This is a genomic window from Mesorhizobium sp. CA4 (assembly GCF_020165075.1).
Lineage (GTDB): Bacteria > Pseudomonadota > Alphaproteobacteria > Rhizobiales > Rhizobiaceae > Mesorhizobium.
This window is the reverse complement of the sequence record NZ_JAIUHK010000038.1, coordinates 1-55,358: the sequence shown is the minus strand read 5'-3', so window position 1 is coordinate 55,358 and position 55,358 is coordinate 1. Positions and strand designations below refer to the sequence as shown.

Annotated in this window: 55 protein-coding genes, 3 tRNA genes and 2 pseudogenes; 29 read left to right on the top strand and 31 right to left on the bottom strand. The window is 62.5% G+C overall.

Annotated features, from left to right (window positions below):
- Positions 1-671, bottom strand: a 671-nt coding sequence (locus tag LB528_RS25270) for a GTP-binding protein (RefSeq protein WP_224716718.1), incomplete at its 3' end; no start/stop codon positions are given.
- A gap of 226 nt (positions 672-897) precedes the next feature.
- On the opposite strand from LB528_RS25270, the gene LB528_RS25265 reads away from it, so the two are divergent.
- A complete protein-coding gene (locus LB528_RS25265; protein WP_224716717.1) occupies positions 898-1,785 on the top strand; it encodes a DMT family transporter in 888 nt (295 codons plus the stop codon).
- Between the two features lie 71 nt (positions 1,786-1,856).
- Here the strand turns inward: LB528_RS25265 and LB528_RS25260 are convergent, their stop codons facing one another.
- Positions 1,857-2,114: a GlsB/YeaQ/YmgE family stress response membrane protein gene (locus LB528_RS25260; RefSeq protein ID WP_126061040.1), complete on the bottom strand. Its 258-nt coding sequence runs from the start codon at positions 2,112-2,114 to the stop codon at positions 1,857-1,859.
- 131 nt (positions 2,115-2,245) lie between these two features.
- Here LB528_RS25260 and LB528_RS25255 point away from each other — a divergent pair, with 131 nt between their 5' ends.
- A complete protein-coding gene (locus tag LB528_RS25255; protein WP_224716716.1) occupies positions 2,246-2,701 on the top strand; it encodes a YidB family protein in 456 nt (151 codons plus the stop codon).
- A gap of 73 nt (positions 2,702-2,774) precedes the next feature.
- Here the strand turns inward: LB528_RS25255 and LB528_RS25250 are convergent.
- Positions 2,775-2,848: transfer RNA gene (locus LB528_RS25250), tRNA-Gly, on the bottom strand.
- A gap of 86 nt (positions 2,849-2,934) precedes the next feature.
- A tRNA-Tyr gene (locus tag LB528_RS25245) sits at positions 2,935-3,019 on the bottom strand.
- A gap of 199 nt (positions 3,020-3,218) precedes the next feature.
- Between LB528_RS25245 and LB528_RS25240 the strand changes: the two genes are divergently transcribed.
- Positions 3,219-4,082 (top strand): TrmH family RNA methyltransferase, encoded by an 864-nt coding sequence (locus LB528_RS25240; RefSeq protein WP_224716715.1) that lies wholly within the window; start codon positions 3,219-3,221, stop codon positions 4,080-4,082.
- Between the two features lie 83 nt (positions 4,083-4,165).
- Here LB528_RS25240 and LB528_RS25235 read toward each other — a convergent pair.
- The 3 genes and pseudogenes from LB528_RS25235 to gcl form a co-directional block, all read right to left on the bottom strand.
- Positions 4,166-5,104: pseudogene (locus LB528_RS25235) on the bottom strand (2-hydroxy-3-oxopropionate reductase); the annotation flags it as partial.
- Between the two features lie 51 nt (positions 5,105-5,155).
- Positions 5,156-5,953: a hydroxypyruvate isomerase gene (gene hyi, locus LB528_RS25230; RefSeq protein WP_224716713.1), complete on the bottom strand. Its 798-nt coding sequence runs from the start codon at positions 5,951-5,953 to the stop codon at positions 5,156-5,158.
- 27 nt (positions 5,954-5,980) lie between these two features.
- Positions 5,981-7,762 carry a glyoxylate carboligase gene (gcl, locus tag LB528_RS25225; protein ID WP_224716712.1) on the bottom strand — a complete coding sequence of 594 codons (1,782 nt, stop codon included), beginning with the start codon at positions 7,760-7,762 and terminating at the stop codon, positions 5,981-5,983.
- A gap of 203 nt (positions 7,763-7,965) precedes the next feature.
- Between gcl and bhcR the strand changes: the two genes are divergently transcribed.
- Complete coding sequence (bhcR, locus tag LB528_RS25220; RefSeq protein WP_224509474.1) at positions 7,966-8,787, top strand: HTH-type transcriptional regulator BhcR; 822 nt, start codon at positions 7,966-7,968, stop codon at positions 8,785-8,787.
- Positions 8,788-8,887: 100 nt separating this feature from the next.
- On the opposite strand, the gene LB528_RS25215 is transcribed toward bhcR, so the two are convergent.
- Positions 8,888-9,247: a hypothetical protein gene (locus LB528_RS25215; protein ID WP_224509471.1), complete on the bottom strand. Its 360-nt coding sequence runs from the start codon at positions 9,245-9,247 to the stop codon at positions 8,888-8,890.
- A gap of 130 nt (positions 9,248-9,377) precedes the next feature.
- Here LB528_RS25215 and LB528_RS25210 point away from each other — a divergent pair, with 130 nt between their 5' ends.
- Complete coding sequence (locus LB528_RS25210) at positions 9,378-9,809, top strand: hypothetical protein (protein WP_224716711.1); 432 nt, start codon at positions 9,378-9,380, stop codon at positions 9,807-9,809.
- Positions 9,810-9,929: 120 nt separating this feature from the next.
- Here the strand turns inward: LB528_RS25210 and LB528_RS25205 are convergent, their stop codons facing one another.
- Entirely contained in the window at positions 9,930-10,241 is a 312-nt protein-coding gene (locus LB528_RS25205) for a BA14K family protein (protein WP_095767586.1), read from the bottom strand.
- Between the two features lie 158 nt (positions 10,242-10,399).
- Positions 10,400-10,567, bottom strand: coding sequence for a hypothetical protein (locus tag LB528_RS25200; RefSeq protein WP_224509465.1), 168 nt, complete (start codon positions 10,565-10,567; stop codon positions 10,400-10,402).
- Positions 10,568-10,718: 151 nt separating this feature from the next.
- Here LB528_RS25200 and LB528_RS25195 point away from each other — a divergent pair.
- Positions 10,719-10,794 (top strand) — tRNA-Thr (locus LB528_RS25195).
- Between the two features lie 177 nt (positions 10,795-10,971).
- Positions 10,972-11,172, top strand: coding sequence for a DUF2905 domain-containing protein (locus LB528_RS25190; protein WP_224716710.1), 201 nt, complete (start codon positions 10,972-10,974; stop codon positions 11,170-11,172).
- A gap of 28 nt (positions 11,173-11,200) precedes the next feature.
- On the opposite strand, the gene LB528_RS25185 is transcribed toward LB528_RS25190, so the two are convergent.
- Positions 11,201-11,815 (bottom strand): TetR/AcrR family transcriptional regulator, encoded by a 615-nt coding sequence (locus LB528_RS25185; protein WP_224509459.1) that lies wholly within the window; start codon positions 11,813-11,815, stop codon positions 11,201-11,203.
- Positions 11,816-11,908: 93 nt separating this feature from the next.
- Here LB528_RS25185 and LB528_RS25180 point away from each other — a divergent pair, with 93 nt between their 5' ends.
- Genes LB528_RS25180 through LB528_RS25160 form a run of 5 tightly spaced genes read left to right on the top strand, consistent with a single transcriptional unit; the run spans position 11,909 to position 16,450 of the window.
- Complete coding sequence (locus LB528_RS25180; RefSeq protein WP_224716709.1) at positions 11,909-12,991, top strand: spermidine/putrescine ABC transporter substrate-binding protein; 1,083 nt, start codon at positions 11,909-11,911, stop codon at positions 12,989-12,991.
- 8 nt (positions 12,992-12,999) lie between these two features.
- A complete protein-coding gene (locus tag LB528_RS25175; RefSeq protein WP_224716708.1) occupies positions 13,000-13,845 on the top strand; it encodes an ABC transporter permease in 846 nt (281 codons plus the stop codon).
- Positions 13,846-13,847: 2 nt separating this feature from the next.
- The gene (locus tag LB528_RS25170; RefSeq protein WP_224716707.1) at positions 13,848-14,630 is read left to right on the top strand and encodes an ABC transporter permease; all 783 of its coding nucleotides are present in this window, start codon (positions 13,848-13,850) and stop codon (positions 14,628-14,630) included.
- Positions 14,627-15,691: an ABC transporter ATP-binding protein gene (locus tag LB528_RS25165; protein ID WP_224716706.1), complete on the top strand. Its 1,065-nt coding sequence runs from the start codon at positions 14,627-14,629 to the stop codon at positions 15,689-15,691. Before LB528_RS25170 ends, LB528_RS25165 begins: the two co-directional genes overlap by 4 nt.
- A 3-nt stretch (positions 15,692-15,694) precedes the next feature.
- Positions 15,695-16,450: an MBL fold metallo-hydrolase gene (locus LB528_RS25160; protein WP_224716705.1), complete on the top strand. Its 756-nt coding sequence runs from the start codon at positions 15,695-15,697 to the stop codon at positions 16,448-16,450.
- A gap of 69 nt (positions 16,451-16,519) precedes the next feature.
- On the opposite strand, the gene LB528_RS25155 is transcribed toward LB528_RS25160, so the two are convergent.
- Positions 16,520-17,449, bottom strand: a complete 930-nt coding sequence (locus LB528_RS25155; RefSeq protein WP_224716704.1) for a hypothetical protein — start codon at positions 17,447-17,449, stop codon at positions 16,520-16,522.
- Between the two features lie 157 nt (positions 17,450-17,606).
- On the opposite strand from LB528_RS25155, the gene LB528_RS25150 reads away from it, so the two are divergent.
- Complete coding sequence (locus LB528_RS25150) at positions 17,607-18,548, top strand: hypothetical protein (protein ID WP_224716703.1); 942 nt, start codon at positions 17,607-17,609, stop codon at positions 18,546-18,548.
- Complete coding sequence (glf, locus tag LB528_RS25145) at positions 18,542-19,723, top strand: UDP-galactopyranose mutase (RefSeq protein WP_224716721.1); 1,182 nt, start codon at positions 18,542-18,544, stop codon at positions 19,721-19,723. The genes LB528_RS25150 and glf overlap by 7 nt, the downstream gene beginning before the upstream one ends.
- Positions 19,724-19,841: 118 nt before the next feature.
- On the opposite strand, the gene LB528_RS25140 is transcribed toward glf, so the two are convergent.
- Positions 19,842-20,828, bottom strand: a complete 987-nt coding sequence (locus tag LB528_RS25140; protein WP_224716720.1) for an NAD-dependent epimerase/dehydratase family protein — start codon at positions 20,826-20,828, stop codon at positions 19,842-19,844.
- 743 nt (positions 20,829-21,571) lie between these two features.
- Between LB528_RS25140 and LB528_RS25135 the strand changes: the two genes are divergently transcribed.
- Positions 21,572-22,345 (top strand): NAD kinase, encoded by a 774-nt coding sequence (locus LB528_RS25135; RefSeq protein ID WP_224716702.1) that lies wholly within the window; start codon positions 21,572-21,574, stop codon positions 22,343-22,345.
- Between the two features lie 292 nt (positions 22,346-22,637).
- Positions 22,638-24,179: a DEAD/DEAH box helicase gene (locus LB528_RS25130; protein ID WP_224716701.1), complete on the top strand. Its 1,542-nt coding sequence runs from the start codon at positions 22,638-22,640 to the stop codon at positions 24,177-24,179.
- 74 nt (positions 24,180-24,253) lie between these two features.
- Here LB528_RS25130 and LB528_RS25125 read toward each other — a convergent pair whose 3' ends face one another.
- From LB528_RS25125 to LB528_RS25090, 8 genes are all read right to left on the bottom strand, one after another.
- A complete protein-coding gene (locus LB528_RS25125) occupies positions 24,254-24,862 on the bottom strand; it encodes a hypothetical protein (protein ID WP_224716700.1) in 609 nt (202 codons plus the stop codon).
- Between the two features lie 254 nt (positions 24,863-25,116).
- Positions 25,117-25,767 carry an OmpA family protein gene (locus LB528_RS25120; protein WP_112129995.1) on the bottom strand — a complete coding sequence of 217 codons (651 nt, stop codon included), beginning with the start codon at positions 25,765-25,767 and terminating at the stop codon, positions 25,117-25,119.
- A gap of 136 nt (positions 25,768-25,903) precedes the next feature.
- Positions 25,904-26,272: a GFA family protein gene (locus LB528_RS25115; RefSeq protein ID WP_224716699.1), complete on the bottom strand. Its 369-nt coding sequence runs from the start codon at positions 26,270-26,272 to the stop codon at positions 25,904-25,906.
- 268 nt (positions 26,273-26,540) lie between these two features.
- The gene (locus LB528_RS25110) at positions 26,541-26,918 is read right to left on the bottom strand and encodes a hypothetical protein (RefSeq protein ID WP_224509421.1); all 378 of its coding nucleotides are present in this window, start codon (positions 26,916-26,918) and stop codon (positions 26,541-26,543) included.
- A gap of 298 nt (positions 26,919-27,216) precedes the next feature.
- Complete coding sequence (locus LB528_RS25105; RefSeq protein WP_224716698.1) at positions 27,217-27,621, bottom strand: GFA family protein; 405 nt, start codon at positions 27,619-27,621, stop codon at positions 27,217-27,219.
- Between the two features lie 31 nt (positions 27,622-27,652).
- A protein-coding gene (gene prfB, locus LB528_RS25100) for a peptide chain release factor 2 (protein WP_224509415.1) occupies positions 27,653-28,784 on the bottom strand; the annotation gives its coding sequence in 2 pieces (ribosomal slippage) (positions 27,653-28,717 and positions 28,719-28,784; 1,131 coding nt in all).
- Between the two features lie 127 nt (positions 28,785-28,911).
- On the bottom strand, positions 28,912-31,368 hold the full coding sequence (locus LB528_RS25095; RefSeq protein WP_224716697.1) for a penicillin-binding protein 1A: 2,457 nt from the start codon (positions 31,366-31,368) through the stop codon (positions 28,912-28,914).
- Between the two features lie 230 nt (positions 31,369-31,598).
- Complete coding sequence (locus tag LB528_RS25090) at positions 31,599-32,852, bottom strand: N-acetylmuramoyl-L-alanine amidase (RefSeq protein WP_224509410.1); 1,254 nt, start codon at positions 32,850-32,852, stop codon at positions 31,599-31,601.
- 644 nt (positions 32,853-33,496) lie between these two features.
- On the opposite strand from LB528_RS25090, the gene LB528_RS25085 reads away from it, so the two are divergent.
- Positions 33,497-36,445 (top strand): ribonuclease E/G, encoded by a 2,949-nt coding sequence (locus LB528_RS25085; RefSeq protein WP_224716696.1) that lies wholly within the window; start codon positions 33,497-33,499, stop codon positions 36,443-36,445.
- 171 nt (positions 36,446-36,616) lie between these two features.
- Here LB528_RS25085 and LB528_RS25080 read toward each other — a convergent pair.
- Positions 36,617-37,545: pseudogene (locus LB528_RS25080) on the bottom strand (glutaminase).
- Complete coding sequence (locus LB528_RS25075; RefSeq protein WP_224716695.1) at positions 37,546-38,694, bottom strand: pyridoxal phosphate-dependent aminotransferase; 1,149 nt, start codon at positions 38,692-38,694, stop codon at positions 37,546-37,548.
- Positions 38,695-38,880: 186 nt separating this feature from the next.
- Between LB528_RS25075 and LB528_RS25070 the strand changes: the two genes are divergently transcribed.
- The 6 genes from LB528_RS25070 (at position 38,881) to aat (ending at position 44,206) form a co-directional block, all read left to right on the top strand.
- Complete coding sequence (locus tag LB528_RS25070; RefSeq protein WP_224716694.1) at positions 38,881-40,293, top strand: M48 family metalloprotease; 1,413 nt, start codon at positions 38,881-38,883, stop codon at positions 40,291-40,293.
- 59 nt (positions 40,294-40,352) lie between these two features.
- A complete protein-coding gene (locus LB528_RS25065) occupies positions 40,353-41,162 on the top strand; it encodes a DsbA family protein (protein WP_224716693.1) in 810 nt (269 codons plus the stop codon).
- 131 nt (positions 41,163-41,293) lie between these two features.
- The gene (gene aroQ / locus LB528_RS25060) at positions 41,294-41,728 is read left to right on the top strand and encodes a type II 3-dehydroquinate dehydratase (protein ID WP_224716692.1); all 435 of its coding nucleotides are present in this window, start codon (positions 41,294-41,296) and stop codon (positions 41,726-41,728) included.
- A 26-nt stretch (positions 41,729-41,754) separates the two neighbouring features.
- Positions 41,755-42,213, top strand: a complete 459-nt coding sequence (accB, locus tag LB528_RS25055) for an acetyl-CoA carboxylase biotin carboxyl carrier protein (RefSeq protein WP_224509392.1) — start codon at positions 41,755-41,757, stop codon at positions 42,211-42,213.
- A 19-nt stretch (positions 42,214-42,232) separates the two neighbouring features.
- Positions 42,233-43,576 carry an acetyl-CoA carboxylase biotin carboxylase subunit gene (gene accC / locus LB528_RS25050; protein WP_224716691.1) on the top strand — a complete coding sequence of 448 codons (1,344 nt, stop codon included), beginning with the start codon at positions 42,233-42,235 and terminating at the stop codon, positions 43,574-43,576.
- A gap of 12 nt (positions 43,577-43,588) precedes the next feature.
- Positions 43,589-44,206, top strand: coding sequence for a leucyl/phenylalanyl-tRNA--protein transferase (gene aat, locus LB528_RS25045; protein ID WP_224716690.1), 618 nt, complete (start codon positions 43,589-43,591; stop codon positions 44,204-44,206).
- Here the strand turns inward: aat and LB528_RS25040 are convergent.
- From LB528_RS25040 to LB528_RS25030, 3 genes are all read right to left on the bottom strand, one after another.
- Positions 44,197-44,589, bottom strand: coding sequence for a hypothetical protein (locus LB528_RS25040; RefSeq protein WP_224716689.1), 393 nt, complete (start codon positions 44,587-44,589; stop codon positions 44,197-44,199). The genes aat and LB528_RS25040 overlap by 10 nt on opposite strands.
- Positions 44,590-44,649: 60 nt before the next feature.
- Complete coding sequence (locus LB528_RS25035) at positions 44,650-45,282, bottom strand: DUF2155 domain-containing protein (protein WP_224509381.1); 633 nt, start codon at positions 45,280-45,282, stop codon at positions 44,650-44,652.
- 125 nt (positions 45,283-45,407) lie between these two features.
- A complete protein-coding gene (locus tag LB528_RS25030; protein ID WP_224509378.1) occupies positions 45,408-45,806 on the bottom strand; it encodes an NADH:ubiquinone oxidoreductase subunit NDUFA12 in 399 nt (132 codons plus the stop codon).
- A gap of 214 nt (positions 45,807-46,020) precedes the next feature.
- On the opposite strand from LB528_RS25030, the gene panB reads away from it, so the two are divergent.
- Both panB and panC read left to right on the top strand, forming a co-directional pair.
- On the top strand, positions 46,021-46,860 hold the full coding sequence (gene panB, locus LB528_RS25025; protein ID WP_224716688.1) for a 3-methyl-2-oxobutanoate hydroxymethyltransferase: 840 nt from the start codon (positions 46,021-46,023) through the stop codon (positions 46,858-46,860).
- Positions 46,857-47,708, top strand: coding sequence for a pantoate--beta-alanine ligase (gene panC / locus LB528_RS25020; RefSeq protein WP_224509370.1), 852 nt, complete (start codon positions 46,857-46,859; stop codon positions 47,706-47,708). Before panB ends, panC begins: the two co-directional genes overlap by 4 nt.
- A gap of 29 nt (positions 47,709-47,737) precedes the next feature.
- Here the strand turns inward: panC and LB528_RS25015 are convergent, their stop codons facing one another.
- The 3 genes from LB528_RS25015 to gatB all read right to left on the bottom strand — a co-directional run bounded on the left by LB528_RS25015 (position 47,738) and on the right by gatB (position 50,559).
- Positions 47,738-48,436, bottom strand: a complete 699-nt coding sequence (locus LB528_RS25015; RefSeq protein WP_224716687.1) for an AIM24 family protein — start codon at positions 48,434-48,436, stop codon at positions 47,738-47,740.
- A 129-nt stretch (positions 48,437-48,565) separates the two neighbouring features.
- Positions 48,566-49,054: a GNAT family N-acetyltransferase gene (locus LB528_RS25010; RefSeq protein ID WP_224716719.1), complete on the bottom strand. Its 489-nt coding sequence runs from the start codon at positions 49,052-49,054 to the stop codon at positions 48,566-48,568.
- A 2-nt stretch (positions 49,055-49,056) separates the two neighbouring features.
- Positions 49,057-50,559: an Asp-tRNA(Asn)/Glu-tRNA(Gln) amidotransferase subunit GatB gene (gene gatB / locus LB528_RS25005; RefSeq protein WP_224716686.1), complete on the bottom strand. Its 1,503-nt coding sequence runs from the start codon at positions 50,557-50,559 to the stop codon at positions 49,057-49,059.
- 282 nt (positions 50,560-50,841) lie between these two features.
- On the opposite strand from gatB, the gene LB528_RS25000 reads away from it, so the two are divergent.
- Complete coding sequence (locus LB528_RS25000) at positions 50,842-51,099, top strand: YjhX family toxin (RefSeq protein WP_224716685.1); 258 nt, start codon at positions 50,842-50,844, stop codon at positions 51,097-51,099.
- 55 nt (positions 51,100-51,154) lie between these two features.
- Here LB528_RS25000 and LB528_RS24995 read toward each other — a convergent pair whose 3' ends face one another.
- Positions 51,155-51,586 (bottom strand): CBS domain-containing protein, encoded by a 432-nt coding sequence (locus LB528_RS24995; RefSeq protein ID WP_095767888.1) that lies wholly within the window; start codon positions 51,584-51,586, stop codon positions 51,155-51,157.
- 235 nt (positions 51,587-51,821) lie between these two features.
- Positions 51,822-52,559, bottom strand: coding sequence for a rhomboid family intramembrane serine protease (locus tag LB528_RS24990; protein ID WP_224716684.1), 738 nt, complete (start codon positions 52,557-52,559; stop codon positions 51,822-51,824).
- 428 nt (positions 52,560-52,987) lie between these two features.
- On the opposite strand from LB528_RS24990, the gene LB528_RS24985 reads away from it, so the two are divergent.
- The 3 genes from LB528_RS24985 (at position 52,988) to LB528_RS24975 (ending at position 55,272) form a co-directional block, all read left to right on the top strand.
- Entirely contained in the window at positions 52,988-53,626 is a 639-nt protein-coding gene (locus LB528_RS24985) for a PAS domain-containing protein (RefSeq protein ID WP_224509359.1), read from the top strand.
- Positions 53,627-53,799: 173 nt separating this feature from the next.
- Entirely contained in the window at positions 53,800-54,417 is a 618-nt protein-coding gene (locus LB528_RS24980; RefSeq protein ID WP_224509356.1) for a PilZ domain-containing protein, read from the top strand.
- Positions 54,418-54,666: 249 nt separating this feature from the next.
- On the top strand, positions 54,667-55,272 hold the full coding sequence (locus tag LB528_RS24975) for a transglutaminase-like cysteine peptidase (protein ID WP_224509355.1): 606 nt from the start codon (positions 54,667-54,669) through the stop codon (positions 55,270-55,272).
- Positions 55,273-55,358: the final 86 nt, after the last annotated feature.

Sequence of the window (55,358 nt, the reverse complement as noted above, 5' to 3'; positions counted from 1 at the left end):
ACCGTGCCGCGGCCCGAGATCGAGAACACGTCCTCGATCGGCATCAGGAACGGCTTGTCCAGCGGACGAACCGGCGTCGGGATATAGGCGTCGACCTGAGCCATCAGCTCGCGGATGGCGTCCTCGCCGATGGTCTTGTTGGAGTCTTCAAGAGCAGCCAGAGCCGAGCCCTTGACGATCGGAATGTCGTCGCCGGGGAACTCGTTCTTCGACAGAAGCTCGCGAACCTCGAGCTCGACCAGCTCAAGCAGCTCGGCGTCGTCGACCTGGTCGACCTTGTTCAGGAACACCACGATCGAGGGCACGCCGACCTGGCGGGCCAAGAGGATGTGCTCGCGGGTCTGCGGCATCGGGCCATCGGCGGCCGAAACGACCAGGATCGCGCCGTCCATCTGCGCGGCACCGGTGATCATGTTCTTCACATAGTCGGCGTGGCCGGGGCAGTCGACATGGGCATAGTGACGGTTGGCCGTCTCATACTCGACATGCGCCGTCGAGATCGTGATGCCGCGCGCCTTCTCTTCCGGCGCTGCGTCGATCTGGTCATAGCGCTTGTATTCGCCAAAATACTTCGTGATCGCCGCCGTCAGCGACGTCTTGCCATGATCGACGTGGCCGATCGTGCCAATGTTCACATGCGGCTTGGTGCGCTCGAATTTACCTTTTGCCATAGTCTCTTTCCTTGGACGGCCTTGACCTTCAGTTCAGTCGAATGCGGGGCGATTAGCGACAACGGCCGAAAAACACAAGTACCTTGTGGCTGAGCGGATTGCCGCTCGACCCGAACCAATGGTCGATTTCACGGGATATGGCGCGGATATAGGGCTGCGGTGCATAAAATCAAAGGCTCCCGCCTGGCCCATTGCCGCCGCGACGCCGCTCTGATCTTGTCGGCGGATGCAGTTCATTCCATCCAATGTCCGCGGTCCGCTGTTCATGATCATCTCGACGGGATCCTATCTCGTCAACGACACGATGATGAAGCTCGCGACCACCGGACTGCCGCCTTATGAAGTGCTCCTGCTGCGGGGTGCTGCCGCGACGCTGTGGGGCGTGCCGCTGCTTCTGATGCTGGGCTATGCCAGGCAGATCGCCCTGCTCTTCGAGCGCAAGGTGCTGCGCCGCAACCTGTTCGAGCTCCTGGCGATCCTGTGTTACGTCGTGGCTTTAGCCAACATGCAGATCGCGGATTCCACCGCGCTCGGGCAAGTCACACCGCTTATCGTGCTGGTCGGTTCCTCGATGCTGTTCGGCGAAAAGATCGGCGCCATGCGCATGGCGCTGATCGGTCTCGGCTTTGTCGGGGCGCTCATGGTGGCGCAGCCGACCATGCAGGGCATTTCGGTCTATGCGCTGCTGGCGCTCGGCAACGCCGCCTTCGCGGCGGTGCGCGACCTTGCCGGGCGCAAGGTGGGTGCCGAGGTGCCGGGCATGATCGTCGCCATCTCCGCAGTCCTGGTGGTGCTGGTCGGCTCAGGCGCGGCGCATCTCGTCTCCGAGCAATGGGTGATGCCCGAAGGACATCATTTGCTCCTGATCGCCGGCGCCGGCCTGTTCCTGATCTTCGGCCATTTCTTCATCTTCATGGCCTACCGGGTTGGGCCGACGAGTGCGGTCGCGCCCTTTTATTACTGCTTCACCGTCTGGGCAGTTATTTCGGGCTTGCTGGTGTTCCGACAGTTTCCCAACGCGCTCGCCGTCTGCGGCATCCTGCTGGTCATGGCCAGCGGCCTCATCATCGTCTCACTCGACGAAAGAAAACGCCGGCTGGCCATGGTCGCCTGACGGCGCGCTTCCAGCCTGGGTCGACCCGACCGGGTCGACCTCCAGCGGCCTACTGGCTGATCCCTGGCCTTCTACAGCGTGCGCTTGCCGGAAATCTGGTGATAGGCCCAAAGCACGACGATCGAGCCGATCACGGCCACGATCAGGCTCCAGATGTTGAGACCCGTGACACCCGCCGAGCCGAAGGCGCTGAAGATCAACCCGCCGACGATGGCGCCGACAATGCCGAGCACGATATCCATGATCATGCCCTGGCCTGTCTTGTTGACGATCTTGCTGCCGATGAACCCGGCGATAAGGCCGAGAATGATCCAACTGATGATGCCCATAATTCCCTCCAAAATTCCCCCGCCGCCCCAATCATGTTCATATGATTGTCAAAAGCTCAAGTCAGCTTGAAATTCCGTCCGTTTGCGCCATTCTGGGGCCGGGCGGACTTGGCTGGATAAGGAGATCCATTATGGGCCTTTTCGACAATGCCGTTCCGGGCGGCAACATCACCAAACCCCTGATGATCGCGCTCGGCGCGCTTCTGGTCGGCAAGATGCTGAGCGGCAGAAGCGAAGAGGCGGCCGCGCCGCAAGCGCCGGCGCCGACGCCTGCGGGAACCGACGCGTCCGCCGATGGCGGCCTGCTCGGCGGTCTCGGCGGCCTGCTCGACAAGCTCAAGAACGCTGGCCACGGCAATGTCGCCGACTCCTGGGTCGGCACCGGCCAGAACCTACCGATCAACCCGGGTGATCTCGGCTCGGCGCTCGGGCCCTCGGTGATCCGCGAGATCGCGCAGCGCGCCGGGATGAACGAGCAGGAATTGCTGCAGCAGCTCTCCACGGCGCTGCCCGGCATCGTCGACAAGCTGACGCCGAACGGCCAGATCCCGCAGCACCATCAGGTTGCTTCGGCCTTCAACAGCTAACAGGCTAGATGAAATGAAGACGCTGCGCCTCTCGGCGCGCGGCGTTTTCTTTGGGGCATGCGAGGAGGAAATCTGGAGCGGGTAGCGGGAATCGAACCCGCATATTCAGCTTGGAAGGCTGCTGCTCTACCACTGAGCTATACCCGCGCCTTGCACTGAGGTACCGGATTTACCCGAAAAGCGCCATGCATTTCGGTCCGAGACTTTTCGTTTCAGGGCTTCCGGGCCGGCAGTGGTGGAGAGGGTTGGATTCGAACCAACGTAGGCTAAGCCAACGGATTTACAGTCCGTCCCCTTTAACCACTCGGGCACCTCTCCAGTCTGCCGCCGGAGCCATGCAACGAGGCGTTCGCGCCGATCCGGAGCCCGAGTAAGATCTTCTCCGAAATCAGCGAAGCGCCTTATGGCGGCAAGGCCGGTGGGTGTCAACCGGCGCGGCCAGGGTTTTTCGAGGATGTTCGGCATTCATTTGTCCAGCCCATATCCTTAGCCGGACGGGACGGCTATAGAGGCCGGCATGAGCGACGATAAAAGCAACAAGCCCGGTACGCGCAAGGACACCCATTATGCCAAGCTGAGGCGCGCGCATCGCGACCAGAAGGCAGGCGGCGCGCCGGCATTCCGGCCGCGCCAGCCGGTGCCGCCTGGCGAAGCGCCCGGCGACGGGCTGGTGCGGCTTTACGGCCTGCACACGGTGCGGGCCGCGCTCGACAATCCGCGGCGCAAGATCAAAAAGATGCTGGTGACGCGCAACGCCGCGGAGCGGCTTTCGATTCCCGACCTTGCCGCCCTGCCCTTCAAGGCCGAACTGGTCGAGCCGAAGGATATCGACAGGATCACCGGGTCCGACGCCGTGCATCAGGGCGTGCTGATCGAGGCCGAGCCGCTCACGCCGAAGCGTCTCGACGCGCTCGGCGACACAAAGCTGGTGCTGGTGCTCGACCAGGTGACGGACCCGCACAATGTCGGTGCGATCCTGCGCTCCGCCGTCGCCTTCGGCGCCGGCGCGCTGATCACGACCGCCCGCCACAGCCCGCAGGAATCGGGCGTGCTGGCCAAATCCGCCTCGGGCGCGCTGGAGCATATCGACCAGATCGAGGTGAAGAACCTCGCCGATGCTCTGGGCCAGTTGCACGAGGCCGGTTTCCAGACCATCGGGCTCGATTCGGAAGGACCAGCCGAGCTCGAAAAGACCTTCGACGGCGATAAAATCGCGCTGGTGCTGGGCGCCGAGGGCAAGGGTCTGCGGCAGAAAACCCGCGAGACGGTGACGGCACTGGCCCGCCTCGACATGCCCGGCGCGATCCGCTCGCTGAACGTATCGAATGCGGCGGCGGTGAGCCTTTATGTGGCGAGGAAATTCATAGCGAGTAGTGAGTAGCGAGTAGCGAGTAGCGAGTAGCGAGTAGCGAGTAGGCTTGGACACGAATTCCCTACTGGCTACTCACTAATTCCTACTCACTCCTATCCCACTTCATGCCCCGCCATTCGCTCCAGCGCTCTCACCAGCGCCGAGTGGTCCTCCTTGGCTCCGCCATTGGCGGCGCAGGAATTTAACAATTGCTGCGTGGTCGAGGTGTTGGGCAGCGACACGCCGAGCGCCTTGGCGCCTTCAAGCGCCAGGTTGAGATCCTTCTGGTGTAGCTCGATGCGAAAGCCCGGCGCGAAGGTGCGCTTGATCATGCGCTCGCCATGCACTTCGAGGATGCGCGAGGCGGCGAGCCCGCCCATCAGCGCCTGCCTGACCTTGGCCGGATCGGCGCCCGCCTTCGAGGCGAAGACCAGCGCTTCGCCGACGGCTTCGATGGTGAGCGCCACAACGATCTGGTTGGCGACCTTGGTGGTCTGGCCGACGCCGTTCGGTCCGACCAGCGTGATGTTCTTGCCCATCCTCTCGAACACGGGCCTGGCGTGCTCGAAGGCCCTTTCCTCGCCGCCGACCATAATGGTGAGCGAGGCCGCCTTGGCGCCGACTTCGCCGCCCGACACCGGCGCGTCAAGATAGTCGCAGCCGAGTTCGTTGACCTTTTTGGCGAATTCCTTGGTGGCGATCGGCGAGATCGAGCTCATGTCGATGACGAGCTTGCCCTTGGTCAAGCCGGAGGCGACGCCGTTCTCGCCGAACAGCACCTCGGCCACCTGGGGCGTATCCGGAACCATGGTGATGATGATGTCGGCCGCCTTCGCCACCGCGTTGTGGCCGGAAACGGTCTTCAGCCCTTTGGCGACAAGGTCAGCAGACGGCCTGGAGCGATGGTCGCTAGCGACGACCGGATAGCCGGCATCGAGCAGATGCCCCGCCATCGGCGCGCCCATGATGCCGAGGCCGATGAAGCCGATGGTTTCCATTGGTGTCGCTCCTGAAAGCTTGTTCGAACTCATCAAAGGCCGGCGCTGCCCCTCATCCGCCTGCCGGCGCCTTCTCCCCGTGTAGAGACGGGGAGAAGGACGCTCTTAAGCCGCCGCGCTGCCCTGCCCGGCGAATTCGCGGAACCAGCCGAGCCCCGCCTCCGTGCCGGCCTTCGGCTTGTATTCGGCGCCGATCCAGCCGGAATAGCCGAGCCGGTCGATGTGGTCGTAGAGGAAGGGATAGTTGATCTCGCCCGTCCCCGGCTCGTGACGGCCGGGATTGTCCGCAAGCTGGATATGCGCGATGCGGCCGAGGTTCGCCTCGATGGTACGGGCGAGATCCCCCTCCATCATCTGCATGTGATAGATGTCGTATTGAAGGAACAGGTTCTTCGAGCCGATGCGATCGATCAACGCCAGGGCCTGGTCGGAATAGTTCAGGAAGAAGCCGGGGATGTCGCGGGTGTTGATCGGCTCGATCAAGAGCCTGATGCCGGCCTGCTCCAGTTTCTCGGCCGCGAAGGCGAGGTTTTCGGCAAAGACGTTTTCCAAGACAGTACGATCGGCACCCTGCGGCGCGATGCCAGCAAGGCAGTTGATCTGTTCGCAGCCCAGCGCATGCGCATAGGTGATCGCTTTAGCCACGCCCTGCCTGAATTCTGGCACCCGGTCGGGCAGCACCGCAATGCCGCGCTCACCCTTCGCCCAGTCGCCGGCCGGCAGGTTGAACAGAACCTGCGTCAGGCCGTTCTTCTTCAGCCGCGCCGCGACGACGTCCGGGGCATGGTCATACGGGCCGATATATTCGACGCCCTTGAAACCAGCGCGGGCGGCGGCATCGAAACGATCGAAGAACTCATGCTCGCCGAAGAGCATCGAAAGATTAGCTGAAAAACGCGGCATTCCTTTTTCTCCTTCGCTCGCCAGGCCTCAATCGAGCATCATGATGGCCGTCGGCGCATCCTCGTTGCGTTCGGCAAGCTCCTCGAACTCGGTGATCTTGTCGATTTCCGTGCCCATGGAAATGTTGGTGACGCGCTCGAGGATGAATTCCAGCACCACTGGAACCTGGTGCTCCTTCATCAGCCGCTGCGCCTCCTTGAAGGCACCGGCGAATTCCTCGGGCTTCTTCACACGGACCGCCTTGCAGCCCATCGCCTCGGCCACCGCGACATGGTCGACGCCGTAGCCGGCCTCCGGATCGCCTGCACGGTTGACGTTCTCGAAGGCAAGGCTCACCTCGTAATCCATCGAAAAACCACGCTGCGCCTGGCGGATGAGGCCGAGATAGGCGTTGTTCACAACGACGTGGATGTAAGGCAGCTTGTACTGGGCGCCGACAGCCAGCTCCTCGATCATGAACTGGAAATCATAGTCGCCGGAAAGCGCGACGATGGCGCGATCCGGATCGGCGGCGCGCACGCCGAGCGCCGCCGGCAGCGTCCAGCCGAGCGGGCCGGCCTGGCCGCAATTTATCCAGTTGCGCGGCTTGTAGACGTGCAGGAACTGCGCGCCGGCGATCTGCGACAGGCCGATCGTGGTGACATAGGTGGTGTCGCGGGCAAACGCCTTGTTCATCTCCTCATAGACGCGCTGCGGCTTCAACGGCACCTGCTCGAAATGCGTCTTGCGCTTCATCGTCTTCTTGCGCTGCTGGCACTCCTTTGCCCAGCCCGACCAGTCGCGCAGCTTGCCGGCGGTGCGCAACTCCGTGGCAACGTCGAGCAGGATCTTCAGCGCGGCGCCCGCATCCGAGACGAAGCCGAGATCCGGCGCGAAGACGCGGCCGATCTGGGTGGGCTCGATGTCGACATGGATGAATTTTTTCCCCTTGGTGTAGACGTCGACCGAGCCGGTGTGGCGGTTGGCCCAGCGGTTGCCGATGCCGAAGACGAAGTCGGAGGCCAGCATCGTCGCATTGCCGTAGCGGTGCGAGGTCTGCAGTCCGCACATCCCAGCCATCAGCCAATGGTCGTCGGGGATCGCGCCCCAGCCCATCAAAGTCGGGATGACCGGCACGCCGGTGACTTCGGCGAATTCGATCAAAAGATCGGAAGCGTCGGCGTTGATGATGCCGCCGCCGGCGACAATCAGCGGCTTTTCCGCCTCGTTGAGCATCGCCAGCGCCTTCTCGGCCTGGGCGCGCGTCATCGCCGGCTTGAAGGGAGCGAGCGGCTCATAGGCGTCGATGTCGAATTCGATCTCGGCAAGCTGCACGTCGAGCGGCAGGTCGACCAGCACAGGTCCGGGCCGCGATGAGCGCATCAGGTGAAACGCCTTCTGCAGCGCCATTGGAACCAGGTAAGGTTCCATGACGGTGACCGCCCATTTGGCGACAGGTGCTGCGATCGAAGCGATGTCGACGGCCTGGAAATCTTCTTTGTTGAGGCGCGCGCGGGGAGCTTGACCAGTTATGCAGAGGATCGGAATCGAATCCGCCGAGGCCGAATAAAGGCCGGTGATCATGTCGGTGCCGGCCGGACCGGAGGTGCCGATGCAGAGCCCGATATTGCCGGCCTTGGCGCGCGTATAACCTTCGGCCATGTGCGAGGCGCCTTCGACATGGCGTGCCAACACATGGCGGATGGTGCCGCGCGCCTTCAGCGCCGAATAGAGCGGATTGATCGCCGCGCCCGGCACGCCGAAGGCATTGGTGATGCCTTCCTTTTCGAGAACGAAAACCGCCGCGTCGACAGCGCGCATCCTGGCCATGACAAGCCTCCACTTCGTTGGTTGGCTTGACTATGACAGCGCGTCTCCGATTTTTCAATTTTTTCAGAATATTTTTCCATTTCCAGAAAACGGCTGTTATAAGCTGATTTTGCTTCACTTTTCGTTTTCCAGAAGACCCATCGCAGAAACGACTGAAAAACTTTTTCATTGCATCCGAGTCAAAACCGGCGAGAATGCCGCCTATGGAAACGACGGAAAAACGCCAGCGCGGCAGGCCGCGCGCCTTCAATGGCCCGTCCGAAGCGGCCTCGGTGCAGTCGCTCGACCGGGCGCTGCGGATCCTGGCGATCGTCGCCGAGGCCAGCGGCTTGTCGCTGAGTGAAATCGCGGCGCAAAGCGGCATCGCCGCCTCCACCGCCTATCGCATGCTGACGACGCTGGAGAACCACGGCATGGTCGAGTTCGATACGGCCGACCAGCTTTGGTCGGTCGGCGTCGAAACCTACCGTATGGGCGCTGCTTTCCTGCGTCGGCGCAAGCTGGTCGACCGCGCGCGCATCGTCATGCAGGAATTGATGGAAAAGACCGGCGAGACCGCCAATCTCGGCGTCGCCGAGGACGATTGCGTCGTTTTCGTCAGCCAGGTCGAAACGCACCAGGCGATCCGCGCCTTCTTCCGGCCGGGCACGCGCAGCCCCTTTCATGCTTCCGGCATCGGCAAGGCGGTGCTGGCGCATCTCGAGCCGGAACGGGTGGCCGCTATCCTGCGCAAGGCGGGCCTGCAGCGCTATACCGACAAGACGCTTTCCGACATCTCGGCGCTTGCCCATGATCTGGCCGTTATCAAGCATCGCGGCTGGTCGGTCGACGACGAGGAGCGCCACCCCGGCATGCGCTGCGTGGCCGCCGCCATCTTCAACGAGTTCGGCGAGCCGCTCGGCGGCGTTTCGGTGTCCGGACCTACGGTGCGGGTCACGCCCGAGCGGCTGGCCGAAATCGGTCCGCTGGTGCGCGACGCCGCGGTCGAAGTGACGAAGATGATTGGCGGCGTGAAAGCCTACTGACCAGTGCGTTTCACCGTTTCACGGAAACGGCGAAACGCACTATCTTCTTGTTTTACCGCAATTCCGGACGGAAACCGCTCACACTGTTCCTGGAATTGCTCTAGGACGCGCCCGGCAATGGGCTCTTTGCCGATATGTCGAAGAAATCGAGCAGGATGGCCAGGCCGACGCCACAGGCCGCCAAGATGAGGCCGGCGATGAATATCCGACAGGCGCGGTCATGAATGCTTCGCTGGAGGGATTTGATGTCGAGCAGAATGGCAAGCGCCCGCATCTGCAGCGCGATGCCGACCAGGATCGGCAGGACGGCAATCAGATGGTAAGTCTGCCATGGGATCGGGTTGGCCGCCCAATGGGTGATGAAGCCTAGCGAGAACGCCAGCAGGATGCCGACGATGGTGATGGTGCCGTTGCGGAAAACCGGTTCGACCCGTTCTTCCTTGGGATCCTGATTGTCCAAGCGAACCTTCCCTCGGTTGCCGTCAAAGCCAGATTAAACGCTCGCAAAATCGCTGTACATCGTTGGTTTCTCGGCAAGGTCGACCGGCGATAGCCAGGCCCGGACTTGACCGTCTTGCCGGGGCGTCGGGATGCACGCAAAAGGGCACGAATGCGGAAAACAGTTTACCTTATCCGCCGCTTCACTTTGCGGATGCATGGCGGCGACACCGCCGGTCGAGCCGATCGGCAGCCCCAGCAGCAACCCGCTGGTCGATCTCATTCCGATCTCGCTGGCTCTGGAGGAGATCATCACCGCTGGCGTGCGCCAGCATTTGAAGAACCCTATCGCTGCTAAATTCGGGACTATGCTTGCCGGCGAGCGCAGTTTGAACGGCCGCCACGAAATCGTGGTGTGCGGCTCTGTCGACGACAAGGGCTCTCCCGGCAACGAGCCTTTCATCGGCAAGATCTATCCCGATGCCGGAAACAGCTTCGAACTCATTGCGATAAATGCCGTTTCAGTCAGCGGCGCCTGCAAGGCGGCGGGATTGGCGCTGCCGGAGCTGAAGCCCAGTTCCTGAACTGATGCAGGCGGGAACATTGTCCGGTTCAAATCACGCCAATCAGGGATGCTTTGTGCCCAGACGCAAAAGAGGGGCTGCGGGCAGCCCCTCTTTACTGGCCGTCGAGTTAGCTCCCTCCTAGAGCCTGCAATAGCGCGGGCCGTCGTAGCTCATATAAGTGTCGGTGCGCTCGTCATAGCTGGCGTAGCGGGCGTAGCAGCGGCGGACGTGGATCGAGTCATAGCCGTCGTCTTCGACATAGACGCTGCGGGGCTGCTGCTGAGCAAGCAGGCTGCCGAGAACGAAACCGCCGACGCCGGCGGCGATGCCGATGCCAAGCTCGCGGCGGTGGTGATGGTCGTGGGCGGCCGAAGGCTGGACGGTGCCGACGAGCGAGCCGGCCGCGACGGTGGTGGCGATGAGGCCGGAAACGATGGTGCGCTTGAACATGACGATCTCCTGTTTCGGTGGAGAGGCGAACTATCCGCCTCTTGATCGTCTGTCGCTGCGGCCCGGAAAAAGGTTCGAAATTTTTTTGCGACAGCGAATACGGGTAGCGAATAGGGACAATTCGCGATCCGGCCACCCTATCCGCTATTCCCTATTCGCTAACCCATCCCCATGATGTGCCTCAGCCAGAAGGCCAGCACGATGAAGCCGACGAAGGTGGCGACGCCGGTCCAGTCGATATTGGCCTTCTTCAGATCGCTGACGGCTTTCACCAGCAAAAGCCAGGTCACGACGATGAGCGGCAGGATGATGACAAATCTGATCATGCGGCACCCCGTTCGATGCGATTGCACCTGACAAAGATGTAGGAAGCGGCGGTCCGCTTTTCAGCATGCCGGCCAAGCGGCGGCATCCATTGGCAACCCGAAACGGAGTTTTGTCTTTACTGGCGCACGAAATGTGCTACCGGAGCGCCGTGCCCTTGTAGCTCAGCTGGTAGAGCAGCGGTTTTGTAAACCGAAGGTCGCGGGTTCGATCCCTGCCGGGGGCACCATCCTGTAGCGGAGACGACCGCATTGCCCCTTCGAACAAACGCTGTTCGCGAGCGCACGCGGCTAAGCACGCCTGTTGTGATCGCTAGTGGCGTGACGCAGATGCGGGGAAGCAGCCCCGCCAGCAAGATCCGTCGCTCTATATTTCCGGCAGGATGCTATTCCGGCAGGATGCCGCCATGTCGCGAACACTGATCATCGTTGGTCTCGGTATGGTTGCCGTAGGTCTGCTGTGGCCCTGGGTGGACCGGATCGGCCTTGGCAGGTTGCCTGGTGATATCTTGATCGAGCGCGAGAACTTCAGGCTCTACGTTCCCATCACCACGGGAATACTGATCAGCGTCGTGGTCTCGGCGATCCTATGGCTGATCGACCGTTAGGGGCACTTCGGCGGTAGCGTTTTCGCACTCACACCCCGACCGCCGCCACCAGCACCCTGTTCTGCCGCCGTATCGCCGCGCGCAGCTCCGGTATCTTAGCCTCGTCGCGCTTCACGAACTCGATGAACATCATGTTCATGTTGTTGAAGATCAGCTCGCCCACCGCCGGGCCGTCTATGTCCGGGCGCACAAGGCCGAGTTCCTGCAGGCGGACTATCAGCGCGCTGATCTGCTTGGTCAATTCCCGGTCGAGCGCGGTGTAGGCCTGGCCGAAGGGGCTGTCGGGCAATTGCGTCGAGATCGCCATTGCCTGGCGCCACATCTCCTTGCTCAGATAATTCAGCGAGTGCTCGATATAGATGCCGATCAGCGTGTCCAGCGCGTCGCCGACATTGGCGGGCGGGTTGGCGACCACCCCTCGCCCGGCATTCAGCACCTCGTTGACCTCCATCGACACGATGGCGCCGAGGATGTCGCCTTTGTTCTGGTAGTAATTGTAGATGGTGCCGATCGAGACCTCGGCTTGCGTCGCGATCGCCTCGATCTTGGCGCCTTCATAGCCGGCCTCGCGAAACAGCGCGGTTGCCGCATCGATGATGCGGCGGTGCCGGTCCGCCTTCTGCCGTTCGCGCAATCCGCTCATATCGGCCTCTCTGCCACAAAATCATAATTGACTCAATTTTAGAATTGGTTCAACTTTTCTTCCAACAAGCCAGCAAGGCAGGGAGAACACTCGATGACCGTCAACATTCGGAATCCGCTTTCCACCCTGAAGTCTCATCTTTCAGCCGCTTGCGCGGCTGCGGCGCTGCTCCTCGCTGCCGGAGGCGCCCAGGCGGCCGATCTCAACGCGCTGATCTGGTGCGACCATTCCGACCCGGCGCTGCTGCAGCCCTTCGAGCAGGCCAATAACGTCAAGGTCAACGTCAAGGAATTCGAAGGCACCGGCGCGGGGCTGGCCATCGTCGACCAATCGCAGCCCGGCGACTGGGATGTGATGGTGATCGATTCCATCGACGTGCCCCGCGGCGTCGAGAAAGGCCTGTTCGAGCCGCTCCCCGAGGACAAGCTGCCCTTCGCCGACCTGTTTCCCGAAGTGAAGATGGACAAGTCGACCGTCGTCAACGGTAAGCGCTACGGCATCACCGAAAAGTTCGGCTACAACACGATCGGCTTCAACAAGACCAAGGTCGACCCGGCCGACATGCAGTCGCTGGCCTCGCTCACCAGCGACAAATACAAGGGCAAGATCGCGATCTACGACTATTACCTGCCGGTGATCGGCATGGCCGCTCTGGCCATCGGCAAGAAGACCGCCGACCTCACCGAGGCCGACCTGCCGGCGCTAAAAGCCGAATTGCTCAAGATGAAGGCCAACGCCAAGCTGGTCGGCGAGGTCACGGCCAGCCAGACCGCTCTCGCCACCGGCGAGGTCGACATATTGGTCGGCGGCGGCGAATGGGTGACGGCCGGCCTTGCCAAGGAAAACCCGGCGCTCGACTTCTCGATCCCGAAGGAGGGTGCTGTGCTCTGGTCGCAGTCGCTCGCCATGTTCAAGGATTCCAAGAACAAGGACATGGCGCTGAAATTCATCCAGTACATTCTGAGCCCCGAGGGCCAGGCGCGGCTTGCGACCTCTTCCTGCTATTGGGGGGTGCCGTCGAACAAGAAGGCGGCGCTCACCGACGATCAGAAGAAGATCCTGCGCTTCGACGAGCAGCCCGGCTTCCTCGCCCGCGCCCAGGCCTATCCGGCTCCGAACGCCGATCTCGACAAGAAGATGCAGGACATGTGGACCGAGATGCTGCAGGCGCAGTAAACCAGCCGATGGCGTTCGCGGGAAACAATTCGCGTGCCCTGCCCTGGGCGCTGGTCACGCCGGCGCTGGCATGGACATGTGCTTTCTTCGTGCTGCCCTTCATCGCCATGGGATTTTCCAGCCTCACGGCGCATGAAGGCGGCGGCTTCACTTTAGCCAATTACAGCCAGTTCTTCACCGATCCGTCCTATTGGCGGGCGATGGTGAACTCGCTGGAGGTGACGGCGATCGTCACCGTGATCTCGATCCTGCTTGCCTATCCCTTTGCCTGGATTCTTGCCGAGATGGTGCCGGAACGCTGGCAGCGGCTGGCGCTGATGCTGGCCGTGCTGCCGTTCTGGACCTCCTATGTCGTGCGCTCCTATTCCTGGCTGCTGGTGCTGGCGCAAAACGGCGTCATCAACCGGGCGCTGACCGGCATCGGCCTGATCGGCGAGCCGCTGCAGCTTGCGAACACGCGTTTCGCCACCGTCACCGGCTTCGTGCATTTCTTCGTCATGCTGTTGACGCTGACGATCTTCGCCAATTTGAAGCAGCTCAGCCCGAGTTACCGCAAGGCTGCCGCCGATCTGGGCGCCGGGCCGGTGCGCACCTTCCTGCATGTCGTGCTGCCGCTCACCTTGCCCGGCATCATGGTCGGCGCCTTCCTCACCTTCGTGCTCTGCATCGGCGACTACATCACGCCGCAGATCCTCGGCGGCAACAACGAGCTGGTCATGCCGCAGCTCGTCATGATGCAGATCGGCCGCCGCGGCGATTTTCCGCTGGCTTCCGCGCTGTCGATCATCCTGATGGCTGTTGTGACCATCGCCTATCTCGCCTGCGCGCGCTGGCTGAAGATCGAGCGGGCCTGACCATGCGCGCCGCCGTTCGCCTCGCCGCCTGGCTCTACGCCATCGCGATCTACGGCTTCATCTTCCTGCCGGTGGTCGTGCTGGTGCTGTTCTCGCTGCAGGCGACCTCTTTCCCGATCCCGCCCTTCACCGGCCCGTCGCTGCGCTGGTATCAGGCGGTGCTGTCGGATGCGCGGCTCACCTCGGCGCTGGTCAATTCGCTGCTGGTGGCGGTGCTCTCCTCGCTCGTTTCTGTCACGCTCGGCTTTCTTTCCGCCTGGGGGTTCGCGCGCTTCGTGCTGCCGGGCTCGGCCATCCTGCGCGGCCTGATCACACTGCCGCTCACTGTGAGTTATCTCATCATCGGCATGGGGCTTTTGGTGTTGTTCAACTGGGCCGGCGTGCCGAAGTCGCTGCTTGCGGCCGGCATCGGCCATGTCGTGATCAACCTGCCGCTCTGCTTTGCCATCATCTATAGCCAGATGGGCGACCACCAGATCAACATCGAGCGCGCAGCCCGGGACCTCGGCGCCGCCGAGTGGAAGGTGCTGCTCATGATCACCATGCCGGTGATGGCGCCGGCGATCTTCGCCGGCTTTTTCCTGTCGATGACGTTTTCCTGGGACGAGTTCGTCATCTCCTTCCTGCTCACCCGCTTCCAGACGACGCTGCCGGTGGAGATCTGGAACCTGCTGCGTTCCGGCCTCAACCCCAAGACCAATGCCGTCGGCTCGCTGGTCTTTGCCGTCTCCATCGTCCTGGTGGTGTTTTTCGAATTGACGCTGTTGCGGAGAAAGCCGGCATGAGCGCGCCTTTGATCGACATCCGCAGCGTCTCGCACCGCTTCGGCCAACTAGCGGTGCTGAAGAACGTCTCGCTCGCCATCGAGCCCGGCAGCTATACGATCCTGCTCGGGCCGTCCGGCTCCGGCAAGACGACGCTGCTTTCGATCCTCGGCGGCTTCGTCACGCCCAGCGAGGGCAAAGTGTTCATCCGCGGCACGGATTGCACCGCTCTGCCGCCGGCCAAGCGTCCGACGACCACCGTGTTCCAGGACTACGCGCTATTCCCGCATATGAGCGTCGGCGGCAATGTCGGCTTCGGGCTGCGCATGCGGGGCGTCGACGGCGCGAGCCGGGCGGCGAAGGCGCGCGAGGCGCTGGCTCTCGTGGGGTTGGCGGCCGCCTTCGACAAGAAGCCGCATCAGCTCTCCGGCGGCCAGCGGCAGCGCGTAGCGCTGGCCCGCGCGCTGGTGATCGAGCCCGCGGTGCTTTTGCTCGACGAGCCGCTCGGTGCGCTCGATCTCAAGCTGCGCCGGCAGATGCAGGACGAGCTGAAGGCGATCCAGAAGCGCGTCGGCACCGCCTTTATCCATGTCACGCACGACCAGGAAGAAGCGATGGCGCTGGCCGACCATTGCGTGGTGATGAATGAGGGCCGGATCGAGGACGAAGGCCCGCCCGAGCGGGTCTATGCGCGGCCGGCGACGCGCTTTTCCGCCACCTTCATGGGCGAAAGCACGATCCTTGTCGGCACCGTTACCGAGGCGAAGAATGGGACCGTCACGGCCATGACGGCGCTCGGGCCGATTTCACTGCCCGGTGTCTCGCCTGCCGATGCCACGGTCGCGCTCGCCATCCGACCCGAGCACCTGGTTTTTGGCGAAGCGAAAGGCAATGTCACGCTGGGCATGGCCAAGGTCGGCGATGTCGTCTTCCAGGGTAGTTTCAAGCGCGTGCTGGCCACCTCGACGCTGGATCCTGCACTGCAATTTATCGCGAAGGCGCCCGCTTCCGCTGCCATTCAGGCAGGCGACACGATCCCGGTTTCATGCCAGGCTCAAGACATCATCTTATTGGCGGACTGATCCATGGGCACGCTTCCGGTCATCGAGGCTCCGGACTGGTACGAAACCATCCGCATGGGCGACGACATCACGCTCATCCATGAGCCGTGGATAAAACCGTTCTTCCGCTGCAATATCTGGCATGTGCGCGGGCGCGACCGCGATCTGCTGTTCGACACCGGCCTTGGCCATTTCAGCCTGAGGCGCCATGTGCCGCTGGTGAGCGAGCGCAAGCTTACTTGCGTGGCCAGCCACACGCATTTCGACCATATCGGCTGCCATCACGAATTCCCGGAGCGCTGCGTGCATTCGGCCGAAGCGGCAATCCTGGCCGATCCGCGCAACGAATGGACGGTGGCGGACCGCTATGCCAATGAGGAGATGTTCGACGGCGCGCCGGAAGGCTGGGATACGGCGCGCTACCGCATCCTGCCCGCGCCGGCAGGCCGGCTGCTCGAGCACGGCGATGTCGTCGATCTCGGCGACCGCGCCTTCGAGGTGATCCACACGCCTGGACATTCGCCCGGCGGCATCGCGCTTTATGAGAGGAAGACCGGTATCCTGCTGTCGGGCGACATCATTTATGACGGGCCGCTGATCGACGATGTCTACCACTCAGACATCGGCGACTATGTCGAGACGCTGCTTGCCATGCGCGAGCTTGACGTCTCGGTCGTGCATGGCGGTCATTTTCCGAGCTTCGGCAAGGTGCGCTACCGGCAACTCATCGACGAGTATGTCGCGGGCAAGCGCAAGGCCGGGTGCCACCTGCAAAGGTGAGGAACACCGACGGCGGACGATGCGGTCCAGCCTTCCGAATGGGAACAAGCATCTTTCGACGCCGCCGTGTCACCGTTTTGGATCAGCCCTATCTTTCGGGAGCGTGATCGTATATTTCGGCGGCGTTCCATTGCGGTACTTCTTCCATGGCCTCAGCCGATCCTTCAACCGCACCACCGTCTTCTTGTAGACAGGCGCCGGCAGCCCGGCGAGATCGTAATAATCCTCGAGGATCGTAGTGCCCAGAAGCGCCTTCTCTTGCGGGTAGAAGGAAAAGTGCGCCGCGATCAGATCGCCGAAAACCTTGCCCGGCCGTCCGAGCTTGACGGGCAGGACGGCGGAAAACCACTCTTCTTCGTCTCCCAGCGGGTGAAAAAGGTCGCCCAGTTCAACGATCTCCGACCCGAAAAAGCCGATCGCGTTGATGGAAAAACGCGACGCCTTGACTTCGCAGTCGGGCACCCGGAAATCGCCCAGCCGGCCGGTGCGCACCGCTTCGATCAGGATCGGATGCATCGCGAGCGGGAACGTCGGATGAGACCATGAGAATGGGCACATCGCCTGGCAGGTCAGCGGCCCTTCGATCTGAACCGCGGAGAGGTATTTGATGAATGTGTTGCAGATGGCGTTGTTGATGATGAGCGGCGCATACCAAAGCGCCGAGCCCCGCTCGGTCAGCACCCGTTCCATGTAGTTTTCGAAAAAACCGTCCTCGAGAAACACGATGTCATCGTCCAGCCTCAGATAGAAAGCATCTGGATCGTCGCAGAAACGGAAAAAACGTCCGATGGCGTCGTTTTTTCCGTTGGCCCCGGGCAACGTCTTGATTTTGATCCGCGAATCGGCGCTCGCCAATTGCCTGAGATAGGCCCGATCCTGCTCGTTGCGGCAGTTGTCCCACAGATGCCATTCGTGCACATGAGAACTCTTCAGGACATAGTGGCTAAGCACGCCAAGATATTTCTCACGTCCGGCCGGAGTGACAACGATCAGCTTCATGGATAGCCATCCTGACGGGACGTTTTGCGCAAATGCGAACTATCCGTCAGTCGATAACCCGCCGCCGATCTCGCGGCAAGCGAGCCAAGCATTCGACCTTCTGAAGCGAGCAACTTTGGTGTAAGTGCCGCGAGACAGCAAAGCAGCCCACCGAAGCATGAACTCCACCAGCAGATCTCCGCAGCCGACCAGCCACCGCAATCTCGTGATCGTCAGAGCCGGCGACCATTCCCTGCATCGTGGTTGGGGCGCGGACGAGCCTGGATGTGACTTCGACCTGATCGTCAGTTACTACGGATCCGATCCATCGGCCTTCAGACTGCCTTACGAAAGGCGAGTGGATCGGAAAGGCGGCAAGTTTGACGGCCTTTTCGCGCTGTTCAATCAGCAGCCGGACCTGCTCCAGCGCTATCGGTATTTCTGGCTTCCGGACGATGATCTCGATGCAGATCGAAGAACAATCGAGGCCATATTTGCGAATATGCGCCGGCTCGGCCTTGATGTCGGCCAACCCTCTCTGACGCTCGACAGCTATTTTTCGCATCTGCCGTTCATGCGTTGCGACAGCTTCGAGTTCCGCTTCGTGGACAAGATCGAGATTATGGCTCCCTGCATCAGAGCCGACGTGCTGGTCAAGGTGCTGCCGCTCTTCGAACATTCAATGAGCGGCTTCGGCCTTGATTCGATTTGGACGCGCCTGGCGCCGGACAACCGACGCAAGTCCGCCGTGTTCGATGATTTGTCGATTCGTCACACGCGCCCTGTCGGAAGCGCGCTTGCCCAAACGATGTTGGAAAAAGGCCTTACACCCGAGGCGGAATACGCGCAGCTGAAGGCCAGATTTGGCCTGGATGAATTTTATCCGATCTCCTATGAGGCCGTGGACAGAAAGGGGCGCCTTTGGCGATCGAAGACTGCCATAGGCCTGCGCATGATGCTGCATTACGCCCGACGGCTAAATGCATTCAGACAGGTGTATCGACTGAAGAAAACGCTGTGGCGGCATGTTCGCCGACAGCATTTCAAGGCGATCGAACTCTCAGCCATCGCGATCGAGCCGTTTCCGGCTCGGACTGCCGACGGGGCAATGACATGTTGAATAGCGCCGAACTTCTTGTCGTAGGGGCCGGATTCTACGGCGCAACGCTTGCCGAGCGTGTTGCAACCAGGCTGGGCCGCCGTGTGCTGGTGATTGATCGACGCACGCACATAGGCGGCAACGCCTACACCGAGCCCGACGCTGCCACCGGCGTCGAGATCCACCGCTATGGGCCTCACATCTTCCATACATCCAACAAAGAGGTCTGGGACTATCTGCACGCCTTCACGCAATTCAGTTCCTATCGGCACCGTGCGTTTTCGTCATATCGCGATCAGATCTATTCCTTGCCGATCAACCTGGCGACGATCTGCCAGTTCTTCGGCAAACGGCTCAGCCCGGATCAAGCGCGAGCGCTGATTGCCGAGCAATCGTCCGAACTCGGGGACCGGCAGCCGGCCAATCTCGAGGAGAAAGCTATCTCCCTTATCGGGCGCCCGCTCTACGAGGCGCTCATCAGAGGCTACACTGCCAAGCAGTGGCAGACCGACCCGCGCGAGCTTCCGCCGCAGATCATCGCGCGTTTGCCGGTGCGCTACACATTCGAGGACGGCTATTTCAACGATCGATACCAGGGACAGCCGCTCGAAGGCTATACGGCAATCTTCCACAAGATGCTTGCGCACCCGCTGATCGAGACCAGGCTCGGCGTCGATTTCTTCCAGATCAAGGGATCGCTGCCCAAAAATATTCCTATCGCCTACACGGGCGCCATCGACCGATATTTCGACTACGCCGAAGGAGACCTCGGATGGCGGACAATCGACATCGAGTTCGAACATATGGACACGCCGGACTATCAAGGCACAGGGATCGTGCATTTCGCCGACCAAGCCGTGCCTTACACGCGCATCGTCGAGTTCAGGCACTTCAACCCGGAGCGTGAATTTGAAGGCAACAGGACGCTGATCGGTCGCGAATTCTCGCGTTTTGCTCGTCGCAGCGACGAACCTTACTATCCTATCGACACCCGCGCCGACCAACGTATCTACGAGCGCTACCTGGCGCGCGCTCGTCTCGAACAAAACACTCATTTCGGCGGCCGGCTCGGAACATACCGCTATCTCGACATGCACCAGGCAATCGGCGCGGCGCTCAAGGCATTCGAGACCGTCTTCGTGCCGTATCTCGAAGGTCGATCGGAGACGGTGTCGATGAGAGGGCGGCCTTCCTGAGCGAAGTCGGCCAAACTCTTAACAACTAGAGGATGATCCCGAAAAGTGGAACCGGTTTCGGACATGCTCCAACAAAGAGTTAGATCAGGATGGCGATTCAACGAAACGTCATCCTGATCTAGGCTAGGGCCGCGGCAGGGGTGGCAATCTGGCTCCGGAACCACTCAAATGTCCGTCGAATACCGTCCTGATAATCTGTAACGGCTTCCCAACCTGGAAGAATACGCTTGGCCAATCTCAAGTCGGGGCAACGATTTGTCGGATCTTGAGGAACCGGTTCATGATGGACGATCGAGCTGCCGGGAACCAGGGAGCAGACGAACTTCGCGATATCCAGGACCGAAACCTCGCAATTGTTGCCGATATTGAGCGGGCCACGATGTGAAATGTTGTCGCGCCAGAAGAAACGCTCCAATCCGTCGACGATGTCATCGACATAACCCCAGCTGCGCGATTGCAGGCCATCACCATAGACTGTCAGTATTCCAGTCGTCAGCGCCTGGCTTATGAAGTTCGAAATCGCACGCCCGTCATCTATACGCGTGCGGGGTCCATATACGTTGAAGAGCCGCACCACTCTCACGTCGAGACCTTGCGTGCGTTGGGTCTCGAACAACAGCGCTTCCGTGCAGCGCTTGCTTTCGTCATAGGAGGACCTGGGGCCCGTGCAATCCACTGAACCTCGGTAACTCTCTGGCTGTGGGGAGATCTGCGGATCTCCATATACCTCCGAGGTGGATGAAAAGCAGAAGCGGCCGCCAGGCTTGAGCAAACCCAGGAGGTTGAAAGCACCGCCGACATTGGCGCGAATGGTGCGAGCCGGATCACTCATATACCAGCATGGTGAAGCGGGCGATGCCAGGTGAATAATCTCGTCGAACCGTTGCGAGGTAGCGAAGACCTCCGCATCCTCGATCTCGATGCTCAATCGCGGATCGTTAACGTGCGCAAGGTTCTGGCGCGAGCCGGTCCATAAGTTGTCGACCACAACAAGGCAGTCGAGATCCGTGCGCTGCAAGAGACGATCGGCCAGATGCGAGCCTATGAAGCCACTGCCTCCGGCGACCAACACCGCGCGACGATCCTTACGACTTGTTCCATGCATCATCACGCCGATTTTGTTTTCGGAGCGCACTCGCCCCGGAGTTGAATCGAAAGACACATAGAGCCTGGCGAATTGCTAAGCAATCTAGCGAGCGCGTTTTCGCTACCCCGCCGATCTCGCAAATGCATGCGGAACCCAACCAGCTGGAGACGTCCCACGCGATTTCACGAAAGATGCCGCGGTCATCGCGACCGCGGGCCGTTCACGCCGCATATCTGGCGAATGCCATTCCCGCGCAGACCAAAGCGCCTCATGGGAACGGCAAACCGCTCGTACCTTTGTGCTGATGCAACCGCGGACGGACACCGCTTCGCACGTTTCCCGGAATCGCTTTAAAGCGCCCTTTGCGGGCAAGGCGTTCCCGTCGCGTCGCCGCAGCGGGAAGTCGTCGGCTGCGGCCGCTGACTCATCTCTTCCGAATGACGCACGAGTTCAGCGAACATCAGCGCGAAACTTCCCATCATCAGGAAGACTATGATCAGACGCGTTACCGGCAATAGACAGGTCTCTCGACTGGCCAGCCCCCGCCAACCCATCCACTGTCGGCTAACATGATCGATCCGGCTTTACGAGTGTTTAAGCCGCGTCTTAACCATAGCGGCCATCACATTCATGTCGCGCCTGTCACGAAGCGCGATTGTCGGGTGTGACCCGCCGGCCGGCGCAGCACCCTTCACAGATGTGGGCGGCGCATGCTACGCCGTCGCCGGCGCGGCCCCGCAGATGGTCGCCCTCCGGGAGCCATGAGCAAAGCCGCCAGCCGTTTCGCCTTCGTCTCTTCCGACACCGACGACGCCCGCGCCGCCCTGGAAAGTCTGTCGGCGCGCTATGGGCAGGTGCCTGTCGCCGAGGCCGAGATCATCATTGCGCTCGGCGGCGACGGCTTTCTTCTGCAGACGCTGCGCGAGACGATGAGCACGGGCAAGAAGGTCTACGGCATGAACCGGGGCACCATCGGCTTCCTGATGAACGAATATCGCGCCGGCGGGCTCGAGGAACGCATCGCCAACGCCGTTGCCGAGACGATACGCCCGCTCGAAATGATCGCTGTAACCCATGACGGCGAGTCCGTTTCGGCGCCTGCGATCAACGAAGTGGCGCTGTGGCGTCAGTCCTACCAGACCGCGAAGATCCGCATCACCGTCGACGGCCAGGTGCGGCTGGAGGAGTTGAACTGCGACGGCGTGATGATTGCGACGCCCGCCGGCTCCACCGCCTACAATCTGTCCGCGCATGGGCCGATCCTGCCGCTCGATGCGCCGCTGCTGGCGTTGACGCCGGTCAGTCCCTTCCGGCCGCGCCGCTGGCGCGGCGCGCTGCTGTCCAACAAGGCGACGGTGCGCTTCGATATACTGGAAGCCGAAAAGCGCCCGGTGAACGCCGCCGCCGACCACACCGAGGTCAAGGCCGTGGCTTCCGTCACCGTCCGGGAATCCCCGACGGCGACGGCAACTTTGCTGTTCGATCCGAACCATTCCTGGAACGAACGCATCCTGGCCGAGCAGTTCCGCTACTGAGCCGGCGCAACGATATTGGTTCGATCAAAGCATGTCGCCAAAAGTGCGCAGCGGTTTGGGAGCACGACATGCATCAAGCAAAGATTCAAAGCACGTAGCCTCAATCCGTTTCGATGCAACGCGCTTTAAGCATCGCAATTAAGGTTACGACTTCACAATTACCGGATTCCCGGCTGTTTCTGTTGACAAATCGCGGACTTGCGCCTAACTGCAGGCCAATCTTGCAGGCGCGTGGCGCCTGCCGTGACGGACACCGTTGCGATTTCCCGAACCAGCCAAAGACATCAAACACTTGTCATCAGACACCACGATCGCTCAAGAAGCGTTGACGTTCACAGACCTTGGCCTTTCGCCCAAGGTCCTCTCCGCAGTCACTGATGCCGGCTACACCGAGCCGACTCCAATCCAGGCCGGCGCCATCCCGCACGCTCTGCTCGGCAAGGACGTGCTGGGCATCGCCCAGACCGGCACCGGCAAGACCGCTTCCTTCGTGCTGCCGATGCTGACGCGCCTGGAAAAGGGCCGCGCCCGTGCCCGCATGCCGCGCACGCTGATCCTCGAACCAACGCGCGAGCTCGCCGCTCAGGTCGAGGAGAACTTCGTCAAATACGGCAAGAACCACAAGCTCAACATCGCGCTTCTGATCGGCGGCGTCTCCTTCGACGAGCAGGACAAGAAGCTCGAGCGCGGCGCCGATGTGCTGATCGCCACGCCCGGCCGCCTGCTCGACCACCGCGAGCGCGGCAAGCTCTTGCTCAACGGCGTCGAAATCCTCGTCATCGACGAAGCCGACCGCATGCTCGACATGGGTTTCATTCCCGATATCGAGCGCATCTGCGAGATGATCCCGTTCACGCGCCAGACGCTGTTCTTTTCGGCGACCATGCCGCCAGAGATCACGAAGCTCACCGAAAAATTCCTGCACGCGCCGGTGCGCGTCGAAGTCTCCAAGGCGGCGTCGGCTGCGACCAACATCGTCCAGCGGCTGGTGAAGTCCGGCACGAAGCCGTGGGAGAAGCGGGAGACGCTGCGCAACCTGATCAAGGCCGAAGACGCCGACCTGAAGAACGCCATCATCTTCTGCAACCGCAAGGTCGAGGTGTCGGAACTCTTCCGCTCGCTGCTGAAACATGATTTCGACGCAGGCGCCCTGCATGGCGACATGGACCAGCGCGCCCGCATGCAGATGCTTGCCAATTTCCGCGACGGCAAGCTGCGCTACCTCGTTGCCTCCGATGTCGCCGCGCGCGGTCTCGACATTCCCGACGTCAGCCACGTCTTCAACTACGACGTGCCGATCCATGCCGAGGACTATGTCCACCGCATCGGCCGCACCGGCCGGGCCGGACGTTCCGGCAAATCCTTCACCATCGCCACCCGCTCGGACACCAAATATGTCGATGCCATCGAGAGGCTTATCGGCACGAAGATCGAATGGCATGACGGCGACTTGTCGACCGTGACCGAAAGCGAGGGCGAGGAGCAGCCGCGTCGTGGCCGCGGCGCGCCGCGTAGGGCCGGCCGCAAGGACGAGGGCCGCAAGGACCGGGGCGAGCCCAAGAAGCCGCGTCACACCAAGCGCGAGGAGGCGCCCGATGTCGCGCGCGAGGAGCAGCCTGTCGCCGAAGTGGCAGACATTGCCGAACGCCGCGCCCGCAAGGACGCTATCCGTTCCGAGAACGACCGCAAGGGCTCGGGCAACCGGCACGAGCAGCGCGCCGACACCCGGCCGCAGCGCGACCGGCCCGGCCGTCACCGTCAGGAGGAAGACGACGCAACCGTCGGCTTCGGCGACGACGTGCCGGCCTTCATGCGGATCGTCGCGAAAGTCTGAGCTCCAGCCCGGTCAGACATGAAAACGGCCCCCGAGCGGGGCCGTTTCTTTTGCTGTCCTTCGCAGGCCCTGCCCTACATCGGTCCCGGCATCATCTTGGTCGGCTTTTCCAGCATCGGAAAATCGGCCTTGGTGCATTTCACGTTCGGGTTCGTCGGGCTGAACATGCCGTTCGGATTGTCCCTGAACAGCCAGGCATGCAGGTCGTAGTGGACGAACTCCCTCGGAATGAGCGGATAGTGCCCTTCCATCGGTCCCATGAATTTCTGGCCGAACAGCGTCGGCACCTCCTTGGTGTCCGGCGTCAGCGGCACCAGCCATTCCACGCCGACCAGCTTCAAACCTTTCTTGGTCGGCTCGTAGATCAGGACATTGGGCTTCATCGGGTCGAGCGGCTTGCCGACGCTCGGGACGTTGACGAAATGGATGCCCATGGCGCCCTTCGGATAATACATCGTGCCGTCAATCTTCTCGCCAGCGTAATGGACGCAGCCGACAGTCGACAAATAGAGATCCCGCACCGCGGCGGTGTAGTCCTCATATTTGGCGAGCGATTTCTTCAGGGCCTCGATATCGGCCTTGTTCGCGTCCTCGGCCTGCGCCGGGGCGGCTCCAAGCCATGCGCCCAAAAGACCACTCAAAGCGAGGACGCCGCAGCGCCCGAGGCGAGCTGTTCTTATCATGCATTCCTCCCAGATTCCTTGATCTGGCCGTGCAAGACCGGGGCGGCAGATGCTGATTGCGCGGCCGGTTGACCGCCCCATCCCCTCTGGAACAGCAGGATGGTAGTCCCTTCCCTGGTTCTGGAAAAGCATGAATTAGAAAATTAGAATAAGCTTATGTCTTCGGCCGATTTGTCTTTGGACTCGCCGAACGAAAACGGCCCCGTGCGGGGCCGATCTGTTTTGATAGGCGTGCCGCCGGGCGCAGTTTTCTCTCAGGTAAGCGGCGACAGCTGGATTTCGACGCGCCGGTTCTGTTCGCGGCCCTGGGCCGTCGCATTGGAAGCGATCGGCCGCGTCTTGCCGAATCCGGTGACGGCGAAGCGGCGCTGATCGACGCCCTGGCCGGCGAGATAATTGGCGACGGCAAGCGCGCGCCGCTGCGACAGGTCGAAATTGTGCTGATCGCTGCCGGTCGAATCGGTATGGCCGAAGACGTCCACCGTGGTCTGCCGGAACTTCTTCAGCACCAGCGCGACCGAATTCAGCACCGGATAGAAGCCCGGCTTCACCGCGTCCTGGTCGACATTGAAGGTGATGTCGGACGGCATGTTGAGGATGATCTGGTCGCCGCTGCGGGTGACGCTGACGCCGGTGCCTTGCAACTGACGGCGGAGCTCGGCCTCGTTCTGGTCCATGGTCGCGCCGATAGCGCCGCCGGCGAGAGCGCCGATGCCGGCGCCGATCAGGGCGTTGCGGCGGTCATTGCCGCCGGCGAGCAGACCAAGGCTGGCGCCTGCCAGCGCGCCAAGGCCGGCACCGGCCGCCGTGTTGGAAATCTTCTGGTCGCCGGTATACGGATCGGTGGTGGTGCAGGCGCTCACCAGCACAGCCGTCGCCACGACGACGAGCACGGTCTTCTTCATAAGATTGGTCCCTCTCCAATTCGCGGCCGTTGCGGCCACGCCAAATCAGCCCTTCCGCAGCCTTGTAACATGAAATGCGGCGAAAAACGGAACGGCAATGCGGCCGCAAAGCCCGGTCGCCGTTCCCGCGTCGCCTCTACCACAAGTTCTTGCCGTCGATGACCACCACCTCGACTTTGTCCAGGTCGAAATCGTCGAACAGGCGCGAGTTGACGCTGATCTTCGGATTGTCGAAATCAGGCTTCCCGGTCGACCAGTCAGGCGTTTCGGTGAAGGTGCCGCAACCGCAAATGGCGCAGAAACCATGCTTCACGGTCTTCGAGCCCCAGCGATAGAAGGAGACGTTCTCCGGCGGACTTGTGAGCTTGAATTGCGAGGGCACATAATAGGCCCATAGCGACCCGCGCTTCGCGCAGAACGAGCATGTGCATTGCGTCACCGTCTGCGGCGCGTTGGTAACCTCGAAGGTTGTCGCCTTGCAGTGGCAGCTTCCCCTGATGGTCATGAACTCACCTCTCCCGTTGTCCGCCGCCAAGCCGGATTCCCCTGGCAGCAGGGCAACATAAAGAAGCGGTCCTGACAACTGTCTGTCGGCAGCTTCGGCAAACATGCCGGCGCTCGAAGCTTTCTCGCGCTCGCATTAGCTCGCGAAGGCTAGAGCGTTCCACCGTTTCACGGAAACGGCGAAACGCCCTATCTCTTTTACGCAATTCCGGAGGGGAGGTTACGGCGAAGGCGCCGAACTTAACCGCTCACACTTTCCTGGAATTGCTCTAGTAAGAGGGCGGCGGCACGAACAGGCAGATGGTCTTGCCGGCGTCGAGTCCGGCCTGGTGCGCGCACCAGTGGTACTCGCCGTCGGGCGAATTCTTGATCCGCTTGTCGCTATAGGCCACCACCTCGCCTGTGCCCTTTATGACATAGCCTTCAGGCCGCTCGCTGATGGACGACTGCGGCACCTCCTTGCAGTCGAAATTGGCGCAGCAGGCAAATGGGTATTTCCAGCCTTGCGGCATGGCCGCCGTGGGTTGGGCGTCGTGCGCGATGGCCGGCGGCGCCAGCACCGAGATGGCTCCAACAGCGAAGAGGGAGAATAAAAGTCGGCCGGCCGGTCGAACGGCTTTGGCCGATCTTGATATGGCAGCAGACATCGAAACGTTCCTTTCGAGCATCAAGCGTTTTCGCTTGCCCGTTCCCGGAACGTGTTCTTCCCAGTGGCCGGATCGTCAGTCGCAGTTATGCCGCGTCCGGCCATAAATGCTTCTATCCCACAGCCCGAATGCTGAGCTGATTCCATAGCCGGCGCAAGAAATGGACGCGCCCCCGCGGCGCGCCGGGCTTCAAGCTTCGGCGACAGAAAGGTGCGCAGACTTGACTGGCGAGAACCAGACGACAGGCCTGCGCCCAGGGTGCCTAAGAACGAAGTTCCGCTGACGGAGGTTCCGGCCTTCAGCCGTCGGCATGTTCACGATATTGCGGCAGATCGTCTGTAATCGTGAACCACGGCGCCTTTGAACCGACGAAGATATGTGCGCTCGGGCGAATGCCTGGATCGTCGATCAACGTTCCCATGGCGACATGAACGTAGGCGCCATCACGCATCAATGAATAGAGGAGCGAGCCACATCGGCCGCAATGGGCGTCATAGCCGCTCTCGTCGCCGAAGATCAGTAGCCTGTCGTCGCCGGCGGTGAGACGGAACTTGCCGCGCTCGATGCCGGCGAAGGGTTTGAACGCCGACCCGGTCGTGCGCCGGCAGTTGGAGCAGTGGCAATTGGCAGCGTAAACGAATTCGTCCGCCACTTCATAGTGGACTGCGCCGCAGAAGCATTTCCCGGTAAGTTTGCGCGTCATCGGCTTCCTCCGTCGTGCAGCGCCGGGAATGCTAGTCGAGGTCCGCCACCGCTTCGCCGGCACCGCCCTCGATGCGATGCGAGAGCGAGGCTTCCATGAACTCGTCGAGGTCGCCATCGAGCACGCTCGACGGCGAGGTGCTTTCGACGCCCGTGCGCAGGTCCTTCACGAGCTGATAGGGCTGCAGCACGTAAGAGCGGATCTGGTGGCCCCAGCCGATGTCGCTCTTCGACGCTTCCGTGGCGTTGGCGACCGCCTCGCGCTTCTTCAGCTCCTCCTCGTAGAGGCGCGAGCGCAGCATTTCCCAGGCCTTGGCGCGGTTCTTGTGCTGCGAGCGCTCGGCCTGACAGGCGACCGCGATACCGGTCGCCAGATGGGTGATGCGCACCGCCGAATCGGTGGTGTTGACGTGCTGGCCGCCCGAACCCGAGGAACGATAGGTGTCGATACGCACATCGGATTCGGAAACATTGATCTCGATCGAGTCATCGATGACCGGATAGACCCAGACGCTGGCGAAGGATGTATGGCGCCGCGCGTTGCTGTCGTAAGGCGAAATGCGCACCAGGCGATGGACGCCGGACTCCGTCTTCAGCCAGCCATAGGCGTTGTGGCCCTTGATCAGCACCGTGGCGGACTTGATGCCCGCCTCTTCGCCGTCATGGACTTCCAGCACCTCGACCTTGAAACGGCGGCGCTCGGCCCAGCGTGTGTACATGCGCAGGAGCATCGAGGCCCAGTCCTGGCTCTCGGTGCCGCCGGCACCGGCATGGATTTCGAGGTAGGTGTCGTTGGCGTCGGCTTCGCCGGAGAGCAGCGTCTCGACCTGGCGAGCCTTGGCCTCGCCCTGCATCGAACGCAGGGCTGCCTCCGCCTCGGCGATGATACTCTCATCGCCCTCTTCCTCGCCGAGCTCGATCAGGCCGATATTGTCTTCCAGCGCCTGTGTCATTCCCTTGACGGCAGCGATACCGTCCTCGAGTTCCTGGCGCTCCCGCATCAGCTTCTGCGCTTCGGTCGGATCGTTCCAGAGGCTGGAATCCTCGGCACGCGAATTCAGGTAATCAAGCCGCTTTACAGCCTGATCCCAGTCAAAGATGCCTCCTCAGCAGGGTTATCGCCTGCCTGATCTCGTCGACAATGTTTTGCGTTTCCGCGCGCATGGCGTTTCGTTCGGTCCTGTTCTTTTCGGTCTTTTCGGAATAGGCGCGATACATAGGCACGGCATCGCCGCCTGTAAAGCGAAATGGCCGGCGGTTTCTCGCCGGCCCATTTCAGAAATGCGCGAGGTCAGTAGAGGCCGCCGCCGCCATCCTGGATGGCCTGGTTGGCCTGGGGCGACAGCGCTCCGCCCGAGCCGTTCGAACCGTCGGCACCCATGCCGATCACCCAGTAGCTGTCGGCCGGTCCGGTTCCGGGCTTGAATGCCTCGACGATGGTGTTGGGATCGCCTTCGGCGGCGCGCATGCCGGTCTTGCGGTTGATGGCGATCAGCTTCATGCCGTCCGGGACCTGGAAGTCGGTGTTCGGCTTGCCGTCGAGCGCGACGCGCATGAAGTCCTTGAAGATCGGCGCAGCGAGACCACCGCCGGTGGCGCCATGGCCGAGGCCGCGCGGCGTGTCGTAGCCCATATAAAGGCCGACGACGAGGTTGGGCGTGTAGCCGATGAACCAGGCGTCCTTCTCGTCATTGGTCGTGCCGGTCTTGCCGGCGATGTGGCGGCCCAGTTCACCGATGGTGGCGCCGGTGCCGCGCTGCACCACGCCTTCCATCATCGAGGTGATCTGGTAGGCGGTCATCGGGTCGAGCACCTGCTCGGAATTATCGACCAGCTCAGGCTCGGGCTGGTCCTTCCATTCGGTGGCGTTACAGCCTTCGCAGCCGCGCTCGTCCTGCTTGAACACCGTCTTGCCGTAACGGTCCTGGATGCGGTCGATGAGCGAGGGTTTGATCGATTTGCCGCCATTGGCCATGATCGAATAGGCCGACACCATGCGCATGACGGTCGTCTCGCCGGAGCCCAGCGCCATCGGCAGATAGGGCGCCAGATGATCGTAGACGCCGAAGCGCTCGGCATATTCCACGACCAGCTTCATGCCCATGTCGTTGGCAAGCCGCACGGTCATCAGGTTGCGCGATTTCTCGATGCCGGAGCGCAAGGTGGCCGGGCCCGCGACCGTGCCGTCATAATTCTTCGGCGTCCAGGTGGTGTTGCCGCTCTGGATGGTGATGGGGCCGTCCATGATCACCGAGGCGGGGGTGTAGCCATTGTCGAGCGCCGCCGAATAGACGATCGGCTTGAACGACGAGCCGGGCTGGCGCATCGCCTGGGTTGCGCGGTTGAACTCGGACTGCGCGTAGGAGAAGCCGCCGACCATGGCGAGCACGCGGCCGGTATGCGGATCCATGGCGACGAGGCCGCCCTCCACCTCCGGCACCTGGCGCAGCATGTAGGTGTTGTCGGAGCCTTCGTTCTTCTGCACGTAGATCACGTCGCCGGGCTCCAGCACCTCCGCCGGGGACTTCGCCCTGACGGACTTGCCGTTGACGAAGTGCCGCATGGCGAAACCCATGTCTTCCTTGCTGACGGTACCCTGGACACGGTCCTTGACGAGGTCGCCGGAAACCTGTCGCGCCGGCTGAAGGCCGATGGCGAGACCAGTCGCCGAACTGTCGAGCACGACGGCCAGCGTCCATTCCGGCACGTCCTCGAGACCCTTCACATTGCCGAGCGGCACGCCCCAGTCGCCGGAGATGTCGATATGCGTCACAGGACCGCGATAGCCGCGCAGCATGTCGTATTTGAGCAGGCCGTTCTGCATCGCCTTGCGCGCGATAAGCTGGACCTTCGGATCGAGCGTGGTGCGCACCGACAGGCCGCCCTCGTAGAGCGCGTTCTCGCCGTAGCGCGCGATGATCTGGCGGCGGACCTCCTCGGTGAAGTACTCGCCGGCGAATAGGTATGAGCCGTTGCGGCGCGGCGTCACGCCGAGCGGTTCGGCCTTGGCCTTGTCGCCCTCCTCGCGGGTGACGTAGCCGTTCTCGACCATCTGGTCGATGACCCAGTTTCGGCGCTCGAGCGCGCGATCGGCGTGCTTGAAGGGGTGATAGTTGTTCGGGCCCTTCGGCAACGAGGCGAGATAGGCGGCTTCCGCGACCGTCAACTCGTTGACCGACTTGTCGAAATAGGTGAGCGCAGCACCCGCGACGCCGTAGGCGCCGAAGCCGAAGAAGATTTCGTTGAGGTAGAGCTCGAGGATGCGGTCCTTCGAATAGGCCTGCTCGATGCGGAAGGCTAGGATCATCTCCTTGATCTTACGCTCATAGGTCTGGTCAGAGGTGAGAAGGAAGTTCTTCGCCACCTGCTGGGTGATCGTCGAGGCGCCGACCTGGCGCCTGCCTGAGCCGAAGTTCTGCAAGTTGACGACAATCGCGCGGCCGAGGCCGGTGATGTCGATGCCGGGGTGGTTGTAAAAGTTCTTGTCCTCGGCCGACATGAAGGCGGCCTTGACGCGGTCAGGGATGGCCTGGATCGGCAGATAGAGACGCCGTTCGCGCGCATATTCGGCCATCAGCGAACCGTCGGAGGCGTGAATGCGCGTCGTCACCGGCGGTTCGTATTTGGCCAAAACCTCGTAGTCCGGCAGGTCCTTCGTCAGATGGCTGATATAGATGGCAAGGCCGGCCGCCACCAGCAGCGCCAGCGTCGTGCCGATGCCGAAGAAATAGCCGATGAGACGAATCATGCCCGCTCCAGTCCGAGGTTCGGGAATTTCCTAAACGAAGCCGACAGTCGCGCAAGCTTCCCGGGGCGGTCCCAATCCGCAATCGAAAAACCCATGTCGCGGCCATGTGGACAAAATACGGCAGCGCGAAATTTGAGGACTCGGTTGCCGAATAATAACGCCCGGTGTTGTCGTCATGCAACGCTGCTTGTGGTTGCAGACCTCCGGCGGTTGCGGGCAGGTGCGGCGGGTCAGCCGCCCGTCGCGGTACCGGCCTTGGCCGCGGCAAAGAGGGCGACCGCGTTGGTTATGCTTTGAGCCGCCTTGCCGCGCCAGTCGGCGTTGAGCAGCTGCGCCTCGTCCTTGACGTTGGAAAGATAACCGAGCTCGACCAGGACGGACGGCACGTCGGGAGCCTTGAGCACCCTGAAGCCGGCCGAGCGCTGCGGATTGTTGATGAGGCCGACGCTGGTCGACAACTGACCGACCAGCGTGTGAGCGAAGCTCATCGAGAAATTATGGGTTTCGCGGCGGATCAGGTCGATCAGGATGTCGGTGACTTCCTTGTTGTCGTCCTCGATTTTCATTCCGGCGAACTGGTCGGAGAGATTCTCGCGATCGGCGAGCGCCTGGGCCTCCGGATCGGAGGCCTTGTCCGAGAGCGTGTAGACCGTGGCGCCGCGGAGCCCTTTGACGGCAATCGTGTCGGCATGGATGGAGATCAAAAGATCGGCCTCGTGCTGGCGCGCGATGCGCACGCGTTCGTCCAGCGCCAGGTACAAGTCGTTGTCGCGTGTCATGTAGACATCGTATTTGCCGACCGCGGCCAGTTTGTCGCGTAGTTCCTTGGCGAAGGCGAGCGTGACGTCCTTCTCGACCGTGCCGGCCGAGCTTTCTGCGCCACCATCGACGCCGCCATGGCCCGGATCGATAACCACCGTGAAGCGATGGCCGGGCGCAGATATCGGTCCGGTGCCGACCCGCTCGCCCTTTTCGGTGGAAACCGTCGAACCGGTTGTCAGCGACTGGTTGGCGAGAGCCGCGTCGAACTCCCGTTCGGAGGCGGCCGACATGTCGACGGCGATGCGATAGCCGCTGCCATCGTCATCCTTGAGCACGTCGAGCTCGTCGACGGCGAAAGGTCCCTTGCCGGTGAGGATCAGGCGCGAACCGTGTCCCTGATCGCCGTAGCGGACGGCCCGCACAAGCCCGCGCGGCTTCACATCCTTGGCGTCGAGGGCGAATCGTGTGCGCGGCAGGTCGATGACCAGGCGATTGGGGCCGCGCAGCAGGAACCATTTGACGTCCGGCTCGCGGTCGAAATTCACGACGATGCGCATCTTTGTGGCGTCGCCGGCCATCTTGTAGCCGGTCGCGTCAAGCAGGGTGTCGGCGTGCGCGGCGGCGAAACAGGACAGGACGGTCAACAGCAAGGCAGTCCAGACCAGGCGCAGGAAACCCCCGGCGACCCTACCCCTCTTGTCCGCGGTACCCGCCGGTCCCATCTCTTATCCGTCGCTCCCGGTTCGACGCATTGCGCCCAGCAATCCCGCAGAGTGCCTGTCAGGCCACCAATTCAATTAACGATTGGTATTCAGAGAAGGTTAACCAAGCCTTTCACGGACGCGATGGAAGGCACCTTCCCCTGCGGAAGCGCTTTTTGCCGGCATCCGAAATCGGGGTTGCCTTCCATCCCGCCAAATCATAAAAGCGACATTGGATCACTGCAATCCTGGAACCGCTCGCCTCAGCAGTTTCCTGCCAAAGGTCGGATGCAAAGGCGGCTCCGTTATCTTCCAGGCTCAGGTGGTCGCGACGATTTTCGCAGGCGTGCTCCCGTGGCGGGGGAATCGCTTGCGTGAGGAAAACGGCCGGGTTTGCCCCGCGCCGGCTCTTCGTGAGCAAACAAGCTGGTCCGGCTGAGCCCGGGCTTTGGTTCAAAAGGTTCTGCTGGTGCCGATGGCTTCAAGCGCAATCATGGAAAGGTCCGCATCGAACCGCGCCATAGTGGCTGCGGGCGGCACCGCCATCGCGCTCAAGCGGCGGCTAGCGGACATTCAATTATCCGGCATGCACACAGATACAGGCGCACAGCGGCGGGCATTGCCACGCCGGCTGCGGCCGTCGGCTGCCGGCAGGAAACAAAATAATGCCCAACAAGATGCTGATAGACGCCTCCCACCCGGAGGAAACACGCGTTGTCGTCGTTCGCGGTAACCGCATCGAAGAATTCGACTTTGAATCCCAGGACAAGAAGCAGCTCAAAGGAAACATCTATCTCGCCCGCGTAACCCGGGTCGAACCTTCCCTCCAGGCAGCCTTTGTCGAGTATGGCGGCAACCGTCACGGTTTTCTCGCCTTCAGTGAAATTCATCCCGATTATTACCAGATCCCGGTCGCCGACCGTCAGGCTCTGCTGCGCGCCGAAGCGCAGGAAGCCGAGGACGAAGACGACGAGGAAGCCGAGAGCGGCGAAGAGCAGGCGCGCGATCGCGGCGGCCGCCGCAACAGGCGCCGCGGCGGCAAGAACCGCGACCGCGGCGAGCACAAGCACGATGCTGAAATCGCGGCTTCCCCGGAGAACCAGGAAACCGTAGAGGCTCACGACACCGCTGCCGAGGTTGCCGGAAGCGAGGATGTCGGCGGCGAGACCGCCGACGCCCAGGCTGAAAATGCCGAAACAGCCTCCGAGGCGGTCGAGGCCGCGTCTGAAGAACCTGCCGCCAGGACCGGTGGCGACGCCCTAGCGGCGGACGGTGCCGCCGATGACGAGGACGGCGAGCCGTCCGAAGGCGGCTCCACCTCGATTGCCGCGAGCGTCGACGCCGACGTGATCTCCGAAGCGGTCCGGCAGACGGATCAGCCCGAGCAAAGCGGCGAAGCCGCTGCCAGCGACAATGATCGCGGCATGCTGGAGGAGGTGTCTTCTTCGCATTCGGACGAGCACGAGGTCGAATCGGTCGGCGCAGAAGACGCGCTCGAGGAGATCCGCAACCGCCGCAAGCCGGTGCGTCGCCAGTACAAAATCCAGGAAGTCATCAAGCGCCGCCAGATCCTTTTGGTGCAGGTGGTCAAGGAAGAGCGCGGCAACAAGGGCGCTGCGCTCACCACGTACCTCTCGCTTGCCGGCCGCTATTCGGTGCTGATGCCGAATACGGCGCGCGGCGGCGGCATCTCGCGCAAGATCACCAACGCGCAGGACCGCAAGCGCCTGAAGGAGGTCGTGGCCGACCTCGAAGTGCCGCAAGGCATGGGCGTCATCCTGCGCACCGCCGGCGAAAGCCGCACCAAGGCCGAGATCAAGCGCGACTACGAATATCTGATGCGGCTCTGGGAGAATGTCCGCAACCTCACGCTGCAATCCACGGCCCCGGCCCTGGTCTATGAGGAAGGCAGCCTGATCAAGCGCTCAGTGCGCGACCTTTATAACAAGGATATCGACGAGATCCTGGTCTCCGGCGAGGACGGCTATCGCGAGGCCAAGGACTTCATGCGCATGCTGATGCCGAGCCACGCCAAGGTGGTTCAGCCTTACCGCGACACCACGCCGATCTTCGTGCGCAACGGCATCGAGGCGCAGCTCGACCGCATGCTTCAGCCGCAGGTGACGTTGAAGAGCGGCGGCTACATCATCATCAACCAGACCGAGGCGCTGGTTTCGATCGACGTCAACTCCGGCCGCTCCACCAAGGAGCATTCGATCGAGGAGACCGCGCTCCACACCAATCTGGAAGCAGCCGAGGAAGTCGCACGCCAGCTCAGACTGCGCGACCTTGCCGGCCTCATCGTCATCGACTTCATCGACATGGAGGAGAACCGCAACAACCGCTCCGTCGAGAAGCGGCTGAAGGATCACCTCAAGAACGACCGCGCGCGCATCCAGGTCGGCCGCATCTCGCATTTCGGCCTGATGGAAATGTCGCGCCAGCGCATTCGAGCCAGCGTGCTGGAATCAACCATGAAGCCCTGCCCGCATTGCGGCGGCACCGGTCATGTGCGCTCCGATTCCTCCGTGGCGCTGATGGTGGTGCGGGCGATCGAGGAATTCCTGCTCAAGGATTCGCGCAGCCACATCATCGTGCGCACGCCGGCCGCGACCGCGCTCTACGTGCTCAACCACAAGCGCGCCAATCTGGTGGAGCTCGAAACCCGCTTCGGCCTGACCATCACGATCGAGGCTGACGAGACGCTCGGCACCCAGCACTACGCGATCTTCCGCGGCGCCGTTGCCGAAAAGCCGGAAGGCTTTGTCGAGGTGCGCAGCCTGCCGGCCTATGTCGAGCCGGAAGAGCCCGAGGACGAGATCGTCGTCGAGGAAGAGGAAGAAGAGGTTTCGCCGAAGGCCGAACAGCCCCGCCACCCGCAGCAGCAGGGCCAGCACCCGCAGCACTCCGAGGACGGCGAAGGCCGCAGGCGCCGCAAACGCCGGCGGCGGCGCGGCGGCAGGGATCGCGATCGCGAGCACAATGGTGAAGCCATTGCCGCTCCGGCGCCGGAGGACGCCGGCGATGCGGCAACGGATGAGGCAGCCGAGGAAGTGACCGCTGGCGGCGAAGCCGTGGCGGCGGCAAGCGATGACGGCGCCGGCAAGAAGCGCCGGCGCGGCAAGCGCGGCGGCAAACGCAATCGCCGCGAGGACGAGGCTGCGGAGGCGGTTGCCGGCGAGACTGTCGGCGACACCGAGGACGGAGCGGCGGAGGGTGAGGAAGCCGCCGGCGAGCCGGTCGTGGCAGCCGCGCCCGAGCCTGCCGCTCCTGCGGCAGCCAATGACGACGCCGAGGCGGCTGCAAAACCGAAGAAGCCGCGCCGTTCCAGAGCCAAGAAGGAAGCCGAGGAAACGGTGACGGAGACGGTGTCGGAGCCTGTGGCCGAGGCCCAGGTCGCGCGCGTGGCTGTCGAGCCCGAGCCGGAGCCGACGGCTGCTGCTCCCGCGGCCACCGAGGCGGAGCTTGCCACCAGCGCCCATCCGACGCGGCGCAAGCCACAGTCAGTCGACGCACCGGTTGTTCCCGTTGTGTCTTCGAACGTGTCCGACGAGGCCAAGGCCGAAGACAAGCCGAAGCGCGCCGGCTGGTGGCAGCGCAAGGGTTTTTTCTAAACCTTTTAGGTCGTTAGACTGATCTTCTAAAATAATCCCGCGCCGTATCTGGCGCGGGATTTTTCGTTTCCGCGCAGGACGGAAAACCGCTGCACACTTTTCCTGGAATTGCTGTTTTTGCTTGCGCAATTCCGAACGGAAAACCGCTGCACACTTTTCCTGGAATTGCTTTTAAGGCGCGAAAATCGACCAGTTCATCATCCGGGCGAGTTTCTCCAGCGCGACGGAGCCGAGCTTGGAGTTGCCGTTCTCGTTGAGGCCGGGAGACCACACCGCCAGCGAAGCCACCCCTGGCACGATGCCGAGAATGCCGCCGCCGACACCGCTTTTGCCGGGAATGCCGACACGGAAGGCAAAATCGCCGGAACCGTCATAATGGCCGCAGGTCAGCATCAGCGCGCCGATGCGGCGTGCCCGCTCGGCCGACACGACAGAATGCCCTGTCGCCGGGTTCCTGCCGCCATTGGCCAGAAAGCGGCCGGCCATGGCGAGCTGGCGGCAGCTCATGGCAATGGCACAATGGTGGAAATAAACACCCAGCGCCAGCTCCGGTTCATGGTGGAGATTGCCAAAGGATTTCATGTAGTTGGCCAGGGCGAGTCGCGATAGCCGGTGGCTCGCTCGGATGCCGCCACTTCGCGGTCGACGATGATCGCCTCGTCGTCGGCGAGGAACTGGATGAAGCGCAGGATTTCGCCGATCGCCTCGCGCGGTTGATGACCGGCGAGCAGGACGTCGGAGACGACGATGGCGCCGGCATTGATGAACGGATTGCGCGGGATGCCGTTCTCGTGCTCGAGCTGAACGATCGAGTTGAATGGATTGCCGGACGGCTCGCGGCCGACGCGATGCCAGAGCGCATCGCCGACCTTGCCCAGCGCCAGCGTGAGCGTGAAGACTTTCGAGACGCTCTGGATCGAAAAGGGCTGGTCGGCGTCGCCGGCAAGAATGACGCGGCCGTCATTGGTCACGGCGGCGATGCCGAATTTCGTCGGATCGACCTTGCCGAGCTGAGGGATGTAGGTCGCCACCTCGCCGCGATCGGCGCGCGCCGCCATTTCGGCCGCGACTTCGGCCAATGCCTGCTCGAGTTCCGGCATCTATTTCAGCCAGCGTTCGATGCGCGCCAGCGCCTCGACCATATCGTCATGGCTGCCGGCATAGGAAAAGCGCATGGTGCGGTGGCCTTGAAGCGGGTCGAAATCGCGGCCGGGCGTCGCTGCGACATGCGCTTCGGCCAGCATCTTGCGGGCAAAGGCCATGCTGTCATTGGTGTGGCGGGTGACATCGCAGAAAGCATAGAAGGCGCCGTCCATCGGTGCGGCGAGCGTAAAGCCGAGTTCCGGCAGACGTGTCATCAGAAGGTCGCGGTTCCAGGCGTAACGCGCCTTCACCTTTTCGAGCTCCTCCGTCGCCTTGAAAGCCTCGATCGCCGCGATCTGCGACAGTTCCGGCGGCGAGATATAGAGGCTCTGGGCGACACGCTCGACCGGCCGCACCAGTTCTTCCGGCGACACCATCCAGCCGATGCGCCAGCCGGTCATGCAATAGTATTTCGAGAAGGAATTGATCACGGTGACGCCCGCGCCATGCGCCAGCGCGGTGACATCGGGCGCCGCGTAGGCCAGCCGGTGATAGATCTCGTCGGAGATCACGGCGATGCCGAGTTCTTCGGCTGTCTTGACCAGCGCGGCGAGCTCGTCCGCCGGTATGACCGCGCCGGTCGGATTGGCGGGGCTGGCGAACAGCACGCCCTTCAGCGGCTTCTCGCGATGCGCGGCCTTCAGATGCTCGGCGTGAAGGTAGGCATCCGCGCCGAGCTCGATCTCGACGATCTCGATGCCGAGTGCGGCCATGATGTTGCGGTAGGCAGGATAGCCGGGCGCGGCGATGGCGACGCGCTCGCCCGGATCGAACATGGTGAGGAAAGCGAGGTTGAAGGCGGCCGACGAGCCGGTCGTGACGGCAATGCGCGACGGCGCGACGTCGACCCCGTAATGCTCGCCATAATGCGCCGCGATCGCCTTGCGCAGGTCGGCCAGGCCCAAGGCGTCGGTATAGCCGATGCGGCCATGTCGAAGCGCCGCGGCCGCCGCCTCGCGGACGCCGACCGGCGCCGGATCAGACGGCTGGCCGACGGCCATCGACACGACGGGCACGCCCGTTGCCTTCAGCCGGTTGGCTTCGGCCAGGATGTCCATGGCGTGGAAGGGCTCGACTTCCCCCCGGCGCGAAAGCGGAACGACCATTTGACCTCTTCCAACTGCCGTTGTTCGGCGAAATTCGGGACGCAAACCGTTGCTGACTTGCCCCTGAACTGCCCTAGTTAAAGGGCAGTGCCGCACAAATGCCCGATTGATATGGGGATCACAAGCGCGCAGGAAGTTGCCGGCGCCGACTTTTCATCTTTCGCCCGCTCGTCTACCAGTGGACCTATGTTGAGCCGACCCCGACCATCGATTGGCAACTCGACCTCCCTCAGCCGAACCGCGCGCGGTTTCGCGACGCTTATGCTTGCCGCCGCCGTTGCGGTGTCGAACTCGGTCAGTGCCTTCGCGCAAGGCGTGCCGGTGGTGCGCGACGCCGAGATCGAGGCGCTGGTGCGCGACTATGCCCGGCCGATCTTCAAGGCGGCGGGGCTCGCCAATGACGGCATCGACATCGTCCTGGTCAATGACCAGAGCTTCAACGCCTTCGTCACAGGACGGCGACTGTTCATCAACACCGGCGCGCTGGTAACCGCGGAGACGCCAAACGAGATCATCGGCGTCATCGCGCACGAGGCCGGCCACCTCGCCGGTGGGCATCAGCAGAAGTTGCGTGACCAGCTTGACCGCGCCAAGACCATGGCCATCATCGCCACGCTGCTTGGCGCCGGCGCCATGGTGGCCGGCGCCACCACCAACAGCCGCGGCCTTGCCGGCGCCGGCATGGGCGTCGCCGCGGGCGGCGGCGAGATGGCGCAGCGCTCGATCCTTGCCTATCAGCGTACCGAAGAGATCACCGCCGACCGTTCGGCGATCACCTATCTCAACGCCACCGGCCAATCCGGCATGGGCATGCTGAAGACCTTCGGCCGCTTCCAGAGCGCGCTGTCGCTCGCCGGCACCCAGGTCGACCCCTACCGGATCAGCCACCCGATGCCGCAGGAGCGCATCGCCAACCTCGAAGCGCTCGTCAAGCAGAGCCCCTTCGTCAACACGATCGACCCGCCGGCGCTGCAGCAGCGGCACGACATGATGCGCATCAAGATCGCCGCTTATATGCAGGGCCAGGCAGCCGTCGCGCGGCTGGTGCGCAAGAACCCGAGCAGCCTCGCCGCCCGCTATGGCGACGCGCAGCAGACCTATCTCTATGGCAATCCGGGCGCGGCACTGACCAAGACGGCGGCGCTGATCAAGGAGCAGCCGAAGAACCCCTATTTCCAGGAGTTGCGCGGCGACATCCTGATGAAGATCAACAAGCCGAAGGACGCGGCGGACGCCTATGCCAAGGCGGTCAGCCTCGACCCCGCACGCTCCGGCCTGCTGTTGGTCTCCCTCGGCCAGGCGCTGATGGCGGTCGGTACACCCGATTCGCTCAAGAAGGCGGTCACCCAGCTCAACAACGGCGTTGGGCGGGACAGAGAGAATTCCGATGCTTATCGCTTTCTCGCGCAGGCCTATGGCGAACTCGGCGACATTCCGGCTGCGGATCTCGCCACTGCCGAGGGCCATTACTATTCGGGCGACTACAAGAACGCGAAGATCTTCGCCATGCGCGCTCAACAGAAATTGAAGCGCGGCGAACCCCGCTGGGTCCGCGCTCAGGATATTATAAACTTCACGCCATCGAACAAACTCAAATGAACCTCCCGGGGATTGGCCGCGACCAGGGCGCACCGGGACAGGCAAAAGGATAGACAATCATGAACAAGGCAATCCTGCTTGGCAGTGCCGGCGGTCTGGCGGTGGCGCTTGGCATGCTGGCCTTCGGCTTCGTCGCGGGAAACCCGCAGGCTGCGAAGGCCGACACCGTGCAAATCGCGCAGGTCACGTCCTCCACCGACACCAAGATCGATCGCAAGGAGGTCGAGGGCATCATCCGCGACTACCTGTTGAAGAACCCCGAGGTTCTGCTCGAGGTGCAGGACGCGCTCGAGGCCAAGCAGAAGGAAGAGCAGCGGCTCGCGGCACTCGGCGTCATCAAGAATTCCAAGGACGAGATCTTCAACTCCACCTTCGACGGCGTCGTTGGCAACCCGAAGGGCAAGGTGACGATCGTCGAGTTCTACGACTACAATTGCGGCTTCTGCAAACGCGCCATCGAGGACATGCAGGCGCTGACCAAATCCGACCCGGACCTGCGCTTCGTGCTCAAGGAGTTCCCGATCCTCAGCCCGGATTCGCAGAAGGCCAGCGTCGTCTCCATGGCGTTCCACCTGATGCATCCGGAGAAATACGGTGAATTCCACACAGCGCTGCTCGGCGGCCAGGGCCGCGCCACCGAAGCGACCGCCATCAAGGTGGCGCTTTCGCTCGGCGCCGACGAGGCGGCACTGCGCGAGAAGATGAAGGATCCGCGCATCGCCGAAACGCTGTCGCGCACCTATGACCTCGCGACGAAACTGTCTATCACCGGCACGCCGTCCTATGTCGTCGGCAACGAGGTGGTCTTCGGAGCACTCGGCCAGCAGGTTCTGGCGGAAAAGATCGAAGAGGCCAAGAGCGCGCTATAAGCGCTTGCGGATGCGAGAGCCGGCCGCTGTGGACAGCGCAAGAACGCACTTGCGCTCTTTTCGCGGGCGGCTATGCCCATTATAGAGGCCAGTGCGCCGGCTCGGGGCCGGCGCAGAACAAGGTCGCCATATTGAAAACGATTTTCATCCTCAACGGTCCCAATCTCAATGCGCTCGGCAAACGCGAGCCGGGGATCTATGGCGGCAAGACGCTTGCGGCCATCGCCGAGGACTGCAAGGCGGCCGGCGCCGCGCTCGGGCTCGAGATCGATTTTCGCCAGTCCAACCATGAGGGCGATCTGGTCGACTGGATCCAGGAAGCCGGCGACAAGGCGGCAGGCATCGTCATCAATCCCGGCGCCTACAGCCACACCTCGATCGCCATCCACGACGCCATCCGCTCTATTGCGCCGCTGCCCGTCGCGGAGGTCCATCTTTCCAACATCCACGCGCGGGAGCCCTTCCGCCACGTCTCCATGGTCGCGCCGGTCGCTGTCGGCATAATCTGCGGGTTCGGGCCGCTCGGCTACACGCTCGCGCTGCAGGCACTGGCGGCACGCCTGTGACCGGCCCCCAAACAGAAGGCTCGAAAATGTCGATAAAAAAGAACGGTGTTGACCAGCAGCTGATCCGCGATCTGGCGGGCATTCTGAACGACACCAATCTGACCGAGATCGAGGTCGAGCTCGGCGACCTCAAGGTGCGTGTCTCGCGCCAGTCGCAGGCCGTCCACGCGGTTGCAGCGCCGCTGCCGGCGCCCGCCGCGGCTCCGGCGACCGCAGCGGCTCAGTCCGCCACCGCGCCTGCCGACCCGTCGAAGAACGCCGTGCCCTCGCCGATGGTCGGCACAGCCTATCTGGCGCCCTCGCCCGACGCCAAGCCGTTCGTCGAGATCGGCCAGAAGGTGAAGGAAGGCCAAACGCTGCTCATCATCGAAGCGATGAAGACGATGAACCAGATCCCCTCGCCGCGTGCCGGCACGGTGACGGCGATCCTCATCGAGGACGCCCAGCCGGTCGAATACGGAATGCCGCTGGTGGTTCTTGAGTAGAGCCGGGAACAACCAAAAGATGTTCCAGAAAATCCTCATCGCCAATCGCGGCGAAATCGCACTCCGGGTGCTGCGCGCCTGCAAGGAGCTCGGTATCCAGACGGTGGTCGTCCATTCGACCGCGGATTCCGACGCCATGCATGTGCGGCTTGCCGACGAGAGCGTGTGCATCGGCCCGCCGCCCTCGCGCGAAAGCTATCTCAACATCCACCAGATCGTCGCCGCCTGCGAGATCACCGGCGCCGACGCGGTGCATCCGGGCTACGGCTTCCTGTCGGAGAACGCCAAGTTCGCCGACATTCTCGCCGCCCACAACATCACCTTCATCGGCCCGTCGGGCGATCATATCCGCATCATGGGCGACAAGATCGAGGCCAAGCGCACGGCAAAGCGTCTCGGCATCCCCGTCGTGCCAGGATCCGACGGCGCGATCAACGAGGACAAGGAAGCCAAGCGCGTCGCCGCCGAGATCGGCTATCCGGTGATCATCAAGGCCTCCGCCGGCGGCGGCGGCCGCGGCATGAAGGTGGCGCATACCGAAGCGGACCTCGAAGTGGCGCTGCAGACGGCGAAGTCGGAAGCGGGCGCGGCGTTCGGCGACGATGCGGTCTATATCGAGAAATATCTGCAGAAGCCGCGCCATATCGAGGTGCAGGTGTTCGGCGACGGTGCCGGCCGCGGCGTGCATTTCGGCGAGCGCGACTGCTCGCTGCAGCGGCGCCACCAGAAGGTGTGGGAGGAGGCCAACTCGCCGGCGCTCAATGCGGAGGAACGCTCGCGCATCGGCGACATCTGCGCCAAGGCGATCGCCGATCTTGGTTATTCCGGCGCCGGCACGATCGAGTTCCTCTACGAGAATGGCGAGTTCTATTTCATCGAGATGAACACGCGCCTGCAGGTCGAGCATCCGGTGACCGAAGCGATCACCGGCATCGACCTCGTGCACGAGCAGATCCGCGTCGCCTCGGGCGGCGGACTGTCGGTCAGGCAGGAAGACATCAAGTTCAATGGCCATGCCATCGAGTGCCGTATCAATGCCGAGGACCCGCGCACCTTCACGCCCTCGCCCGGCACGATCACGCATTTCCATACGCCCGGCGGCCTCGGCATCCGCGTCGATTCCGGCGTCTATTCCGGCTATAAGATCCCGCCTTATTACGACAGCTTGATCGGCAAGCTGATCGTGCACGGCCGCAACCGCGTCGAATGCATGATGCGGCTGCGCCGCGCGCTCGACGAATTCGTCGTCGATGGTATCAAGACGACGCTGCCGCTGTTTCGCGACCTTGTCGGCAATCCCGACATCGCCAATGGCGACTACGACATCCACTGGCTGGAAAAATATCTGGCCAAGGGTGAATAGCACGGGGATGCGATGACCCGCCCCTACGCACAAGGCTATCGCATTCCGACCGACCTGCTGCTTCGGGCTTACGCTTCCGGCGTCTTTCCGATGGCCGAGAGCGCCAACGACCCGGAAGTGTTCTGGGTGCGGCCGGAAACGCGCGGCATCATTCCGCTGAACGGGTTCCACATACCGCGCAGCCTGAAGAAGACGATCCGCAAACATCCGTTCGAGATCCGCTACGACTTCGATTTCGAAGCGACGATCGACGGCTGCGCGGAAAGGCGCGAGGAGCGCCGCTCGACCTGGATCAACGCGCCGATCCGCGAAGCCTATGTCGAGCTCTATCGCCTAGGTCACTGCCATTCGGTCGAGGCTTGGCGCGAGGACCGGCTGGTCGGCGGCCTCTATGGCGTTTCGCTCGGACGCGTGTTCTTCGGCGAGAGCATGTTCGCCAGGGAGACCGACGCGTCGAAGACCTGTCTCTACTATCTCGTCGAGCGGCTCAAGGCGCGCGGCTTCGCGCTGCTCGACACGCAGTTCACGACCGAGCATTTGAAGCGCTTCGGCGCCGTCGACGTGCCGCGCGGCCAATATGAGAAAATGCTCGCCGAGGCGCTGAGGGGCGAGGCCGTCTTTTATCCTTGAGTTTGTTCTGCCGCCTCGATCGGCGTTTGCGAATGGAACATCATCTTCCAGCCGTCGGCGCGATGGACGTAGCCGGTGCTGGCGAGAGCCGCATAGGGCTCGCCATTTTCCCGCGTGGCGCGCGCTTCGTAAGTGAGCATGACGATATCGCTGCCCGGCTCGACCATGCCCTTCAGCTTGATATCGAGGTCGCGCCATCTGTTAGGCTTGGTCGCCGTCTTTGCGAGATCGGCGTTGGTCATCGCCTGCGCCATCTGCGGGAACGCCACCAGGCACTCCACGTCGGCATTGGCTTCATAATAGGCGGAATCGCCTGACCAAAAGCCCCTCTCGATGTCGAGAAGCTCCTGCTTGTTGGCGGTAATCGGCTTCGTGGCTGTCATCGCGGAACCCTCCTCGCCTTCGCAGATTTGCAACGGCTCAAAGGCGGGCAGGTTCCGAGATCAGTTCGTGTCGGTCGTGTCGTCCGGCTCCGGGGCCGCCTCAGCCGGCTCGGACGCGGCGTCGGCCGGTTGCGCCGCAGCCTTGGGCTTGGCGGCTTGGGTCTTGGGCTTGGCCGTGTCGGCCTTGGCCGCGGTCGGCGGCGGCACGTCCGACTTCTGCTTGCAGCCCTTGAGCCAGACGTCATAGACGGCGTGCTCGACGGCGTTGAGGCCTGGGCTTTCGGCAAACATCCAGCCGGTGAAGATGCGGCGGATCTTACGGTCGAGCGTGATCTCGTCGACCTCGACGAAAGAATCGGTCTTCGGCTGCTCCGTATCCGGCCGCGAATAGCAGACGCGAGGCGTCACCTGCAAAGCGCCGAACTGCACGGTCTCGTCGATATAGACGTCGAAGGTAATGATGCGGCCGGTTATCTTGTCGATGCCGGCGAACTCGGCCACCGGATTGGTGATGCGGTCTGAGGCGGCAGGCGCAGGGACCGGCGCCTGCGCAGCGGCGAAGGCTGCCGTCGAGGCAAGCAGAATGGACGTCGCCGCGATGAGCGCCTTTGAGATATGGCTTGGAATCCTGGAGCGCAATTCCGGACGGAAAACCGCTGCGCACTTTTCCTGGAATTGCTTAGGAGAGCTCATGCAAATACCGGTGGTTGTGCCCGGGTGATTCTTCAACGCCCAAGGCTAGTCGAGGCTGCGCAATCAGCAAGCAGCTAAACGCCAATTGTGGCGACAAAGGACCGAAGCGGCGTCTGGGACGTGGATTACGATCCCGGCGTCCAGGCGTCGTAGTCGCCGGTCACCTGCGGGCGATGCTGGTTGGTCAGGATGGAACCCTGCGGACGATAGGCGCCGGGCGTGCCGGTCAGGTTCGGCCGATGCTCCTTCTGCCACTCGCGAGCCTTGTAGTTCTCGCTCGATGGAGGTGTATCGACGCGATGGTGGATCCAACCATGCCAGCCCGGCGGGATCTTCGAGGCTTCCGAATAATCGCGATAGATGACCCAGCGGCGGGTGCGGCCTTCCGAATCGATGCCGCCTTCATAGTAGACGTTACCGGCCTCGTCCTCGCCGACCCTCCTGCCGAAGCGCCAGGTGTGGAAGCGGGTGCCGAGCGTCTGGCTGTTCCACCAGGTGAAGAACTGCAGCAGGAAAGTTTTCATCCAGATCCTCGCGGCGTCAGCGGCTGCGCCTTTGCCCTGCTTATGGCGTCACGTCACCGCGAAGGCAAGGGTTTTGCCACAGCCCGAGTGGAAATGCTCCATGCGCTAAATCGATGCAGTTGCCCTGCCGGCGGCAACGCGGCTTGCCAAGCGTTGCCTGTCTTTCTAAAGCTCGGCCCGGCCCGTTTCGGGCGCGCCTTTAGGGAGGTGAGGATTGAGCCGGGATCCGCCCGCCGACAGCCGGATCAGCGCCGAAGACATTCGCCGCCGCAAGGGCGGCGTGCCGATCGTGTGCCTCACCGCCTACACCTATCCTGTCGCGCGCCTGCTCGATCCGCACGTCGACCTGCTCCTGGTCGGCGACAGCGTCGCCATGGTCCTGCATGGCCACGCCACCACGCTCGGCGCCTCGCTGGAGATGATGATCGCGCACGGCCAGGCCGTGATGCGCGGCTCGGTCAAGGCCTGCGTGGTGGTCGACATGCCGGCGGGCAGCTATGAGGCGTCGGCCAGCCAGGCCCTCGCCTCCGCGCGGCGCATCGTCGAGAAAACAGGCTGCCAGGCCGTGAAGCTCGAAGGCGGCGTCGGCATGGCAGCCCAGATCGCGGCGATCGTCGCCGAAGGAATACCCGTCATGGGCCATATCGGCCTGCAGCCGCAATCGGTGGAGAAGGACGGCGGCTACAAGATCAAGGGCCGGACGGAGGACAATATCGCTGCCCTTTTGCTTGATGCCGAGGCGGTGGAAGAAGCCGGCGCCTTCTCTGTCGTCATCGAGGGCACGATGGAGGCCGTGGCCGCGAAGCTTACCCGTCATATTTCCATACCGACCATCGGCATCGGCGCCAGCGCCGACTGCGATGGCCAGATCCTGGTGATCGACGATATGGTCGGCATGACCGTCGACCGCGTGCCGAAATTCGTCAAGGAATACGCCGACTTGCGCAGCGCGATAGCGGATGCGGCGGCGCGCTACGCCGCCGAGGTGCGCAGCCGCGCTTTCCCCGGCCCCGATCACGTCTTCACGGCGGTCTCCGGCAAGGACAAGGCATGAACGCGCCAATCGTCATCGACAGCGTTACCGCCCTTCGGGCGCAGGTCCGGAACTGGCGGCAGGCCGGCCTCAAGGTCGCCATGGTGCCGACCATGGGCGCGCTGCATGACGGCCATATCTCACTGGTCAGGATCGCGCTGGAACGGGCCGAACGCTGCGTGGTCTCGATCTTCGTCAATCCGGCGCAGTTCGCGCCGACGGAAGATCTCGACAAGTATCCGCGCCAGTTGGCGCGCGACCTCGACCGGCTGCACGACGCCGGCGCGCATCTCGCCTTCACGCCCGGCGTGAGCGAAATGTACCCTGCAGGCTTCGCCACAAAGATCTCGGTAGGTGGCCCCTCCCGCGGCCTGGAAACCGACTTCAGGCCGAGCTTCTTCGACGGCGTCGCGACCGTGGTGGCCAAGCTCTTCCTGCAGGCGGCGCCCGATTGCGCCGTGTTCGGCGAGAAAGACTACCAGCAGCTCTGCGTCGTCAGGCAGCTCTGCCGCGATCTCGACCTGCCGGTTGAGATCATCGGCGCGCCGACCGTGCGTGACACTCATGGCCTCGCCATGTCGTCGCGCAATGCCTATCTCGGCGCGACCGAGCTCGAAATCGCGCGCAAGCTCAACGTGGTCCTGCGCCGCACGGCGGCGACGCTTTCAGCCGGCACGGATGAGGCCGGCGCCACCGAAGATGCCGCAAAGGCGCTCGTCTCAGCCGGCTTTCAAAAGGTCGACTATGTCGCCGCCCGCGCGAGCGTCACGCTCGGACCCTGGCAGCGCAATCGTGACGGCCGCCTGCTCGCCGCGGCCTGGCTTGGCACGACCCGGCTGATCGACAATGTGGAAATTCCCTCCGCCTGATCGGACAATCGTTCGATCAGGCTCGCCGCCTACTCTTCCGACGGCATATGCAGATACATCGACTGGATGCCGACGCGGCCCGGCCCGGTGAAGCGATTGACGACGAAATTCATGGCGGCGCCGAAGAAGCCACTGGAAAGCCGGTCGATCGTCGTATCCATCTTCACCGAAGCGTCCTTAAACAGCCAGCCGCCCGGCTCGATGTCGATGGTCTCGCCCGCTGCCAGCACCTTCTCGAAGACATTGCCGTAGCCATGCAGCCAGACGATGCCGTCACCTGTCTCGCCGCGGAAACGGTCGATGAAGAAGCCGCTCTGGCCGAACAGCATCGTTCCCAATCCACGCACCCGCTCGAAAGAGTAGTCGACACTCGCGGTCGCGGCGAGGAACTGGTGCTCACGCACCTGGATCTCCTCGCCGCGCCGAAGGTGGATCGGCACGATATGGCCGGGGCCGTCACGGCCGAAGGCGATGATGCCCGGCCCGGACGCCTCGGTGACGAATATCTGCATGCCGGCGATCATGCGCTTCAGCGCGCCCTTTAGCGATTTCAGGCCGATGGTGATGGTGGTATTCTTCCAGAGCAGGATGTGGTGCTCGAAATAGACCGGCATGTTGGTTACATCGACCGACAGCACCGGCACCAGTTCGCCGGCGACGTGATAGGTCACGCCGCCAAAAGTCTCATCCGACACCTCGGTCGGCATCAGTTCCGGCAAGCTCGGCATGGCAATCCCCATTTGCCGGCGACGCCTCTGCCTAGTGGAGAGCGGGACACCGGCGATGCGCAGCCTTGACCACGCGGGTCGGCGCGATCAAATCAAAACCGCGCGATGAAATGGGGGCTCGCCGCCGACTTAGCGGAGCCGCTTCTCCATGATGAGGGCGGGCAATCCCGAATTGCCGCCGCAATCGGCGGTCCTGCCTGCCGGACGGAACCCATTCGCTTCGTAGAAGGCGATCGCCACCGCATTTGCTTCCTCGACTTCGAGGCGCAGCGTATCCATCTCCGGAAAACTGGCTTCGACTTCATCGAGCAGGGACTGGCCGATCCCCTGCCGCTGGCAGGTCGGATGCACATAGAGCTGGCTCAAAAGGACGATCTTCGGGTCGGTGGTGGCGGCGGCGAACGCCATGCCGCCGAGCCGCTTGCCGTCGTCAGCCACCAGGAACTCGGAATTCGGGCGCGTCAGCCGCCCCTTGAGCGAGGCGATCGAATGCCAGTCATCCGTGATTTCAGTTACCCGCTTGACGCCATAGATGGCGTCGTAAGTGGCGTGCCAGGTCTCGACCAGCAACGCACGGACGGCTGCGAGATCACGTTCGCTCGCCGTGCGCACGAACATCATTAACCCTCGATGCCGAGCTTGGCCTTGACGAGGTCGTTCACCGCCTGCGGGTTGGCCTTGCCGCCGGTCGCCTTCATCACCTGGCCGACGAACCAGCCGGCCATGGTCGGCTTGGCGCGCGCCTGCTCGGCCTTGTCCGGGTTGGCGGCGATGACCTCGTCGACGGCCTTCTCGATGGCACCGGTGTCGGTGACCTGCTTCATGCCGCGGCTCTCGACGAGCTGGCGCGGATCGCCGCCCTCGTTCCAGACGATCTCGAACAGGTCCTTGGCGATCTTGCCGGAAATCGTGCCCTCCTTGATCAGGTCGAGAACAGCGCCGAGCTGCTCGGGCGAAACCGGAGCATTTTCAATATCCTTGCCGGCCTTGTTCAGCTGGCCCAGGAGATCGTTGATGACCCAGTTGGCGGCGAGCTTGCCGTCGCGCCCCGCCGCCACCTTCTCGAAATAATCGGCGATCGGCTTTTCCGAAACCAACACCGAGGCGTCATAGGCCGAAAGGCCGAGCACATCGACCAGCCGCGCCTTCTTGTCGTCGGGCAGTTCCGGCAGGTCCTTGGCGAGCGCATCGACATAGGCCTGGTCGAACTCCAGCGGCAGAAGGTCGGGATCCGGGAAATAGCGATAATCATGCGCTTCTTCCTTCGAGCGCATCGAACGCGTCTCGCCCTTGACCGGATCGAACAGGCGCGTCTCCTGAACGATCTTGCCGCCGTCTTCCAGAATGGCGATCTGCCGGCGCGCCTCGTATTCAATGGCCTGGCCGATGAAGCGGATCGAGTTCATGTTCTTGATCTCGCAGCGCGTGCCAAACTCGCCGCCCGGACGGCGGACCGAGACGTTGACGTCGGCGCGCAGCGAGCCTTCGTCCATGTTGCCGTCGCAGGTGCCGAGATAGCGCATGATCGACCGCAGCTTGGTGACATAGGCCTTGGCTTCGTCGGCCGAGCGGATATCGGGCTTGGAGACGATCTCCATCAGCGCGACGCCAGAGCGGTTGAGATCGACATAGGACATGGTCGGGTGCTGATCGTGCATGGACTTGCCGGCATCCTGTTCCAGATGCAGGCGCTCGATGCCGACCTCGATATCCTCGAACTCGCCCTGGCGGTCGGGGCCGACGGAGACAATCACCTTGCCTTCGCCGACGATCGGCTGCTTGTACTGCGAGATCTGGTAGCCCTGCGGCAAGTCCGGATAGAAATAGTTCTTCCGGTCGAAGACCGACTTGTGATTGATCGCGGCCTTCAGACCGAGTCCGGTGCGGATCGCCTGCTTGACGCATTCCTCGTTGATGACCGGCAGCATGCCCGGCATCGCCGCGTCGACAAGGCTGACATTGCCGTTGGGCGCCGCGCCGAAGGAGGTCGAGGCGCCAGAGAAGAGCTTGGCCTGCGAGATCACTTGCGCATGCACTTCGAGCCCGATGACGATCTCCCAGTCGCCGGTGGCGCCGGGGATCAGACGTTTTGCGTCGGGGGTGCGGGTGTCGATGATGCTCATGGATGGCCTGCGTACTTAGAATTCGCGATATGCAGAACGCATATTTCGGTGCGCAACTTCGCTAGTGCAAACAGCCCTACGAGACAAGCGCAAAGGCCGCGGGCTGGCCTTTTCCGCCACCTTCGCTTATAGGACATCCATTCCAATGGAGAGTGGATGTCCACTTACGCTCAGTCCCGGTGAAGCCCTGACCTCATAAGCGAGGCAGGGCAGAAAAACCTGAAACCCGTGCCGCGATGTCTTGCGGCGGCGGCTTTTGTTGTTTTTCCCGGGAATTCTCCAATGGACATTTCGCGCAACGAGCAGCACATCCTGCACCTTCTCGCGCAAGGCGGGCGCATAGAAATCGAAAAGAACGAGAGCAGGAAGATCGCCTCGGTCCGGTGCCTGACCCGCGATGGCTGGCGCTATCCGGGTTTCGACCTGGAACTCTTTCGGAAGCTCAGGCGCAAGAAAGCGGTTTCCTCGACCGATGGCGGTCCTTACCGCATTACCCGACGCGGGCTCCAACTGGTCCGCGCCGAGCTCGACAACCGATAGAACGTGCCACAAGCCGCCGGCTGGAAACAGCCGGCGGCTTCCTCGCCCTGCCTGCTCAGGCGGTAGCGATGTAGGCCCTGATCTCCTCGGCCTCGCGCTCGACATCCTCGATGCGGCGCTTGACCACGTCGCCGATGGAGACAATGCCGTCGAGCAGGCCGTTTTTCTCCACCGGCAGATGGCGGAAGCGGCCTCTCGTCATGATCTCCATCACCTCGTTGACGGTGTGGTTTTCGTTGCAGATCTTGACCTTCGGAGTCATTGCCGAGCGCACGGGAATGTCGAGCGCGGCGGCGCCCTCCTTGGCCACGACCCTGACGATATCGCGCTCCGAGAGAATGCCGACGATCTTGCGGTCGCCATTGGTGATGACGAGCGCGCCGATCCTATGCTCGGCCAGCATGCGAATGGCCTCGCTGAGTTTCTCATTGGGCCCGAGCGTGAACACGTCATGGCCCTTGCTTTCAAGAATTGCCTTAACCGTCATGGCGTCCTCCTCAGCCTTTGACGCCGGCTCCCCCCGCCCAACCGGCTTCTGAGCCCCGGCGCCCTTAGGAAGACACTGGGTGCTTAGGCAACATCGTGCGCCGTCATTGGTTGCATTTCAAGTGCGCCTAAGGACTAGATCAGGATGACTTCTCGTTGAATCGCTATCCTGATCTATCTCTTTGTTGGAGCATGATCTTCTCCGAAAACCGGTTCCCACTTTTCGGGATCATGCTCTAGGCGGCAGCCAGCGGGCGGTCGAAGAAACGCAGTCCGAAAAAGCCGGCAACGAAGCCGCCGATATGCGCTTCCCAAGCGATCTGGCCTTCTACTCCCGGTGCGAAGCCGAGCAGGCCCGTAGCGAGATTTATGACCATCCAGACTCCCAGAAAGGTCATGACGCCGCGCGAGCGCAATACCGCCGCGATCGGCAAGGGCTCGCCGGCGAAGGCCGCCCTGCCGGATGAACGGTCGACGCGAAAACCATAGCGCGCCGCCGCCCCCATCATGCCGGAGATCGCGCCCGACGCACCAACCAACGGCACCTCGCCAAGCGGATGCAGCGCCCAGAAGAGCGCCACCGATGCGAGGCTCGTTACCGCGAAGAACAACGCGAAGCGCAGCGTGCCAAATCGATTGGCCAAAGGCGAACCAAAAGCGGCAAGCCAGATCATGTTGATCAACAGATGCGCCACGCCGCCATGCAGGAACGCATAGGTGAACGGACTGGAAAAGGCATATAAATCGAGGTCATATCGGCCGGAATAGCGAATGGGGACGAAGGCTGCTCGGACGAGCAGGGCAAAATCCTGATCGTCGGTCAGCAGATACACACGCACCAGGTGGACAGCCACACAGATGCCGATCACCGCCAGGACTGCGGGCGGCAGGTTGAAGACGGGTTCGCGGCGCGGCGGCTCGGAAGCCTCTTCCGGCAGCGGTTCGTTTTCAGTGGGGCTTACGGGCTCGCTCATGCACCCTTGCAGGTTAGGGGACTCGGGATTTCGACGAGCATGTAGATCACGCCCTTTCGAATCACAAACGGCTATTCGCCACAGCGCGCGCGCAGAAAAAAGCGCGAATCAGAACAGGGACGAATCAAAAAGAAGGCCGTCCAGGAATTCCCTGAACGGCCGGTCGAGTCCCCCTGCTCCCCATAAACTCGTGGCTGCAGTGCTGCCGATCGCTGCGAGAACGACCGTTTTGGAGTGGTTTTGGTGTGCCACAGGCCTCGGCGGCACGCAATGTAAACCACTTGTTAACCTTAACGGCCCCGAGGCGTGAACAAACGTTAACGATACTGGCACGCATCCTGCTCCGCACCGCATGAAGGTCATCGGAGGGCGCCCTGTCTGTTCGCCGATGGGACATCAAAAGACAGGTTGTGCGGAGCAGGATGGACATGAACGAAAAAGGATCGATCGCGCTGTTCCAATATTGGAACCAGCTGCGTGATGGCCGCCTCGCCCCGAAGCGATCGGAGGTGGAGCCGGCGGACATCAAGTCGCTTCTGGCCGACACCTTCATCCTCGAGCGCGATACGCGTGGCGAAGCGGTGTTCCGGCTGGCCGGCACAAGGCTCTGCGCCTATTACGGCCGGGAGCTCAAAGGCTTCTCCTTCCCTTCGCTCTGGCGCGAGAAGGACCAGCGGCTGATGTCGCGGCTGATGCAAGGCGTTTTCGATCAGAGGTCGGTCCTGCTCATGACCTATGAGGGATTCAGCCGGAACGGCCGCTCCAACAAATTCGAGCTCCTGTCGCTGCCGCTGGATGGGGGCGCCGAAAACCAGCGCTGCCTTGGCATCATCAGCACCGCCGACAAGCCGTTCTGGCTTGGCGCCGATCCGATCACCGATGCGCTCATCGATACCATCCGGGTGATTGACCCCGACAAGGAGCCGATGTTCCTGAAGAACCGTCCGGCGATCGACGTCCCCTCGCTCGTTCCGGCCGAATTCGATCCTCCCGAGACTATTCCGGCGCTCGGCCGCGTGCGCCGCATCCGCCATCTCGTCGTCCTCGACGGCGGGCGTCACGAATGAACCTGGCCGCGCGGGATTTACCCTTCCCCCGAGGCTAATTTTTGCGCGTCCCGAGGCCTCCTGGGCCAGGCTTGTGCGGCCGACTTTTCCCGTTTGTTAACCTGCATTGCTGTAGCTTTTCGGGCGAAATTCCTCGCATCGTCGCGCGGAATGCCAACGGGGTGTAGGCAGTCATGAGGTCAGCGGCGGTAGAATATGCGCCGTCACGAGCTGAGCGGCGCAATTTCCAGCGTGTCCGCGTCAAGATTTACGGACGTTTCATGTTGGAAGACCGCACCGAACATCCCTGCCAGGTGATCGATATGTCGCCCGGCAACGTGGCGTTGCGCACGGAACGTATCGGCAAGCCGGGCGAGAAGGTCATCGCCTATATCGACCATATCGGTCGCGTCGAAGGCATTGTGACACGCACGTCGCAGGACGGTTTCGCCATGACCGTCATCGCCTCGGATCGCAAGAAAGACAAGCTTGCCGCGCAGCTTACCTGGCTTGCCAACAAGCATGAGCTCGACCTGCCCGAGGACCGCCGCCACGAGCGCGTGGCGCCGCGCAATCCGATGAGCGTTCTGCAGCTTACCGACGGGCGTCAGTACCAGTGTCGCATCATCGACCTGTCGCTCTCGGGCGCTGCGATCGAGATCGACGTCAAGCCGGCCCTCGGTGTCCAGGTTATGCTCGGCACGATGCGCGGCCAGGTGGTGCGCCATTTCGAGGACGGCGTCGCCATCGAGTTCGCGGTCATCCAGCGTCCGGAAACACTCGACCAGGAATTCAACGCGCCGCGGTCCTGACCTAAGCTCACCAGTAGCGAAGCGAACCGGCCCTTGGCGGCCGGTTTTTTGTTGCCTTTTTGGGCTGCCGGACGCAGCTCTCGAGCGCGTGAAGTCCTAACGAAGCCCAGAAAATCTGAATAATTCAAAATCGCGATAGTTCAAATTTTATGTTTATTCTATTGGAGTTTTACTCAATGTCTGCTTCGCGTTTTTGCGTCAAATAAATCCCATCGTGGCACAGTCTTCTCAAACGGGGAGACTACCACAATGAAAATGACGAGGGGCAAGCTGTTGCTCTTGGCAATAGCGATGCAGCTTTCCGCGTGGGGCACGGCAAGCGCAGGACCGGCTTTCATGCACACGGGTGGCCGCACCACCCAGCCGGTCGGTCACTACGATTTCTGCCAGCGCATTCCGGCCGAATGCAACCAGCGGACGCCGAAGGGTCCGCCGGTCGAGCTGACGCGCAAGCTGTGGGCGACGATGGTCAACGTCAACAATTCGGTCAACACCCGCGTCAAGCCGCGCACCGACATGGAGATCTACGGTGTCGAGGAATACTGGGCCTATCCCGACAAAGGTTATGGCGATTGCGAGGATTACGCGCTGGAGAAGCGCCGTGAGCTGATGGCCGTGGGCGTGCCGGCCGGCAATCTGCTGATGACGGTGGTGCGCCAGCCGAATGGCGACGGCCATGCGGTGCTGACGGTGCGCACCAGCCTCGGCGAATTCATCCTCGACAATCTCGAGCCAAAAGTGCTCGCCTGGAATGATACGGTCTACACCTACCTCAAGCGTCAATCGACCGAGAATTCGGGCGTTTGGGTGACGATCAACGACGGCCGCGACGACGCGGTCGCCAGCGTCCGCTAAGGCGCCAAAGCGATCGGGTACGTCGCCGTGACGCGGCGGCGCGCCCAGGAAGAAAGCCCGGTCGAGTCCCCACCCTCCCCGTCCCC

Coding starts and splice junctions, on each gene's coding strand:
- LB528_RS25065 (WP_224716693.1), top strand. CDS start 40,353: ATGAACAAGGCAATCCTGCTTGGCAGTGCCGGCGGTCTGGCGGTGGCG.
- LB528_RS25155 (WP_224716704.1), bottom strand. CDS start 17,449: ATGAAGCTGATCGTTGTCACTCCGGCCGGACGTGAGAAATATCTTGGC.
- LB528_RS25010 (WP_224716719.1), bottom strand. CDS start 49,054: ATGTTCGTGCGCACGGCGAGCGAACGTGATCTCGCAGCCGTCCGTGCG.
- LB528_RS25110 (WP_224509421.1), bottom strand. CDS start 26,918: ATGTCTGCTGCCATATCAAGATCGGCCAAAGCCGTTCGACCGGCCGGC.
- LB528_RS25175 (WP_224716708.1), top strand. CDS start 13,000: ATGGCGTTCGCGGGAAACAATTCGCGTGCCCTGCCCTGGGCGCTGGTC.
- LB528_RS25095 (WP_224716697.1), bottom strand. CDS start 31,368: ATGATTCGTCTCATCGGCTATTTCTTCGGCATCGGCACGACGCTGGCG.
- LB528_RS25105 (WP_224716698.1), bottom strand. CDS start 27,621: ATGACGCGCAAACTTACCGGGAAATGCTTCTGCGGCGCAGTCCACTAT.
- LB528_RS25150 (WP_224716703.1), top strand. CDS start 17,607: ATGAACTCCACCAGCAGATCTCCGCAGCCGACCAGCCACCGCAATCTC.
- LB528_RS25180 (WP_224716709.1), top strand. CDS start 11,909: ATGACCGTCAACATTCGGAATCCGCTTTCCACCCTGAAGTCTCATCTT.
- LB528_RS25255 (WP_224716716.1), top strand. CDS start 2,246: ATGGGCCTTTTCGACAATGCCGTTCCGGGCGGCAACATCACCAAACCC.
- accB (WP_224509392.1), top strand. CDS start 41,755: ATGTCGATAAAAAAGAACGGTGTTGACCAGCAGCTGATCCGCGATCTG.
- LB528_RS24980 (WP_224509356.1), top strand. CDS start 53,800: ATGAGGTCAGCGGCGGTAGAATATGCGCCGTCACGAGCTGAGCGGCGC.
- gatB (WP_224716686.1), bottom strand. CDS start 50,559: ATGAGCATCATCGACACCCGCACCCCCGACGCAAAACGTCTGATCCCC.
- gcl (WP_224716712.1), bottom strand. CDS start 7,762: ATGGCCAGGATGCGCGCTGTCGACGCGGCGGTTTTCGTTCTCGAAAAG.
- hyi (WP_224716713.1), bottom strand. CDS start 5,953: ATGCCGCGTTTTTCAGCTAATCTTTCGATGCTCTTCGGCGAGCATGAG.
- LB528_RS25200 (WP_224509465.1), bottom strand. CDS start 10,567: ATGATCAGATTTGTCATCATCCTGCCGCTCATCGTCGTGACCTGGCTT.
- LB528_RS24985 (WP_224509359.1), top strand. CDS start 52,988: ATGAACGAAAAAGGATCGATCGCGCTGTTCCAATATTGGAACCAGCTG.
- LB528_RS25000 (WP_224716685.1), top strand. CDS start 50,842: ATGGACATTTCGCGCAACGAGCAGCACATCCTGCACCTTCTCGCGCAA.
- LB528_RS24975 (WP_224509355.1), top strand. CDS start 54,667: ATGAAAATGACGAGGGGCAAGCTGTTGCTCTTGGCAATAGCGATGCAG.
- LB528_RS25205 (WP_095767586.1), bottom strand. CDS start 10,241: ATGTTCAAGCGCACCATCGTTTCCGGCCTCATCGCCACCACCGTCGCG.
- LB528_RS25015 (WP_224716687.1), bottom strand. CDS start 48,436: ATGCCGAGCTTGCCGGAACTGATGCCGACCGAGGTGTCGGATGAGACT.
- LB528_RS25030 (WP_224509378.1), bottom strand. CDS start 45,806: ATGAAAACTTTCCTGCTGCAGTTCTTCACCTGGTGGAACAGCCAGACG.
- accC (WP_224716691.1), top strand. CDS start 42,233: ATGTTCCAGAAAATCCTCATCGCCAATCGCGGCGAAATCGCACTCCGG.
- LB528_RS25160 (WP_224716705.1), top strand. CDS start 15,695: ATGGGCACGCTTCCGGTCATCGAGGCTCCGGACTGGTACGAAACCATC.
- LB528_RS25170 (WP_224716707.1), top strand. CDS start 13,848: ATGCGCGCCGCCGTTCGCCTCGCCGCCTGGCTCTACGCCATCGCGATC.
- LB528_RS25075 (WP_224716695.1), bottom strand. CDS start 38,694: ATGGTCGTTCCGCTTTCGCGCCGGGGGGAAGTCGAGCCCTTCCACGCC.
- LB528_RS25265 (WP_224716717.1), top strand. CDS start 898: ATGCAGTTCATTCCATCCAATGTCCGCGGTCCGCTGTTCATGATCATC.
- LB528_RS25120 (WP_112129995.1), bottom strand. CDS start 25,767: ATGAAGAAGACCGTGCTCGTCGTCGTGGCGACGGCTGTGCTGGTGAGC.
- LB528_RS25140 (WP_224716720.1), bottom strand. CDS start 20,828: ATGCATGGAACAAGTCGTAAGGATCGTCGCGCGGTGTTGGTCGCCGGA.
- LB528_RS25035 (WP_224509381.1), bottom strand. CDS start 45,282: ATGAGCTCTCCTAAGCAATTCCAGGAAAAGTGCGCAGCGGTTTTCCGT.
- LB528_RS25125 (WP_224716700.1), bottom strand. CDS start 24,862: ATGATAAGAACAGCTCGCCTCGGGCGCTGCGGCGTCCTCGCTTTGAGT.
- LB528_RS25085 (WP_224716696.1), top strand. CDS start 33,497: ATGCCCAACAAGATGCTGATAGACGCCTCCCACCCGGAGGAAACACGC.
- LB528_RS25135 (WP_224716702.1), top strand. CDS start 21,572: ATGAGCAAAGCCGCCAGCCGTTTCGCCTTCGTCTCTTCCGACACCGAC.
- bhcR (WP_224509474.1), top strand. CDS start 7,966: ATGGAAACGACGGAAAAACGCCAGCGCGGCAGGCCGCGCGCCTTCAAT.
- LB528_RS25115 (WP_224716699.1), bottom strand. CDS start 26,272: ATGACCATCAGGGGAAGCTGCCACTGCAAGGCGACAACCTTCGAGGTT.
- LB528_RS25040 (WP_224716689.1), bottom strand. CDS start 44,589: ATGACAGCCACGAAGCCGATTACCGCCAACAAGCAGGAGCTTCTCGAC.
- panC (WP_224509370.1), top strand. CDS start 46,857: ATGAACGCGCCAATCGTCATCGACAGCGTTACCGCCCTTCGGGCGCAG.
- LB528_RS25165 (WP_224716706.1), top strand. CDS start 14,627: ATGAGCGCGCCTTTGATCGACATCCGCAGCGTCTCGCACCGCTTCGGC.
- LB528_RS25185 (WP_224509459.1), bottom strand. CDS start 11,815: ATGAGCGGATTGCGCGAACGGCAGAAGGCGGACCGGCACCGCCGCATC.
- LB528_RS24995 (WP_095767888.1), bottom strand. CDS start 51,586: ATGACGGTTAAGGCAATTCTTGAAAGCAAGGGCCATGACGTGTTCACG.
- LB528_RS25260 (WP_126061040.1), bottom strand. CDS start 2,114: ATGGGCATCATCAGTTGGATCATTCTCGGCCTTATCGCCGGGTTCATC.
- glf (WP_224716721.1), top strand. CDS start 18,542: ATGTTGAATAGCGCCGAACTTCTTGTCGTAGGGGCCGGATTCTACGGC.
- LB528_RS25090 (WP_224509410.1), bottom strand. CDS start 32,852: ATGGGACCGGCGGGTACCGCGGACAAGAGGGGTAGGGTCGCCGGGGGT.
- LB528_RS25210 (WP_224716711.1), top strand. CDS start 9,378: ATGCACGCAAAAGGGCACGAATGCGGAAAACAGTTTACCTTATCCGCC.
- LB528_RS25190 (WP_224716710.1), top strand. CDS start 10,972: ATGTCGCGAACACTGATCATCGTTGGTCTCGGTATGGTTGCCGTAGGT.
- LB528_RS25070 (WP_224716694.1), top strand. CDS start 38,881: ATGTTGAGCCGACCCCGACCATCGATTGGCAACTCGACCTCCCTCAGC.
- LB528_RS24990 (WP_224716684.1), bottom strand. CDS start 52,559: ATGAGCGAGCCCGTAAGCCCCACTGAAAACGAACCGCTGCCGGAAGAG.
- aat (WP_224716690.1), top strand. CDS start 43,589: ATGACCCGCCCCTACGCACAAGGCTATCGCATTCCGACCGACCTGCTG.
- LB528_RS25240 (WP_224716715.1), top strand. CDS start 3,219: ATGAGCGACGATAAAAGCAACAAGCCCGGTACGCGCAAGGACACCCAT.